Source organism: Serratia sp. SM04 (genome assembly GCF_040280225.1).
Lineage (GTDB): Bacteria > Pseudomonadota > Gammaproteobacteria > Enterobacterales > Enterobacteriaceae > Serratia > Serratia sarumanii.
Genome location: NZ_JBEOQT010000022.1, coordinates 675,882 through 733,552, shown reverse-complemented (window position 1 = coordinate 733,552; position 57,671 = coordinate 675,882). Strand labels below are relative to the sequence as shown.

Genomic DNA, 57,671 nt, shown 5'->3' with positions numbered 1-57,671 from the left:
TGCTGGTATATCTGGCTTCGGTGTTGTTCATTTTCCTCTGCCTGGCCGCGCTGTACGAGAGTTGGTCTATACCATTGTCCGTAATGCTGATCATTCCCCTCGGGATTATCGGAGCCGTTGTCGCTGCGCGCCTTGCGGGGTATGAAAACGATATTTACTTCCAGGTGGGAATGTTGGCGACGATTGGTCTGTCGGCGAAAAACGCTATCCTGATCGTCGAGTTTGTTGAAACACGGCTCAAAGCGGGATCCGCTTTGTTGCAGGCGACCCTGGAAGGGGCGCGACTGCGTCTGCGGCCCATCGTGATGACCTCATTGGCGTTTGTCGCGGGTGTGATCCCCCTGGCGCTTTCTGTCGGTGCCGGGGCCGCCAGCCGGCGCGAAATCGGGATTGCGGTGATCGGCGGCATGATTTCTGGCACACTGCTGACATTATTGTTCGTACCGTTGTTTTTTGTTCTGACCAAACAAGGGTTGGCACGACTTAAGGCGCGAAAATGAGCCTCTGGGCTGGAGAGAGAGCATGATCAACCGCCAACCGGGACGGCCGATGAAGGCCAGGCCACGGATACTGGAAACCGCCTGCGTTCTGTTTTTGCAGCAGGGCTTGGATATCTCGTTGGACGAGATAGCCAACGAGGCGGGAACCACCCGTCAAACCTTATATAATCACTTCCCGAGCAAAGACGCCCTGGTGCTGGAGACGTTCAACCATCTTATCGAGAAGATGCAGCCGCCGATCGCCGCCATTTTGGCTCAGGAGAGTATGGATTTACCGCAGGTGCTGGCGCGTTTCGCTTCGGTGGTGCAGGCGCATTTTTTCAGCGTTGATAACGTGCATTTTCAGCGGCTGATGGTGCAACTGCTGTTGCAGAAACCTGAGTTGTACGCCACGTTGCGTGAACGCAATGCCGGACGGGTGCTGCAGGCATTTGTGAAAATGTTGGAACAGGCGCGGCAACATGGGCAAGTCCAATTTGCTGATGCGCAGCCTCAGGCTATGGCATTTCTGGGCGCGGTGATGGGGTATCCGTTGCCGGCGGCTCTGTTATCCGACCAGTGGCCGACGCCGGAACAGTTGCAACAGATGGCCGAAGCGGCTATCACCGCGTTTCTTTTGGCCTGGCGATATTCGCCGCCTGCCATTACCGAATAACGAAAGAGAACGTGATCCTGGCGCTTTGCTGCATACGCAAAGCCACGGCCGGTATCGCCGCCCGCGCGGATTATCCTGGCTGGCCGACAGTGACCAGCAATCGGGATGCCGTGCGAACCAAGGGAAAGCGACAAGCGGCTTTCCATCAATACATCAATAAACAGGCCGCCGTTCGGCGGCCTGTGGGGTTAGCCCAGATTCAACCGGGCGGTGATGTCGGCAATCTCGCGGCGCCAGCGCGCCTGCAGCGCCGGTTTCTGGTGCTTCGGCTTGCGCGCCAGGTCGTCCTCCAGTTTGCTTTCTAGGGCCAACAGCGCGGCCAACAGCGCTTCTTCGTCTTCCAGTCGTTCGTGCGGCGTCGGACAGTCTGCGTTGGCCTTGCCCGCCGTCGGCAGCGCCGGCGCTTCGCCCGCCAGGCGCTGATACACCGGCGCCAGATCGTGCCACTCCTCCAGTTTTTGCTGGTCGATCAGCCAAAAGCGGTTGCAGCTCTGTTCGATCAGCATCCGGTCATGGGTGACCAACATGACGGCGCCGGCGAACTGGCGCAGCGTTTCCGCCAACTCTTCTTTGCCCGCCATATCCAGGTGGTTGGTGGGCTCGTCCAGCAGCAGCAGCGAATGGTTGGCCAGCGTCAGGCCGACGAACAGCAGCCGCGAACGCTCGCCGCCGCTCAGCGAACGGATCTGCTGATGATGGCGCAGGTAAGGGAAACCGGCGCCGATCAGCGCCATTTTCCGCTGTTCCTCGGTCAGCGGCGCAAACTGCGCCAGCGCTTCGCTCAACGTGTCTTCATCGCGCAGCTGTTGCAGGCTCTGATCGTAATAGCCGATGCGCACGCGCGGGTGGAAGAGCGCCGGGCGTTCCGTGGGCTGCTGATACGCCTGCCACAGCAAGCGCAGCAGCGACGATTTGCCGCAGCCGTTGCGCCCGACGATGGCGATGCGATCGCCGCTTTTCACCCGCAGATGTGCCAGGCTGAACAGCACCGGCGCCTCCGGCGCCGGGCGCACGGCCCATTGCGGCAGCGCCAGCAGGCGATCGGCGTCCAGCGCCTCTCCCTGCAGTCGCAGCCGCCACGGGCTGCCGGCGGTCAGGGTGGTCTGTTCTTCCTTCAACCGATCGACGCGCTTTTCCATTTGCTTGGCTTTGCGTGCCAGATCTTCGTTGTCATAGACCTTGCCCCAGGTCGCCAGACGTTTGGCGCTTTTTTCCACCCGGTCTATCTCTTTTTGCTCGGCCCGACGGCGGTGCTCGTCCGCAGCGTCCTGTTCCGCCAGCGCCTGACGCGCGGCGGAGCAGGGCAAGCGGAAAAACTGCAGCGTTTTGTCGCGCAGGATCCAGGTACAGTTGGTCACCTGATCGAGCAGATAGCGATCGTGCGACACCAGCACGAAGCTGCCGTTCCAGCTGCGCAAGAACTGCTCCAGCCACAGCAGCGTGGGCAGATCCAGGTGGTTGCTGGGCTCGTCGAGCAGCAGCAGATCGGGCTGACGGATCAGCGCGCGCGCCAGCAGCAGGCGGGTGTGCTGGCCGCCGCTAAGGGTGCCGGCGGTCAACGTCCAGCTCGCCGGCTCAAACCCCAGCTCGGCGAGCAGCGCTTCACAGCGCCAGCGTTCGCTGAGGTGTTGGCTCGCCGGAAGCCGCGCCAGCACCGCATCCAGCAGAGTGCTGGCGTGCAGCTCGGGCGGCAGGTGTTGTTCGATGCGCGCCATCAGGCACTGTTGTGACAATGTCACCGTTCCGCTGTGGATGGGCAGGGCGCCGCTGAGCAGTTGCAGCAGGGTGCTTTTGCCGCAGCCGTTGTCGCCGATCAAACCGATGCGATCGCCTTTTTTCAGGGTGAAGGAAATCTCGCTCAGCAGGACGCCGAACGCGTTGTCGTAACCGACAGATTGTGCAGACAGTAGTGTGCTCATTGCTTACTCAAGAGTTACAGGCATGACAATGCCTATCGTCAAACATCGCTGACGACAACCCGGTAAGCCGGAGGGAAGATCCTGGATTTTAGTAAGCTTCGCTCAAGCTGGGTTATCGCAGCACGATACCGGTAATGCTTGAGCGGCGACGATTACCAAAGAAGTGTGAGTGAAAAAACAATTCACACGTCAGCATAGTAAGTCTCCTTTTATTGGTTGCAGGTTAATCGGTGGCTGGAGTATAGAGCGCCTTGTGCCGTATCGCCAGTGTAAAAGCGCCTGAATAATCAGCAGGCTAAGGAGGGCGCGCGCGCGTGGCACACAATGGGAATAATTACTGTATTTCGGCCGACATTAAGCAGCTATTATAATTAGCGTTTATGGTTAAGCGACGGTTCATCCGCCGCCTGTTCGTCTGTCTATCAGATAATGATGCTGAGCACTGAATTTATGTTAAAGCCTCGCCCGTTCCTGCTGTTGTTGTTATTGCTGTTTGGTTTGCAACTGACGCCGTTCGGCGCCGTCGCCGCCGCCCAGGATGATCCCGCCGCCGAAAGCGCGCCCGATCCCGCTACGCAGCTGAAAGCCGCGCAAAAGCAGTTGGACAGCATGAAGCAGCTGGTTTCCAAAGCGACCACCGATACACAGCTCAGCAAACTGCGGCTGGCGACCGACGATCTGGTCGCCAGCATGGAAAAGCTCGCCACCGATCTGCAGCCCGAGCAGGACAAACTGAAAGCGCAGCTGGACGTCCTGGGGCCGGCCCCGGCTGCCGGCGCGCTGCCGGAAACCCCGGCGGTGGCCCAGCAGCGCAACGCGCTGAACAATAGCAAGAAACAGCTGGACGATGCGGTAAAACGCGCTCAGGCCATCAAGACCAGCGCCTTCGAGCTCGGGCAACAGATCGGCGATCTGCGCCGGGTGGCGTTTAAAACCCAGCTGGCACTGAATACCGGCAGCATTCTGGGCATCAAATTCTGGGCGCCGGTGCTGCAGCCGTCCGAAAATGACGTGCAGCGGCTGGATCAGTTCAACGCCGAGATGAAAGCGGCCTGGGATGCCAGTTGGCAGGACGAGTGGCGTTACGGCACGCTGGCGTTGTTGGCGCTGGCGGTGATTGTCTGGTCCTGGGGGCGCTATTTCTCCGAGCGTTTCCTCGCCTGGGTCAGCATCCGTTTCCTGCCGGACGGGCGTCTGCGCCGCAGCTTTATGGCGCTCGTCACCGTGGTGGTGACGGTGATCACCACCTCTATCGCGCTGAACCTGTTGTATTACGTCTTTGTTCGCGTGCAGCCGCTGCCGGTGATGCTGGAAGACTTCGCCGAAGGCTTTAACCGTCTGGGGATTTTCTGCGCGCTGATCGCCGGGCTGGGGCGTGCGGCGCTGTCGCTGAATCGCCCGTCGTGGCGCTTGGCTTCCATGGATAACGAGGTGGCCGCCGGGCTGCGTTACTTCTCGCCGCTGCTGGCCGGCCTGGCGTTGGCGTTCGGCACCGTGGAGCTGATCAACAACGTCGTCAGCGCCTCATTGGCCACCACCATCTTCGGCAACGGCCTGGTGGCGGGGCTGATCGGCATGGTGCTGCTGGCGGCGCCGCTGCGCGGCCAGCGCATTCGGCGCCGGCTGGAACAGCAGGGCGCGCACCTGGAAAAGCGCACGCTGGTCAGCGGGCTGGTGCACCTCGTCACCCTGGTCTGTTCGGTGGTGATCCTGTTTTCCCTGCTTATCGGCTACATCGCCTTCGCCCGCTTCCTGACCTACCAACTGATCTGGGTGGTGCTGGTGCTGATGGCGTTCTATTTTATGGTGCTGTTCGCCACCGATTTGTGCGCCGCGCTGTTTTCGCCGCAGACCGTCAGCGGCAAGATGCTGAAGAAAACGCTCAGCTTCAAGGATCGCCATTTGGAGCAGATGGCGATCATCACCACGGCGCTGGCCAAATGTTCGCTGTTGCTGTTGATGATTGTCTCGCTGTTCAACGGCTCGTTCGGCAGCACCACGCCGGGCTCGCTGATGGAGAAAATCGTCTCCATCCTGACCGGTGAAGGCTTGCAGCGTTTCAACATCGTGCCCGGCAACCTGCTCAACGCCGTGATCTGCCTGGCGATCGGCATCTATATTCTGCGCGCGGTGCGGCGCTGGCTGGGATCTGAACTGCTGCCGAAAACCATCTCGGACGTCGGCATCCGCGCCTCGCTGGTGACGCTGTTCAGCAATATCGGCTATGTGCTGGTGATACTGATCACCCTGGCGGCGCTGGGCATCCAGTGGAGCAACCTGGCGTGGATCGTCAGCGCCCTGTCGGTCGGCATCGGTTTCGGTTTGCAGGAGATCGTGAAGAACTTTATTTCCGGCCTGATCCTGCTGACCGAGCGCCCGGTGAAGGTGGGGGATATGATCGGCATCGGCGGCGTGGAAGGCGACGTGCGGCGCATCAACGTGCGCGCCACCGAAATCCAGCTCAGCGACCGCTCCACCATGATCGTACCGAACTCGCAGCTGATCTCGCAGAACGTGCGCAACGCCACCATGGGCAACGCGCAAGGGGTGGTGACCATCGCGCTGACGTTTCCGACCGACATTGATCCGGAGCAGGTGCGCAATATTCTGCTTAACGCTTACCACGAATACGAAAACATCCTGGAAACGCCGGCGCCTTACGTGCGCTTCAGCCAGCTGGGGCCGGACGGCATTATCCTGAGCGTGACCGGCTATGTGCCGAGCCCGCGCATGGTCGGCGCGACCAAGAGCGAACTGCTGTTCAACATCCTCAAGCTGCTGCGCGCGCAGCGTGTCAGCCTGTCCAGCCCGCAGGAAGTGGTGTTTATGAAGCAGCAGGCGACGCGATATCAGGCCAACGAAGAGGAACACTCCTCCTAGTTCAGCCTTGAGGCGGCGGGCCGTTAAGCGACGGCCCGCCGAATGCGGCTAGTACATCGACGGCTCCACCGATTGCGAACAGTCGCTGTTGGCGCTGGATTTGGTGCAGGTATAAGGCTCATTCGGCGAGGCCGGAGGCGCATTCGACGGGCCGCCACCGCCGCCGATGCACCCGCTCAGCATCAGCATCAAAAACACGAGAGTAATCTTCTTCATCTCACCGTCCTCCATTGCGATTCCTCCCTTAAGTATATGTCGGGAAAGCGAACGGCACCGCTCGCCGGTGCGATCTATACATCCTTCGATGCCTTGTTGGCGCACAACGTCGGCGAATGAGGAGGAAAAGATGCAAACCGACGACGAGTTGACCCGCTTCCAGGCAGGGCTGTGTCAACTATGACGGCGCGCGTCTGGCGGCGCTGCCGTGCGCCAGTCACTTCGCGTCGCTGCTGCGGCCGGCGTTGTTCAACCGTGCGCTGATGGATTTTCTCGCTGGTGTAGCCTTCAATGAGTGTTAAGAAGAACTATTCTTGGTATCGATAAATATTTCCAACTATAAATGTCTCCGCACATCGCCCAATCTTATTTTACTTTTTAGGAACAAGACGGCGGTTTTTGCCGGTGTCAGGCCGGCTTGGGCGTGGCTGCTTCAGCAGTTTCTGCGCCAGACGAGCAACTGCCGTCAATACATTGATACACAAATATATTTTCCCTTGATGAATAAACAGGTGCTCGGGCCGCTAAAACTGGCAATAATAGGCGGGTCGGCCGCTTATCTTCTCCTCATCGTCGACGGTTGTGACACGAACAGATTGTCACCTTACACAGCAGAAGTCTCTGGATCCAAGATGCAAACCACCTCGTTGTCCGATACCCGGAAAATCTGGCCCGCACTCACCGTCTTTTTGTTGGTGTTCGCGGCTTGCCTGCTGGGCATCGTCAGCCGTCCCGTCGGATTTTTGGCGGTATTCTGGCCGGTCAACGCCGTACTGCTGGCGGTTCTGGTGCGCTGCCCGCAGTGGGCTACGCGCGCCGGCTGGGGCATGGCGGTGCTGGGGTATCTGGCGGCGGATCTGCTGACCGGCAGCTCGCTGCAAAAGGCGTTGCTGCTGAACGCCGCCAATCTGACCGGCGTGGTGGTGGGGTATCTGCTGTTCATGCGGCTGTCGCCGCCGGCGCGCATGCTGCAGCGCGGCGCCTCCAGCATGTACCTGTTCGGTATTTGCCTGGCCGCCGCCGCCGCGACCGGTGTGGTGGGCGCGGGAGTCTCGCAGTGGCTGTTCGGCAGGCCCTATTTAACCTCGCTGGCGCTGTGGTTCTCGTCCGAATTCACCAACTACGTCACGCTGATGCCGTTTATTCTGGTGTTTCCCGCTGATTGGCGCTATCGCCTGCGCGTGGCCTGCGCCATGTTGACGCAGCGCAGCCAATGGCCGCAGGCGGGGCGGAAAATGGCGGTGTTGGCGCTGCTGGCGCTGGCGGCGGTCTGCAGCGTGCTGATCGGCGGCCCCGGCGCGGTGATCTTTCCCATGCCGGTGCTGCTGTGGCTGGCGATGTCCTTTTCGCTGTTCAGCACCATGATCGCGGTGCTGGTTTATGTGCTGTGGTGCCATCTGGCGATCGATTTCGGGTTGCTGAGCACCACGCTCGACATGAAGGTGCTGCAGAACACGGTATCGATGCGTTTGGGCATCGCGCTGCTGGCGCTGGGGCCGATTGCCGTCGCCAGCATGAACTATGCGCGCAACGCGCTGTTGCGCACGCTGGAGCACGTGGCGAGTCACGATGCGTTGACCCACGTGCTGACGCGCAATGCGTTTATGCAGCGCGGCGAGCGAGTGATAGACCAGAAAGGCGAGCTGGTGTGCGTCATGATGCTCGACATCGATTACTTCAAATCGATCAATGATCGTTTCGGCCACGCCGGTGGCGATCAGGCGCTGATGGCGTTTACCCGTGCGATTGCCGCCGATCTGAGCGTCGATGATCTGTTCGGCCGCATGGGCGGGGAAGAGTTCGCCATCGTCTCGACGCTCGGCCAGCCGCAGCAGGGGGTGCAGCTGGCCGAACGGCTGCGGCAACGCATTGAGGCGGAATCGATCACCATGCCGGCCGGCCATCCGCTGCAGATCACCGTCAGCATCGGCATGGTAACCTGCCCGGGCGGTTCCGGCCACAGCCTGGCCGACCTGCTCAAACTGGCGGATCTGGCGGTATACAAAGCGAAAAACGCCGGCCGTAACCGGGTCGCCACGCCGGAATCTTGCCCGCCGAACGATCCTGACCGCTGAACTTCCGATCCGTGCCGCACGCCCGCCGTCTAAACTGGTAGGGGGCGCGGACTACTTTGCCCGCGCTGAACCGACTGTCCTTAATCAGACAAGAGGATATCAGAATGAAATACGTAGACGGGTTTGTGGTGGCGGTGCCGGCCGCCAATAAGGAGGCATATCACCGGTTGGCGGCCGCAGCGGCGCCGCTGTTTAAAGAGTTTGGCGCTACGCGCGTCGTGGAGTGCTGGGGCGATGATGTGCCCGACGGCAAACTTACCGACTTTCGCGGCGCGGTGAAGGCGCAGGAAGGCGAAGTGGTGGTGTTCAGCTGGATAGAGTACCCCTCCAAGGCGGTGCGCGACGCCGCCAACGAGAAAATGATGAACGATCCGCGCATGAAGGCGCTGGGCGAGATGCCGTTTGACGGCAAGCGCATGATCTTTGGCGGGTTCGCGCCGATCCTCGATACCTGAAGGAGGCGCAGATGGCCAGAATTACGCAACATCTGTGGTTTGAAAAAGACATGGAGGCGGCGCTGAATTGCTATGTCGCGCTGATCCCCGGTTCGTCCGTGAACTGGTTTTCCGATCTGCCGGCGGATACGCCGAGCGGCCCGGCCGGCAGCGTGAAGCTGGCTTCCTTCACCCTGGGCGACCAGCGCTATGCGGCGATCGAAGCCGGGCCGCTGGATCCGTTCAACCACAGCTTCTCCGTGATGGTGGAATGCGACGATCAGGCGGAGGTCGACCGGCTGTGGGACGCGTTGTGCGTGGGCGGCGAGGCGGAGCAGTGCGGCTGGCTGCGCGATCGTTGGGGGTTGTGCTGGCAGATCGTGCCACGGCGTCTGACCGAACTGATGAACGATCCCGACGCCGCCCGCGTGCGGCGGGTTACGGAAGCGATGCTGCTGATGGGCAAAATCGATATCGCCGGCCTGGAAGCGGCGGCGCGGGGTTAGCGGATAAAAGATGCATCGAGAGCGCAGCACTTAACGCATCGGCGCTGGTTTCCCTCGGCATTCCCGGCGGCACCGCCGCGAAAACCGGCGGTGCGCCGATTTTGCCGGGCGTGGCGGGTATTCTGATCTGGTTTGGCGTCGCGGCCGGGTAGCGCCGCGCTTGCATCAATCTGTTGCATCTCAAGCTCAGTATTTATCATTTGTCAGCCGCCGGCGTTCGCGGCATGGTGACGGCAACGCCAAATCAGTCAGGGACACTTATGCAAAAATCACAGATTCAACCGTGGGTTGCGCAGCATCCGCTGTTGCAACGAATGGTCGCCCTCGAGCCTATCACCTGGTTCAATCCGCGCGCGACAACGCTGGCCGCAGGCTTGCCCCATGTCGGCCTGACCGCCGCCGACGTCGCCGCCGCGGAGCAGCGCCTGGCGCGCTTTGCGCCTTATCTCGCCGTGGCCTTCCCGGAAACCCGGCCGACAAAGGGGATCATCGAATCCGAGCTGGTGGCGATCCCCGCCATGCAGCAGGCGTTGGACCTGCGCTATGGGCTGCGGCTTGGCGGGAAGCTGCTGCTGAAAAAGGACAGCCATCTGCCGATCTCCGGCTCAATCAAGGCGCGCGGCGGCATCTACGAGGTGCTGACGCACGCGGAGACGCTGGCGCTGGAGGCGGGGCTGCTGCAGATCGGCGACGACTACGCCCGGCTGTTTTCCGACGAGTTTCGCCAGTTCTTCCGCCAGTACCGCATCGCCGTCGGTTCGACCGGCAACCTGGGGCTCTCTATCGGCATCATCAGCGCCCGACTGGGGTTTGACGTCAGCGTCCACATGTCGGCGGATGCGCGGGCGTGGAAGAAGCAAAAGCTGCGCGACAACGGCGTCACGGTGGTGGAGTACGCCGAAGATTACGGCGTGGCGGTCGAGCAGGGGCGCAAGCAGGCGGCGAGCGATCCGCGCTGTTTCTTTATCGATGATGAAAACTCGCAAACCCTGTTTCTCGGCTACGCGGTGGCCGGCGGCCGCCTGAAGCGGCAGTTTGACCAACAGGGCATCGTGGTGGACGCACAGCATCCGCTGTTCGTGTATCTGCCGTGCGGCGTCGGCGGTGGGCCGGGCGGCGTGGCGTTTGGCCTCAAGCTGGCCTTCGGCGACCATGTTCACTGCGTTTTCGCCGAGCCGACCCATTCGCCCTGCATGTTGCTCGGCGTTTACAGCGGGCTGCACGACGGCATTGCGGTGCAGGATCTTGGCATCGATAACCGCACCGCGGCGGACGGGCTGGCGGTGGGACGCGCCTCCGGCTTTGTCGGCCGGGCGATGGAGCGTCTGTTGAGCGCATTTTACACCCTGAGCGACGAAGAGATGTTTGCGCTGCTCGGGCTGTTGGACAAGCACGAGCATATCCAGCTGGAGCCGTCCGCGCTGGCCGGCATGGCCGGGCCGTGGCGCGTTGCGGCCCAGGCGCGGCAGCTCAGCGAACAAGGCATCAGCACAGAGAACCTGGCGCAGGCGACGCACCTGGTGTGGGCGACCGGTGGCGGCATGGTGCCGCCGGCGGAAATGGCGAAGTACCTCGCCGCCGGGCAGGCGTCTCTGAGTCAATAAGGGCGTTTCTTGCGCTCGCTCCCTTTTTAGAGGGCGAGCGCCGTTCGAAAAGCGTCTGTGCCTTCAGGCCGATGGTCAGCGCCAAACAGGGCAGTGGCAATGTTTCTGAAATGTTAATTGAATCACAAACCCTCATTCTGTGGTAACGGAAAAAACAATCCCATCCAATTAATAGTAAATAAAATTATTTTATTTACCGTCCTCTGATGTTCGTTTATCGCACGCTTATTGTTTTAACAATATTGAAGCATTCGCCGTGGGATGGTTTGATTTAATTGTCGATTAACGAACTATGTTCCGATAATCGCACAAATTAACCCTCTTGCCGGTACGCAGCCGGTTGTTCTGTGCGGTGAGGGTTGCCGCACCCCCTGAGGAGCAAGCCATGCCACACGATAACAACGTAGAAATCCGAGGGTTTATCGATGACCAGCCATTTTCTCGCTACCAGTGGTTGATACTGGTTTTGTGTTTTTTAGCGGTAGCGCTGGACGGCTTCGATACCGCCATTATCGGTTTCATTGCCACGTCGCTGGTGCAGGAATGGGGAATAGAAAAAACCTCTCTGGGGCCGGTGATGAGCGCTGCTTTGGTCGGCCTGGCGGTGGGCGCGTTGGCCGCCGGGCCGTTGGCGGATCGCATCGGGCGCAAGAAAGTGCTGGTGATCTCGCTGCTGCTGTTCGGCGGCTTCAGTTTGCTGACCGCCTTCGCCGGCTCGCTGTCGACGCTGACGTTGTTGCGTTTCCTGACGGGGCTGGGATTGGGGGCGGCCATGCCCAATGCCGCCACGCTGATGTCGGAATATGCGCCTCAGCGCTGCCGGGCTCTGATGGTGAATCTGATGTTTTGCGGTTTTCCTCTCGGCTCATCGCTGGGCGGCTTTTCTTCCGCCTGGCTGATCCCGCATTTCGGCTGGCAGAGCGTGATGGTGCTGGGTGGCGTTATGCCGCTGCTGCTGGCGCTGGTCTTGATCGCCGCCTTGCCCGAATCCGCGCGCTTTATGGTTGCGCGCGGCTATGCCGCAGAACGCATCGCCAAAGTGTTGAAGCGCATTGCGCCACTCCCAAAGACGCCGCATTTCATGTTGCAGGAAGAGGGGCAGATAAAGGCGGCCTCGCCGCTGGGGATGATTTTTTCCCGTCGCTATCTGCTGGGCACCTTGATGCTGTGCCTGACTTACTTTATGGGGTTGATGATTTTCTATCTGCTGACCAGTTGGCTGCCCCTGTTGATCCGTGAAACCGGCGCTTCCGTCACGCAGGCGTCGCTGATCACCGCGCTGTTTCCGCTCGGCGGGGGGCTTGGCGTATTGATTATCGGTTGGTTGATGGATCGCATGAACCCGCACAAGGTGGTGGCCGTCGGCTATTTGCTCACCGGCCTGTTCGTCGGCATCATCGGCTTTGTCTATAGCTACCCGCCGCTGATGGCGATCACGGTGTTCATCGCCGGCACCTGCATGAACGGCGCGCAGTCATCCATGCCGGCCCTGGCAGCCGGATTTTATCCCACCCAGAGCCGGGCGACCGGCGTGGCATGGATGCTCGGTCTCGGGCGTTTTGGCGGCATTCTGGGGGCGATGAGCGGTGGTGCGCTGATGCAGATGCAGCTGTCGTTCAGCACCATATTCACACTGCTGGCCATCCCGGCGCTGATCGCGGCGCTGGCGTTGATCGCCAAGCACCTTTCCGGCTACCCGGCGCTGCCGGCGCCGCTCAATAAAAATGCTGTGAGGGAATAATACTATGCGCACACAGGTTGCGATAATCGGCGCCGGACCGGCCGGCTTGATGTTGTCTCATCTGCTGCATCTGCATGGCGTGGAATCGGTGGTGTTGGAAACGCGCAGCCGGGCGGCGGTGGAATCGACCATTCGCGCCGGGGTGCTCGAACAAGGGACGGTCGATCTGCTCAACCAGGTCGGATTGGGAGAGCGGATGCGGCGGGAAGGGGCGCGGCATCAGGGCATCCGGTTGGCATTCGGTGGCCGTCAGCACCGCATCGATCTGGCAGGATTGACCGACCGCGCCGTCACCGTTTATGCCCAGCACGAAGTCTTGAAAGACCTGATCGCCGCGCGTGTGGCGGCGCAGGGGCAACTGTTTTTCGAGGTGGAGCAGGTTGAATTGAAGGCGCTGGACAGCGCGCAGCCCGAGGTTCACTACCGTCACGCAGACCAGCCGCGCCGGCTCCGCTGCGACTTCGTCATCGGATGCGACGGATTCCACGGCATCAGCCGCGCGGCGATGCCCGGCGGGCTGCGGCAGGATTACACCCGCATCTATCCGTTCGGCTGGTTCGGCATTCTGGTCGAAGCGCCGCCGTCCAGCGATGAGCTGATCTACGCCTGCCATCCGCGCGGCTTTGCGCTGATCAGCACCCGTTCGGCCGGTGTACAGCGCATGTATTTTCAGTGTGATCCGGCGGAACAGGTCGATCAATGGTCGGACGATCGCATCTGGCACGAACTGGAACAGCGGCTGGAAAACCATGAAGGCTGGGCGCTGAAAAAGGGCCGTATCTTCCAGAAAAACGTGGTCGGCATGCGCAGCTTCGTTACAGAACCGATGCGCTACAGACGCCTGCTGCTGGCGGGCGACGCGGCGCATATCGTGCCGCCGACCGGCGCCAAAGGGCTGAATCTGGCGATGGCCGATGTCTGCCTGTTGTCCCAGGCGCTGGAAACATTTTACCGGCGAGGCGACTGGCAACGGCTGGACGAGTACAGCGACACCGCTTTGCAGCGGGTCTGGCGCGCAGAGCATTTTTCCTGGTGGATGACCCACATGCTGCATACCCGTCGGGACGACACGCCTTTCGAGCATCGGCTGCAACTGTCAGAATTGCAGTACACGGTGAAATCGCGCAGCGCCATGACGATGCTGGCGGAGAATTATGTCGGGGCGCCATTCCCGGCACTATAAGCGAAAATGCCCATGCCGTGAGGCATGGGCGGCGTGCGGCGAGCAGGGCCACCTGATTGCCTGCGTGCGGTTACAGCTGTTCGCCGTTGCTGGCGATCACCCGGCGGTACCAGTCGAAGCTCTTCTTGCGCGAGCGCTCGAGCGTGCCGGTGCCGTCGTCGTGTTTGTCGACGTAGATGAAGCCGTAGCGTTTGCTGTACTCGCCGGTGGTGAACGACACGCAGTCGATGCAGCCCCACGGCGTGTAGCCGATCAGGTCTACGCCGTCTTCAATCACCGCTTTTTTCATCTCTTCGATATGGGCGCGCAGATAGTCGATGCGGTAGTCATCGTTGATCTGACCGTCCGCTTCCACCTTGTCGAAGGCGCCGAAGCCGTTCTCCACGATAAACAGCGGCTTCTGGTAGCGTTCATACAGCACGTTCAGCGAATAGCGCAGCCCGACCGGATCGATCTGCCAGCCCCAGTCGGAGGCCTTGACGTGCGGGTTCGGCACGTTGCCCGGGAAGCCGAACATGCCGTCGCTGCCGTCCACCGCGTTAGCCTGCAGGGCGTTGCTCATGTAATAGCTGAAGCCGATGTAGTCGGTGCAGCCCTCGCGCAGGATCTGCGCGTCCTGCGGCTGCATCTCTATCTTCAGCCCTTTGCGTTCCCAATCGCGCAGCAGGTAGCTTGGGTAGTAACCGCGCATCTGCACGTCGGTATACAGATAGCGTTGGTGCATCGCCTCGACGGCGTACATCACGTCGTCCGGCTTGCAGGAGTACGGGTAGAACGGCACGCAGGCCAGCATGCAGCCGATCTTGAATTCCGGGTTGATCTGATGGCCGAGTTTGACCACCTGCGCGCTGGCGACGAACTGGTGGTGCAGCACCTGATACAGCGCCTGTTCCGGGTTGTCTTCCCGGGTGTAGTCCACGCCGGAGCAGCAGTAGCCGAACAGCGGATAACGGTAGTTGCTCTGGTTGTTGATCTCGTTGAAGGTCATCCAGTACTTCACTTTTTCGCGGTAGCGGCGCATCACCACCTCGCTGAAGCGCACGAAGAACTCCACCACCCGGCGATTTTTCCAGCCGCCGTAGGCCTTCACCAGATGGTAAGGCATTTCGAAGTGCGACAGGGTGATCACCGGCTGGATGCCGTATTTCAGCAGTTCGTCGAACAGGTCGTCGTAAAACTGCAGGCCGGCTTCGTTCGGCGCCGCTTCGTCGCCGTTCGGGAAGATGCGCGTCCAGGCGATCGAGGTGCGGAAGCATTTGAAGCCCATCTCGGCGAACAGCGCCACGTCCTGCTTATAGCGGCCGTAGAAATCCACCGCTTCGTGGTTGGGGTAGCGATAGCCGTCGAGCACGCCGTCGGTCATCACGCGATCCACGCCGTGCGAGCCGCCGGACAGCACGTCGGCGATGCTGGGCCCTTTACCGCCCCGATCCCAACCGCCTTCAACCTGGTGCGCGGCGACCGCGCCCCCCCACAGAAAATCCTTCGGCAACTGTTTCATCGTCAATGTCTCATCGGTTTATTTAATGAAGGGTAATAACGCTGCGTTGAGAATAGAGTAGCAAGAGCGAAAGAAATGTCACGATATAACAAATCACCGTGGAAAGTGATTTGTCACAATAAAAAAACAGCCTGTTTTATTTGGCCGAATTAATATGCCCAAGCCGTTTGCCGATGGTTTCAATAATGTAAAGCACGGGGATCTGCGTGGTGATATTGTGATGCCCGCCGATCAAATGCTGCGGAACGTGGTAGGAGAGGTTGAAGTCCGCCAGCCGCGCCAGCGAAGAGGTTTCGTTGTTGGTAATGCTGATGATCTTGCAGTGGTGCAGGCTGAACTGGCTGGCCAGCCGCAGGATCTCTTCGGTTTCGCCGGTAACCGACAGCACGATCGCCACCGCGTTTTTATACATGTCGCTGTTGACGGGATAATAAGGGTCGTCGATATGAGTGCTGAATTTCCCGACGTTGGAAAAAAAACGCGCGCCATATTTCCCCAATGCGCCTGAGGTGCTGATGCCGACGAAAATAATTCTCTCGGCGGCGGCGATATGCTGCACCGCCTGATCGATCAGCTGATTAAACTCATCGTTGCTGACGCTTTTAAAAAAGCTGAGGATTTCGCCGATGCCGGAATCGACCGGCGGTGCATCGCTCTGTTCGAGATACAGCTTGAAACGGATGCGAAATTCCGAATAGCCGTCACAGCCCATTTTCTTGCAAAACCGCAGCACGGTGGTGGTGGACACGCCGGCGGCCTCGGCCAGCTCGCGGATGGTCATGTACATCACTTGATTCTTGTGTTTGCTGACGTAGTTATAAACCATCAGCTCCAGGGCGTTGAGCTCGGCGATTGCTTTATGGGTAAACATGAGTCGGTCCGGCGGCTGAAAACGGGAAGCTTATCTGCGGCTTAACATAGCAAAATTCACCGCCGCTGGCACTGCCGGGCAAAAAGAAAAGCCGCACCAGTCAGGCGCGGCCCAGGGTTCACGACGAACAAATAAAGCAAAACGTTCCGGAAGACATGCCATGAAAACGCGTTTCATCACACCGGGTTAGCATAAGTCAGCGGATCCCGGCGGCAAAATGCCGGTTTCTGCTTTCTAAAGTGAAAGATCGGCAAAGTTATGGCGCCGAGGCCGCGTTGACGAACGCCAATAATCGCGGCGCGCAATCATAAAACCGAGCTTATCTATAGGAAATTTATAGAAAATACCCACTTTTCGTTAAAGCCATGGCGACTACATTCCCTTAACATTATCAAGTCTTTTGATGATAATTATTAGCACGCTGCGCAATTATTCGTCGCAGTGATGTTACGGATTAAATCCGTTTGTTTAAGGGATAGTTTCACCATGGAAATCAATGTTAATGGCCGGGTGGTTCCACTCGGCGATATCTCGCCCGAGACCCCGCTGCTGTACGTTTTACGCAACGATCTGCAATTGAACGGCCCCAAATACGGCTGCGGCCTGGGGGAGTGTGGCGCCTGCACGGTGCTGATCGACGGCGTCGCCGCACGCTCCTGCTCAATGCCGCTGTCTGCCGTAGGAAACAAATCCGTCACCACGCTGGAAGGCCTGGGCAGCGCGGAAGCGCCGCATCCGGTACAGCAAGGGTTTATTGATGAGCAGGCGGCGCAGTGCGGTTACTGCGCCAACGGCATGATCATGACGCTGGTCGCGCTGTTCGAACGCGAGCCGCAGGCCGACGAACAAACCATCAAGAAAGAATTGGCCTACAACCTGTGCCGCTGCGGCACGCATATCGAGATCTTGCAAGCCGCCGAGCGTGCCCGCGATCTGCTGGCCGCGCGGAGGCAAGCATGAGCCGCCTCGAACTGACCCGCCGCCAGCTGCTGCAGGCCGGCGGTGTGGTGATGGTCAGCAGCCTGCTGCCTGCGCCATTGAGCGCCTTCGCCGCCGATGCGGTGACATCGCCCGCCGATCTGCCGCTGGATCGGGTGGACAGCTTTATCAGCCTCAGCGCCGACGGCCGGGTGACGGCGTTCAACGGCCACGTCGATCTGGGCACCGGCATTCGCACCGCGCTGGCGCAGATCGTCGCCGATGAAATTTGCGTGCCGTTTGATCACGTCACGATGATCCTTGGCGATACGCAACGCACGCCGGATCAGGGGCCGACCATCGCCAGCGCCACCCTTCAGGTGACCTCAGTGCCGCTGCGGCAGGCGGCGGCGCAGGTGCGACAGATGCTGACGGCGCTGGCGGCCAAAGCCTTCGAACTGCCGGCCGAACAGCTGACGGCGGCGGCGGGGCAGGTATTTGTGACCAGGAACCCAGGGCGATCGCTGAGCTATGCGCAGCTGGCGAGTGGGCAAAATCTGCACGTGATGCTGGATAAAAACGTGCAGTTGAACAGCGAACGGCAGAACCACTACGTGGGCCGTGCCGTGCCCCGGGTCGATATTCCGGCCAAGGTCAGCGGTGGGCTGACCTACGTCCACGACCTGCGCTTGCCCGGCATGCTGCATGGCCGCGTGGTGCGCCCGCCATACGTAGGCGCCGACAGCAGCGCGCCGTTGGGCGGCGGCCTGCTGTCGGTGGATGAAAGCTCGATCGCGCACCTGCCGGGCATCGTGAAACTGGTGGTGATCAACGATTTCATCGGCATCGTGGCCGAGCGCGAGGAGCAGGCGATCGCCGCCATGCGCCAACTGAAAACCGAATGGAAACCCTGGGCCGGGTTGCCGGATCTGTCGCCGGAAGCGCTGCCCGCCGCGCTGGAGGCCAATCCGAAAACCGACCGCGTGCTGCGCGACGACGCGGGCACTGACGCCGCGCTGGCATTGCTGCATACCGAAGTGCAGGCCGACTATGTCTGGCCTTACCATCAGCACGCCTCGATCGGCCCTTCCTGCGCGGTGGCGGAAGTCAAAGACGGGCGGGCGCAGGTGTGGTCCGGCACGCAAAACCCGCACGATCTGCGCAAAGACATCGCCAGGCTGCTCGAGCTGCCGCCTGGGCAGGTGCACATCACCCGCATGGAGGCCTCCGGCTGCTATGGCCGCAACTGCGCCGACGACGTCTCGGCGGACGCGGCGCTGCTGGCGCGGGCCACCGGCCGGCCGGTGCGCGTGCAGCTGATGCGCGAACAGGAATCCGGCTGGGAGCCGAAGGGCACCGGCCAGCTGATTCGGGTGCGCGGCGGCCTCGACGCGCAAAACCGGGTGACGGCCTACGAATTGAAAACCAGCTACCCCTCCAACAATGCCGTGACCTTGCCGCTGGTGCTGACCGGCAAAGTGGCCAACCGGGCCGACGTGCAGCAGATGGGCGATCGCACCGCCATTCCGCCATATGAGTATCCGCACATGCGGGTAATCTGCCAGGACGCCGCGCCGATCGTGCGGGCTTCGTGGATGCGCGGCGTTTCGGCGCTGCCCAACGTGTTCGCCCATGAGTCCTGGATCGACGAGCTGGCCTGGCGCGCCGGCGAGGATCCGATCGCGTTTCGTTTGCGCTATCTGAACGATCCGCGCGCGGTGGCCTTGATTGAAGCCCTGAAACGGCAGGCGAACTGGCAAGACGGCCCGGCGCACCGCTCGCGCGCCGCCGGCGCCGAAGTGGTGAGCGGCCGCGGCTTCGCCTATGCGCGCTATTTTCACAGCAAATTCCCCGGCTTCGGCGCCGCCTGGGCGGCCTGGGTGTGCGATCTCAGCGTCAACCGCCGCTCCGGGCAGATCACGCTCGATAAAATCTTCGTGGCGCATGACTGCGGCCGCATGATCAACCCGGCCGGGGTGCGCCATCAGGTGCACGGCAACGTTATCCAGTCCGCCAGCCGGGTGCTGAAAGAGTTTGTGACCTTCAACAAGACGGGGGTGACGTCATTGGACTGGGGCGGCTATCCGATCCTGCGTTTCGACGAGTTGCCGCAGATCGATATCCAGCTGATCGATCGCCCGGAGGAAGCGCCGATGGGCGCCGGAGAATCCGCCTCGGTGCCGAGCGCGGCGGCGATCGGCAACGCGCTGTTTGACGCGCTCGGCGTGCGCCTGCGCGAGGTGCCGTTTACGCCGGCGCGGGTGCTTGCCGCGCTGCGCGCCCAGGCCGGCCATTAATCCCCGTCACGAACAAGGACAGCAAAGATGAGTAAGATGAAAAAGATCGCCGGGTGGGGCGGGGTTACGGTGCTCGCCGTGGTGGCGGCCGGCGTTGTCGCCAGTTGGCAACCGGAAATCGCGCCGCTCGCCGCCGATGCGACGAACAGTTTTAGCGAGGCACAGATCGCGCGCGGCAAAACGCTGGCCGATCTCGGCGATTGCGCGGTGTGCCACACCCGCTCAGGCGGCGAGCGCAACGCCGGCGGGCTGGCGATGGCGATCCCCTTCGGCACCATTTACAGCACCAACATCACGCCGGACGTGGAAACCGGCATCGGTAGCTGGAGCTACGCGGCGTTTGAACGCGCCATGCGCCACGGCGTCGATCGCCAGGGCCGCTACCTTTATCCGGCGTTTCCCTACACCGCCTTTACCCGCACGAGTGACGACGATCTGCAGGCGCTGTACGCCTACCTGATGTCGCAGCCGCCGGTCAACTATCGGCCGCCGGTCACCGATCTGCACTTTCCGTTCAATATCCGCCAGGGCATCTTCGCCTGGAACCTGCTGTTCCTGACGCCGGGCGCGATGCAGGAAAACCCGGCCCAAAGCGCCGCCTGGAACCGCGGCGCTTATCTGGCCGAAGGGCTGGGGCACTGCAGCGCCTGCCACTCGCCGCGCAACGTGTTGTTCGGCGAGAAAACCGGTAGCGACCACCTGGCCGGCGGCGTGGCGGAAGGCTGGACGGCGCCGGCGTTGACCGGCCGCTCGCCCGCGCCGCTCGATTGGACGCAGCAGGATCTGGTCGATTTCATGCGTACCGGCTACTCGGCCAACCACGGCGTGGCCGCCGGCCCGATGGCGCCGGTGATCAAAGAAGGGTTGTCCCGCTTGCCGCAGGCGGATCTGCAGGCGATCGCCGTCTATCTGCGCAGCTATCATCCTGAAACGGCGGCGGGCGCGACGGCGGCCACGTTGAACGCTAAGGCGGAGCGGCAGGTCGAGCCCCTGAGCTCGCAAGGCGCGCGGCTGTTTTCCGGCGCCTGCATGGCTTGTCATGCGCAGGAAAAGGGCGCGCAGATGGCGGGGGTGCGGCCTTCTCTGGCGCTGAACACCAACCTGTTCGCCGAGGCGCCGGACAACGCCATTCGCGTGGTGCTGGATGGCATACAGCGGCCGGCGAACGCCGAACTGGGCTATATGCCGGGCTTCCGCCATAACCTGGATGACGCGCAGATCGCCATCCTGCTCAACTATCTGCGGCAGCACTACGCCGGTCAGGCGCCGTGGCCCGATCTGACCGCGCAGGTCAGCCGTTTGCGCGCCGAAACCGCGCAGAAATAGCCGTCGGGGGCTGGACAGCCGCGTCGCGTTGGCGACAATAGGATCTTTCACATGGACAGGGGCAGTAAAATGAATACGTTAGACGCAATCAGCCAGCGCCGCGCCACCAAACAGTTTGATGCGCAGCACGTGATGACGCTCGAAGAGAAAAAAGCGTTGCTGACTATCGCGCTGCAGGGCGCACCCAGCGCTTTTAACCTGCAGCACTGGCGCCCGCTGCTGATCGAAGATCGCGCCCAGCGCGAGAAAATTCGCGAAGCGGCGTGGGGGCAGGCACAGGTCACCGACGCGTCGATGCTGGTCGTGCTGTGCGGCGATCTGTCGAGCTGGGAGTCACAGGTAAAAAACGTCTGGGCCGAGGCGGCGGAGCCGGTACAGCAGTTCATGATCCCGGCCGTCGATCAGTATTATCGCGGTAAGCCGCAGGTACAGCGCGACGAAGTGATGCGCAGCAGCGGCATCTTCGCCCAGACGCTGATGCTGGCGGCCAAGGCGCAGGGCTACGACTCTTGCCCGATGGACGGGTTTGATTTCGACGCCGTGGGCGAGATCATCAACAAACCGGCGCACTATCAGATCGCGCTGATGGTCGCCATCGGCAAAGCGGCGGGGCAGCCTTATCCACGCATCGGCAAACTGCCGTTCGACGAGGTGGTGAAAACCGATCGTTTCTGAGCTGGGCGGTGAATGACAAAAGGGAAGGCTTGCGCCTTCCCTTATTTTTTGCGACGCACAGTTCGTTCCAGTAGCTGAAACGGATGCGCCGTTGCAGGCGGTGATGCCACATGGCCAACTCCTTCTACCCTACACGGTTTAAATAAATAGCACCGCGCCGGGCGCAAGACGAATGCCTTATTGTGCATAGCTTGCCCGCCGGACGGGATTAACCGGTTTTATCAGCCCGCCGGGCGACCGGCGAGAGCCGCCAGCCGAAGTTCATGCCCGCCGCTGCCCCCAGGATCGCCAGCGTGCCCAGTAGCTGCAACAGGCTGAGGCGGTGGCCGAATGCCGCCCAGTCCACCACGATCGCCACCGCCGGGTAGATGAACGACAGGGCGCCGACCAGAGAGGTGGGGATCTTCTGAATGGCGCCGTACAGCAGCGTGGACATCAAGCCGGTATGCACCAGGCCGAGGGTCGCCAGCAGCAGCCAGTCGATCGGGGCCGCAGGCGGCGTGGCCAGGCCGGCGAACGGGGTCATCACCAGCGCGCCGACGGTAAGCTGAATCAACACGATCAGCTGCGGCGGCAGCGCGGCCAGCTGTTTGACGATCGCCGCCGCAATGGCGTACATCAGGGCCGCACCCAACGCCAGCGCCACGCCGAGCAGATAGTCATCGCCGCCGCCGTTTTGCCGGCCGGTGACGATCAACACCATTCCCGCGAACGCCAGCAGAAGCCAGCCCAGCCGATTAGCCGTCAGCTTTTCGCCGAACAGCAGCGCCCCCAGCGCCACCAACATGAACGGCTGAACGTGGTAGGTAACGGTGGCGACCGCGATCGAGGCATGCGCATAGGCGGCAAACAGCAGCGTCCAGTTGAGCACCAGGGCGATTCCCCCCAGAATGGCGAAGCTCAGCTGGCGCCGGTTGATCGCACCTGATTTCAGCTGACCGAGTGCGGCGCAGGTCGCCAGCATGGCCAGCGCGCCGAACGCGCAGCGCCAAAACACCACCGTCGCGGGCGGCTGCCCTAAAACGAGCACCGGCCACCCCACGGTGCCGGAGATGGTCATGGCGAGGATCATTTGCACTGCGCCGCGCGTTTTCGTTTTCATGTGGTTTCCCTCGTTGCCTGCCCGCACTTGCGGCAAAGCGGTGCAATCATTAAAATGAACAATCGAACATTATGATGAACATGAATACGAGTGTTCGTCAAGTCGAACAAATGGATGGTATAGCGAACAATGAGCGATAGCCTAATGCAGAACATCACGCCGATCGGCCTCTTGTCGGCGGCGATCCGCCGCGAGCGGGAGCGAGTGAACCTGTCCGTCACCGAACTGGCGAAGCGCGCGGGCATCGCCAAGTCCACGCTGTCGCAGTTGGAAGCCGGCAGCGGCAATCCCAGCCTGGAAACGCTATGGGCGCTGGCGATGGCGCTGGATGTGCCGGTCAGCCGGCTGATTTCACAGCCGAGCAGGCAGGTGCAGGTGATCCGCGCCCATGAGGGAACGCCGGCACTGTCGGAGCAGGGCAACTACGCCGCCACGCTGCTGGCCACCTGCCCGCCGGGGGCGCAGCGCGACATTTACCGGCTGCGGGTGCAGCCCGGAGAAGCCAAGCTCTCCCGGCCGCATCCTCCCGGCACCGTCGAACATGTGATTATCAGCAGCGGGCGCGCGCGCCTGGGGCCGGCAGACCAGCCGCAGGAGCTGAGCGCCGGCGATTACATCAGCTATTCCGCCGATCGCGAGCACGTTTTCGAAGCGCTGGAGCCGGAGACCACCGCCGTGATGCTGATCGAACAGGGCTAACCCGGCGTTGACGGTTCGTTTATTGAAAATGATTCTCAATTATATTAGTGTGCCCGACTGTTTTGACGCCGGGACGGGCGCGTAGCCCGGCGTCGCTGTTTATTGCCCTTCAAGGACCGAAGATGAAAATCGCTATTCCTTCCCTGCTGTTATTCGCCGGTTTGACGGCGACGCACCCGGCCACCGTGTTGGCCGTCGCACCGCCCGCCGCGGCGGATCAGGGCCAGAACGACACGGCCAACAACGATTTCAGCTTCGTACGCTATCGCGCGGATTACCGCGTCAACGCCAACGCCACCAACGTGAAGACGGAAAGTTACGAAGTGCTGCTGAAGACCAAGGCAGCGGTCGAGAAATTCAGCCAGATCCGCCTGAGCTACAGCGAAAAAATGGAAACGCTGGAGGTGGTCGCCGCCTACACGCTGACCGCCGACGGCCAGCGCCACGACGTGGCGCCCGATCGCATCTATACCCAGGAGAGTTACTCCAGCGCCACGGCGCCGCTGTATGCCGACCGTAAAGTGCGCGTCATCGTGTTCTCCAACCTGGCGCCGGGATCGCGCGTGGTGTATGAGCTGCGCCGCACGCAAAACACGCCGTATTTCCCCGACTATTTCGGCCTGTGGGAGACGTTCAGCGTTTTCGATCAGTTCGACGATGCCGAAGTGACCCTGCAGGCGCCGGCCAAGCTGCCGATGCATATTTTCACGCGCGGCGTGGCGGGCGGAGACAAGCCGCAGATCCGCGACGGGCAGGCGCACTGGCGCTGGCATTATTCACGCAGCGCGCCGATGAAATCGCAAAACTGGGCGGCGGACAGCTGGACCTTCAGCCCGACCATCATGGCCAGCACCTACCGCGAGTGGCCGCAGTTGGCCAAGGCCTACCAGCTGAAGGCCGGCGCGGCGGCGAAGGTGACGCCGGGCATCCAGGCGTTGGCGGACAACATCACCGCCGGCATCAGCGATCGGCGCGAGCAGGCGGAGGCCCTCTATCGCTGGGTGGCGCAAAACATTCGCTACGTGGCGGTGTACCTGGGCAACGGCGGGCTGGAGCCGAATTCGGCGCAGAGCATTCTCGACAACCACTACGGCGACTGTAAGGACCACGTGGTGATCCTGGAGGCGCTGCTCGCCGCCAAAGGCATTGCAAGCTCGCCGGTGCTGATCGGCATGGACGAAGGCCCGATACTGCCTAAAGTGCCGCTGCTCAGCCGCTTTAATCACGCCATCACCTACGTGCCGGAATTCAAACTGTACCTGGATTCCACCAATCCGTGGGCGCGCTTCGGGCAACTGCCGGAAGGCGATCTGGGGGCGCCGGTGCTGCTGACGCGCGACGCCAAGCTGGCGCGCACGCCGGGCAGCGACGAGCAGCCGGTCAAGAGCGCGCTGAGCGTCGATTTCGTGTTCGACAAAGCGGGCAATCTGCACGGGCAAACCGAGCGTCGGCTGAGCGAAGTGGAAGAGATTGACCTGCGGGGCTACTTCTCGCAGATCAACCGGCAGAACCGGGCGCAGGCCGAAGCGTCGATCATGTCCGCCTCCGGCATCGACGGCAGCGGCGAGGTGGCGATGAACAGCGATCCGCTGGATCTCAAAAAACAGTTCGGTTACCGCTTCCGCTTCAAGGCGGACGACTACGTCGATTTCGGCGTGGTGGGTGGCATGACGCTGCCCAATCCGCCCGGCGGCAAATCGTTCCGCACGCTGTATACCACCACGGCGGCGCCGGGCAACGAAACGCCGTTCTACTGCAGCGCGCAGCGCTACGACGAAACCTACCGTCTGCAGCTGCCGGCCAACGTGCCGATCATCGCCATCCCGCAAGACAGGCAGTTCCGCAATGCGGCGGGCGACTATCGTGTGGCGTGGCGGCGCGACGGGCAGCAGGTGATCGTCAATCATCAGCTGCAGGTGAACGCCATCCGCGGCAAGGAGGCGCTGTGCCAGGCGCAGGATTACCCGGCGTTCCGCGAGCTGTTCCAGCAGGTGCGGCGCGGTTTCCGCGGCCAGGTGGTGTACGGCGAATTGGCCACCGGCAAGTAAGCCGATGCCCCGTCGCGCTAAGCGGCGGGGCGCACGCCTCAGTTGAACTCGCCCGCGACCTCGGACCACAGGCTGACGCGGCAGCCGCGCGCGGCGAAATAGTCCATCTCGCGCTTGATGCCGCCGCTCTCTTGCCAACCCGGCAAATCGAGTACGATCAACTCATCCATCGCCGCCATGAACAGGGCGTCGATCGGCGCCCACAGCCTGCCGATGGCGGTTTTGTCGAGCTCTTGCAAACACAGGTTGATCGGATGCGACATGCTGACCTGGCTAAAAACGGCGCTGCCGGCGCGCACGATAGCGGCGGCGACCTCGTTGCACGCTATAAAGCGTTGCTGCACGACGTTGGCGTCGGCGTGGCTGTAGGGGCAGGCCAAAAATATCTTTCTCATTACCGTTTTCTCTCTCAATAACTAGAACGTGGGGGAAAAAAAGGGCGCAGCTTTCCCGTGAGGCGGCGCCCCGTTTATTTTTTATGGCTCAGGGATAAATTCAGCGAGCGGCGGCGGCGATGGCCGTCGCTTGCCTTTGCGTCTGTTCTTTTTCCAGCAATTCGGCTTCCGGCACCGAGATCTTGATGGCGATCAGCACGGCAATCATGCCGCCGAGGAATTTACCCATCATGATCGGCAGCACCAGCGAAGGTTGGAAGTTGGCGGTAAACGCCAGGTGATCGCCCAACGTGGCCTGCGCACAGATGCCGAAGGCGACGCACAGCACCTTATCGCGCGCCCGCATGCCTTTGAACAGGTGATAAACCGCGATGATATTGGCCAACACCATAATAAAGCCCAGCGCGCCGGTATCTGATAAGCCGAGTTTTTTGCCGATGAAATGCATCGGCTTGCGGCAATAGCGCTGGAACAAATAACAAATGGGGAATGTGCCCGCCAACATAATGCCGATGTAACCGGCAATCTCGATGGCGCGGAATAATTCGTCTTTGTCGGCGAATAACGGATCGAATACCCAGCCGCCGAACACCTTTTTAAACACGCCGGTGAAATGCTCGATGATGCACAGCGCCAGCACCAGTTTGATAAAGGCGTCCGCCGCCTTGCCGAAGATCAGGAACCCCTTCACCATGGCCGCCGGCCGCAGCTTCAGGCCCAGCGCCAGCAGGAAACACAGGACGAATAGCGGCGACAGCAGCCGCAGCGCCTGCAGGAAGTCCAACTGCAGGTAGTGCGCGGCGGGCGAGGTGGTGGAAATGATCTCCCTGACCGGCAGGTTATTGAAGGTGATGGTCACCAGGGCGATCAGCACGGCGAACGGAATGCTGATCAGGCCCGCCATCGCGCCCAGCGCCAGATATTTATGGTCGTCGCGGTTCAGCATGATAAGCCCGACCGGGATCAGGTACACGATGCTGGCGCCGGAGGTGTATCCCACCAGCATGGCGACGATCCACATGTCGCGGTTGGCGGCGATGGCGTCGGCCAGCTGATAGCCGCCCATGTCCACGGCGATCACCGCCAGCGCCGCGATTGAGGCGTCGGAGCCCAGCGCCGAGAAGAAGGGGCCGATGCTGTGCATGATCAGGTAAGAGATGATCGGGATCGCCGCCATGATACCTGCCTGGGCGAGAAACACCGGGCCGATGGCGTGAATGCCGTTGACGAACTCGCGCCCCAGTTCACCTTCCGGTTTGACGATCGACGCCAGCGCGCCGATCAGGGTGCCGGCCATGATGATATAGATGATGAAATTACCGAACTCAGCCATGGTGCTCCTCCTGCGATGAACGTAAGCCGCGCGAGCGCGCGATGATTTCCTGATAGCGGGCGAACCAGACCGCCATATCGACCTCGGCGGGCTCCGTCACTTCATAGCGGTTGAGCACCTTGAGCGGCTGTTCCATACCCAGCCCTTTACGCGCCAACTGCGCCACGCCCTGAGCGGTGATCTCTTTGTTGGCGGGCGTGACGATGCGCTTTTGGATCAGGTTGGCGAGGAACTGCGTGAAATAGCGGTTGGCGGACAGACCGCCGTCCACCGAAATGCTGTCGCCGATCGGTTTCAACTTATCCATGGCGTTGATCACCTCGGCGGAACGCATGGCGATGCCTTCGAGGATCGACTGCAGCAGATCCTTGCGTTCGGTTTCCAGCGACAGGCCGGCCCACACCCCGGCGGCGGAGCGATCCCAATACGGGCAGGCCAGCCCGGAAAGCGCAGGCACAAAGGCCAGGCCGCGCGCGATGGCCGGCTGGGCCGGAAAATCGCCGAATTCATCGAAGTCGTTGAACAGGCCTATCTTTCTCGCCCAGTTAATGGCGGAGGCCGCGTTATAAACGCCGCCGTCCAGGCCATACACCGGCTCGCCGCCGGGCAGCTTCCAGCACAGCGTGGGCAACAGGCCGGACTCGCCGGCGTCGATCGGGCGCGGCCCGGTGATCGCCTGTAAAAAGGCGCCGGTACCGAAGGTGATCTTCATCTGCCCCGGTTGATGGCAGCCGTGGCCGTATGTGCCGGCAAACTGGTCGACGATGCAGGCCGTCAGCGGCACCGGTTTGCCGTTGAGCGCGACGTCGCCGAAGTGGCCGATGTTGTCTCTAACCTCGGGCAGGCTGTCGATCGGCACGCCGAACAAACGGCACAGCTCCTCGTCCCACTGCAGGGTATGGATGTTGAACAACGAGGTGCGCGAGGCCGAGTTATAGTCGGTGAGATGCCGGCCGCACAGGTGGAACAGGAAGAAAGCGTCCATGGTGCCGAGCCGCAGGCGGCCGCGTTGCGCCAGCTGCCTGGCCCCCGGGGCGTTGTTCATCAGCCAGCCCATCTTGCTGGCGGAGAAGTAGGTATCGAGCGGCAGGCCGGTTTTCGCCATCACCAGCGGTTCGACGCCTTCGCGTTTCAGGCGCTGGATCTCCGGCTCGGTGCGCTGATCTTGCCAAACGATGGCGTTGTACAGCGGCAGGCCGCTGTCGGCGTCCCAGGCCAGCAGGCTTTCGCCCTGATGCCCTAAACCGATGGCGTCCACCATGTCGCACTGGCTGAGACAGCGGCGGATATTCGCCAAAATCTCCAGGGCGTCGTGTTCCACCCAGCCCGGATTGGGGGTGATTTGCTTGTGCGGCATGCTGGCCGGCGAATGGTGCCTGCCGTCTTCGCCGAACACCACGACCCGGGTGCCGGTGGTTCCCTGATCAATCGCGGCATAACGTTGATTCATCATTGCTTCGCTCTCTTATAGGTTTTGTTTTTTATTGTGCCTGGTGTTGGTTGTGTGACCGTTTTAATAATCTATCTTCAATTTCACACATTAAAGCAACATAAATCACAAGATAAAATAACCCCGCGTGATCGACCTCATACTTTTTGCTTATAGCCGCGTTCTGCGGCTTTTTTTTGGGAGTTGTGTTGTTTTTGTCATTCCAAATGCGGTTATTGTGTGGTTTCATTGTGGTTATCACATCAAAACGGGACATCAGCATGATGGAAGAACAAACGGGTTGGGACATTGTCGTGATTGGCGGCGGTGTGGTCGGGTGTGCGGTATTCCGCAAATTCTGCCTGATGGGCGCCCGTACGCTGCTGTTGGAAAAGGGGGGCGATATCCTGTCCGGCGCCAGCAAAGCCAACAGCGCGCTGCTGCATACCGGCTTCGATGCGCCCAGCGGCAGCCTGGAGCTGCGTTGCATGCAGGCCGGCTACCGGGAATTTATCGCCATCCGCGAACGCATGAATCTGCCGCTGCTGCCCACCGGCGCGCTGGTCGTGGCCTGGGACGAGCAGCAGTTGGCGGTGCTGCCCGCGATCGTGCAGCAGGCGCATGACAACGGCGTGCCGGACGTGGCGCAGATCGACGCCGCCGAGCTGTATCGCCGTGAGCCGCAGCTGGCGCCCGGCGCATTGGCGGCGGTAGAGGTGCCGGGCGAGAGCGTGATCGATCCCTGGAGCACGCCGCTGGCTTACCTGACGCAGGGCGTCAAACACGGCGGCGACTATCGCTTCAATACCGAGGTGACCGGCGCCGAACGCTTGCCGACCGGCTGGCGGCTTACCAGCAACCGGGGCGAGTTTCACGGCAAAATCGTCATCAACTGCGCCGGCAATCAGGGCGACCGGGTAGAAAGTTTCTGCCATCAGCCCGAGTTTGAAATCCGCCCGCGCAAAGGGCAGTTCCTGGTGTTCGACAAGGCCGCCGCCGGGCAGGTCAACGCCATCATCTTGCCGGTACCGACGGCGATCACCAAAGGGGTGCTGCTGTCGAAAACCATCTTTGGCAATCTGTTGCTGGGGCCGACCGCCGAAGAACAGCAGGATCGCGAGACGGCGACGGTGGACGAAACCAAAATGCGCGAGCTGATCGAACAGGGGACGCGGCTGCTGCCCACGCTGGCAAATTACAGCGTGACCGCCAGCTATGCCGGATTGCGCCCGGCGACAGAGCAGAAACACTATCGCATTCAGCCCTATCCCGAGCGGCAGTGGATCTGCGTGGCGGGCATTCGTTCCACCGGCCTGACGGCGGCGCTCGGCATCGCGCAATATGTGGAGCAGCTTTACCGCGACCATTTTACGCCGTGCTTCACGCCGACGGCGCCGCAGACCGTGCATTGGCCGCAGATGCCGATGCTTGCCGACTACGCGCTGCGCGATTACGCGCGCCCGGACAACGGCGGCATCGTTTGCCATTGCGAACTGGTGACCCAGCGGGAAATCGAGGCGGCGTTCGATTCCGCCGTGCCGCCGGAGTGCATCGGCGGGCTGCGGCGGCGCACGCGTGTGATGATGGGGCGCTGCAACGGTTTTTATTGCAGCAGCCGGGTGGCGGAAATGGTGGGCGATCGTTTTGGCCAGACGCTGGCCGTAGGGAGCATTGATGAAAACTGAGTATCAGGTGGCGATTGTCGGCGCCGGGCCGGCCGGGATCGCCGCGGCGACCGCGCTGCGGCAGGCGGGGATCGAGGATGTGGTGATCCTGGAGCGGGAGCAACAAGCGGGCGGCGTGCCAAGACACTGCCGGCACCCCACCTTCGGGCTGCAAACGTTTTACCGGCCGATGCTCGGCTCCACCTATGTCGATAAGATACTGGCGCGCGCCGGGCAGGTGGAGATCCGCACCGGCGTGACGGTGCTCGCCATCAAGCCGGACGGCGAGCTGACCATCACGGATCGCCACGGCGTCAGCACCTTGAAAGCGCAGCGGGTGATCCTGGCGACCGGCGTGCGCGAGACGCCGCGCCATCCGCGCCTGGTGAGCGGCCTGCGGCCGCAGGGCGTGCTGACCGCCGGCGCGCTGCAGCAGTTCGTGTATCTGCGCGGGCTGCAGCCGGGCAAGGCGCCGGTGGTGGTCGGTACCGAGCTGGTCAGTTTCTCCGCGCTGTGGACGCTGCGCAACGCCGGCGTGCGCGCCGTCGCCATGATTGAAAGCGGCGGCAGACCCGTCGCCTGGCGTCTGAGCGCGCTCTATGCGCGCCTGATGGGGGTGCCGATTCATTATTATTCGCGGGTGACCGATATTGCCGGCCGCGATCGGGTCGAATCCATCGAGGTGGAGAACCGCCGCGGGGAGAAACGGCGCATCGCCTGCGACAGCCTGATCTTCACCGGCCGCTTCACCGGGGAGTATACGCTGATCCGCCAGAGCCACCTGGCGCAGCGGCCGGACAGCGGCTGCCCGTTGACCGATCAGTTCGGCCGCTGTTCCGACGCCGCCTATTTCGCCGTCGGCAACATGCTGCATCCGGCGGACATGGGCGACCAGTGTTATCAGGAAGGGCTGCGCGTTGGCGAAGCCGTTGCCCGTTCGCTGCGGCGCACGCTGCCGCCGGCGCGGCAAATGCTTCCGGTGCGGCACGACGAGCGGATCCGCCTGACCGCGCCTGCCAACGTGGCGCTGATCGGCAAACCCAGCACGGTCACGATCAATATGCGGGTGGAGCGGGCGGTGTCCGGTTCGGTGGTGGTGCGGCTGGGCGAGGAAGTGCTGTATCGCAAAACGCATCGCTGCCTGCCGGAACGGCGGATCCTGCTGCGCAATATCGCTTTGCCGGCCGACGGCGAGCGTGACGCGCTGCACATCAGCATCGAATTCGCCGGGTGAACGACGGCTACGGCTTGCGTCTAACGCCCTGAAACCCGTAGTATTCGGTCAGTTGACGCCGCGAGTCCGGCGGAGGCAGTCACTCTTACTTAAGGCAGCGAGTGTAATGTGAATGGATATCTCTAATTCCGTGGATAGGCGCAATGAAATACTGGCGCTGATCCAGGCCAACGGCCGGGTTTACGTGAATGAGCTGGCGGATAAATTCCAGGTTTCGCAGGAAACCATTCGGCGCGATCTGAACAAGCTGGAAGATTATCGCCTGATCAAGAAGATCCACGGCGGCGCGGTCAGCAGCCAGTTCAAATTCGAGCATGAATTCAATGAACGGGCCAAAATCGCCGAGGCCGAGAAGCGCGCCATCGCGGAGAAAGCGGTGACGCTGATCCAGCCGGGCGATACGGTGTTCGTGGATTTCGGCTCCACCACGCTGGAGTTCGCCCGGCAGCTGGCGACCGTCGATCAGCTGACGGTCATCACCAATTCGCCGCTGATCGCCAACGTCTGTCTGGAAAATGACTCCATCGACGTGGTGCTGATCGGCGGGCAGTTCATCGGCTCCAAAATGGAGTGCCTGGGGGCGATCGCGTTGAATAACATTGAGGCGTTTTTCGCCGATTACGCCATCATCGGCGCCGGCGCGGTCAATGTGCAGACCGGGGTGATGGATCAAAACGTCAATGAAGCGGCCATCGCGCGCAAAATGATTGCGCAGAGCCGCAAATGCATCGTGCTGGCAGATGAAAACAAGCTGCGCGGGCATGCGATGACCCTGGTGGCCAAATGGCCCGAGATCGATTATCTGGTGACCTCCGACAGCGGCAACGCGCTGGAGGGGCTGGTTTTCCCGGCCAACGTCAATGTGTTGGTCGCACAGGTATAAAGGGTTATGAGCAGCCTTTCTCCGGGCCGAGCAACCCGGAGAAGGCCTTCAAACCGCTTTCCTCTAGGCGATCTTGACCTCACGCACCTCTTTGGATCTCAGCGTCACGCGAACTGGCACCGATTTGTACGAAGGCGTGCCGCTCTCCTCATCGATGTAATGCAACGGCACCAGCACGTTGGCCTCCGGATAGTAGGCGCCGACCGAACCGGCCGAGATGTTGTAGGCGATCACCGTGATGCCCTCCAGGCGCTGAGTGCAGCCGGGCAGCGCCGTTTCCAGGTCGACCACGTCGCCATGCTCCAGCCCCAAACGTTGCAGATCGCTGTCATTCATGAACAAAACGTCGCGCCGGCCGAAAACCCCGCGGTAGCGATCATCCAGGGCATAGATGGTGGTGTTGTACTGATCGTGGCTGCGCAGCGTAATCAGCCGCAGCGTGTCTTTCTCTGCGATGGCCGCGTCTTCATGCAGCCCGCTGAACACGGAAAACATCGCTTTGCCCGTCGCCGTCGGCCACTGGCGTTCGGTCGGCGGCAACGGCATGCGGAAACCGCCGGGTTGACGAATGCGCGCGTTGTAATCGTCGAAGCCCGGAATGGTTTTTTCGATCAGATCGCGGATCACATCGTAATCTTCGATCAGCTCATCCCAGGGCACCTTGCTGGCGGGCATCACCGCTTTGGCCATGCCGGCCACGATGGCGGGTTCCGAACGCAGCAGTTCCGACGCCGGTTTGAGTTTGCCGGACGAGGCATGCACCATCGACATCGAATCCTCCACCGTCACCGATTGCCGCCCGCCGGCCTGCATGTCCAGCTCAGTGCGCCCCAGGCAGGGCAGAATGAGGGTTTGTTTCGCCACCAACAGATGGCTGCGGTTGAGTTTGGTGCCGATATGCACGCTTAATTCCAGCGCTTTCATTGCCGGGAAGCTCTGCTCGGGGTCCGGCAGCGCCACGGCGAAGTTACCGCCCAGGCAGATCAACGCTTTCGAGGCGCCGTTGATCATCGCCTGCATGCACTTCACGGCATCATGCCCGTGGGCTTTGGGCGGCGTGAAGCCAAACACCGCTTCCAGCTTCGCCAAAAAATCGGCCGAGGGCTTTTCGGTGATGCCGACAGTGCGGTTGCCCTGCACGTTGGAGTGGCCGCGCAGCGGGCAGATGCCGGCGCCCGGTTTGCCGATATTGCCGCGCAGCAGCAGCAGATCGGCGATCAGGCGCACGTTGGCGGTGCCTTTATTGTGCTGCGTAATGCCCATGCCGTAGGTCACGATGGTGGCGTTGGATTTTGCGTAGGCGGCGGCGACCTGTTCCAGATCCTGGCGCGTCAGGCCGCTCTCCACCTCGATGGCCTCCCAACGGGTGGCCGCCAGATCGGCGGCGAAAGCTGCAAATCCTTCCGTGTGCTCGGCAATAAAGGCGTGATCCACGGCATTGCCTTGTGTTTCATTCAGCTGCAGCAGCGCTTTGGCAATGCCTTTCAGCGCCGCGGCGTCGCCGCCGGCTTTGACCTGATAGTAGGTTGAAGCGATAGGGGTCGAACTGTAGGTCGCCATTTCAATGACGTTTTGCGGATCGGTGAAACGCTCGAGCGCCCGTTCGCGCAGCGGGTTGAACACGATGATCGGCACCTTTTTGCGCGCCAGCTCATGCAGCGTGCCCATCATGCGCGGGTGATTGGTGCCCGGATTGTGCCCGATGGAGATAATCAGCTCCGCGCTGTCAAAGTCGTCCAGCGAGACGGTGCCTTTGCCGATGCCAATGGACTGCGGCAGGCCAACGCTGGTCGGCTCATGACACATATTGGAACAATCGGGGAAGTTATTGCTGCCGAATTCCCGCGCAAACAGCTGGAACAGGTAGGCCGCCTCATTGGACGCCCGGCCGGAGGTATAAAACTCCACCTGCTCCGGCGGCAGCGTCTGCAACACGGCGGCGATGCGTTGAAACGCCTCGTCCCAGGCCAGCGGGCGCAGGGTGTCCGTTCCGGCGTCATAGATCAGGGGCGTGGTCAGGCGGCCATAATCCTCCAGCTCATAATCGGTTTTCTGCAGCAGCGACGTCACGGTGTTTTGCGCCAGGAATTCGGGCGTCACGCGTTTGCTGGTCGCTTCCCAGGTCACGGCTTTGGCGCCGTTTTCGCAAAACTGGAAGGTGGAGCGATGTTCTTTATCCGGCCATGCGCATCCCGGGCAATCAAACCCGTCGGGTTGATTGGTGCGCATCAGCGTCACCGGCGCTTCCAAGGTATCCATCTGCGTGCGCACGGCGATGGCCGTCGCTTTCAGCGCGCCCCAACCGCCGGCGGGCCCATCGTAAGGATGAATTCCAGGTACTGCTCGTCTTTTCGCCATGGTTGCTTGCCTCCGACATCGCTTACGATAATTACAGGTGATTGATTTATCATGAATATTATCTTTATCGTCCAAAACGGAACCCAGGCGCCGTCGCCGTTAAGCGCGAGCCTGTCGATTCAGTATAGATGAGTGAAAAAGGGGGCAGCGGCAGTCTGTTCGGGGAGAGCGGCGGCCCGTCTAACCGGAGGCGGGCCGCCGGGGTGTTACTTGTTCACCACCAGGCCGACGCCGCGGCCACGCGGATCGGACGCGGTTTCCGGCGTGCGGCCATCGATGCGGATGGCCTGAATGTCCCCCATGTTCCAGCCCTGGTCTTCGAGGGTGTAGCCCATGGCTTTCAGCTCGTCCGCCGGTTTGCCGGTCAGCGGGGCAAAGCTGTCATAGTAGAGGGTGTCCTTCGGCAACAGCTGATGGTGCACGCGCTGGGCGGCCACCGCCTGCGCCAGCGGCAGATGGTAATCGTAGAGGTTGTTGATCACCTGGAAGATCGAGGTGAAGATGCGCGATCCGCCCGGCGTGCCGATCACCAGGCTGACCTCGCCGTCGCGGGTGATGATGGTCGGGCTCATCGAGGAGAGCATGCGTTTGCCCGGCTCGATGGCGTTGGCGTCGCTGCCCACCACGCCGAAGGCATTGGCGACGCCGGGTTTGGCGCTGAAGTCGTCCATCTCGTCGTTGAGCAGGAAGCCGGCGCCTTTGACCACCACGCCGCTGCCGAAGTCCCAGTTGAGCGTATAGGTGTTGCTGACCGCGTTGCCGGCGGCATCGACGATCGAGAAGTGGGTGGTTTGGTGGGTTTCCAGCCCCGGCCGCACCTGTTCGGTCGGCGAGATCGCCGTCGGGTTGATCTCGGCGGCGCGTTTCTTCAGGTAGTCGGGGGCGATCAGCTGCGCTTCCGGCACGTGAGTGAAATCCGGGTCGCCGAGGTAGTCGGCGCGATCGGCGAACACGCGTTTTTCTATTTCCGCCAGCAGGTGGATATAGCGCGCCGAGTTCAGCGGCACCCCCTTGAAATCGGCGGCGCGATCCTCTTTTATCCCCAGCAGCTGCGCCAGCGCAATGCCGCCGGAGCTGGGCAGCGGGGCGGTATATACGGTGTTGCCGCGCCAGCTGATGCGCATCGGTTCACGCCATTTCACCCGATAGTCGGCCAAATCCGCCGCGCCGATCAGCCCATTGTCGCGCTGCATTTGCGCCACCAGCAGGCGCGCGGTTTCGCCGTGATAAAAATCGTCGGCGCCCGACTTGGCGATGCGCTCGAGCGTGGCCGCCAGCTCCGGCTGTTTGAACACCGCGCCGGGCTTCATGACGCCGAAATAGTCGCCGAAGTTGGTTTTCCCGGCGAACAGCTTGTTGGCGTCTTCACGGTACTGATACTGCTGATCCGCCACGGTGAAACCTTGCCGGGCGTAGCCGATCGCCGGCGTCAGCAGTTCGGCCCACGGCAGCTTGCCGAAGCGTTTATGCGCTTCCCACAACCCCAGCACGGTGCCCGGCACGCCGGCGGCGCGGCTGCCCAACAGGCTAAGATTTTCGATCACTTCGCCTTTCTCGTTCAGATACATAGTTTTGCCGGCGGCCTTGGGCGCCACTTCGCGGTAGTCGAGGAAATAGGGTTTGCCGTCGACGTACAGCGTCATAAAGCCGCCGCCGCCGATATTGCCGGCTTCAGGGTAGGTGACCGCCAGGGTAAAGGCGGTGGCGACCGCTGCGTCGACCGCATTGCCGCCGGCCTGCAGAATGTGCGCGGCGACGTTAGCGCCATACCGATCCGGGGCGGCGACCGCACCGGCGGTGAGATCGGCGGCAAAGGCGGCGGGAAGGGGGCAGGCCAGGGCCACGCTCAGAGCTATCGTTTTCAATAAACCGGCAGACATAGACGATCCTTTTAGCGATGTTCAGTTATCAGGTGAATTCAACTAATTATTTTGAAACAGCAGGTTAGCGCGTTTTCTTCGGGCTGTTGCGGCGCTTTATTGAAGGTAGCAGCGGTCAGGCGGGGCAGCCTGACCAGAGTAGCGAATCGTGACGTGGCGCGTTATGCGCCGGCGGGCAGCGCCGACTGCAGCCATTGGCAGAAGTGGCGGGCGAGCGGGTTGTGTTCGCTGTCGCGGTGCAGCAGCCACGCCCAGTTGGCGCCGCGCACGCGTTGCTCGGTTAACGGTTGCAGCAGCCCGGCGTCGTGCGCGTGCTGCGCCAGCAGTTGGCTGACCAACGCGATGCCGAGGCCATTGCAGGCGGCGTCCAGCAGCAGACCGGGATCGGAGAAGTTCAGCCCGCTGTCGCGCTGGCCGACGTGCGCGCCGCCCGCCACCGTCCAGTGGCTCCAGTCCATCTCCCGTTCGCCGTGCAGGGTCACGCGCTGCTCCGCCGCCAACGCCAGCAGGCTGGGGTGGCAGGCGGGATAAAGCCGGTCGCTGCAGAGCAGGTTAAAGGTGCAGTCCGCCTGCGCGCTGAGATCGTCACGGATCGCCAGATCGATACTGTCCGTCGCCATATTCGGCGGTTCAAAGCTGGTGAACAGCCACAGGTCGACCTGCGGATGCTGCCGATTGAAGTCGCCCAGCCGCGGCGTCAGCCAGTGGCGGGCGAAAGCCGGGGTGGTGTTGACGATCAGCTGGTTGGGTTTGCGGTACTGATCCAAACGGCGAATGCCGACCGCCAGCTGTTGCAGCATCACCTGCGCGGTGCTGAACAGATCGTGGCCGGCGTCGGTCAGCGCCACGCTGCGGCCGGTGCGGAAGAACAGCGGCTGCTCCAGAAACGCTTCGAGGCTGCGGATCTGCTGGCTGATGGCCGACTGGGTAAGGTGCAGCTCTTCGGCAGCCTGATGAAAACTGCCCAGGCGCGCCGCCGCTTCGAAACCGCGCAGCGCGCTCAAAGGGGGCCAGTGTTTTAACATTATCGATAAGCCTGTCTAATCAGATATCCGCTAAATATATCGTTTGTCGCGGTGCCAGGGGAAGACTAGCATAAGATTCAACCGCATAAACGTGAATTATTCGTTTAACTTTTTGAATTATAAATGATTAAAGGAGGTCTTCAATGTCAACTCGTCGCGTGTTTATTAAACAGCTTTCCGCCGTTGCCGGGGTCGGTTTGACGGCCTCGTTAGGCATTCCGTTACGCAGTCACGCAGAAGCTGCGCTTAATCCGGCCTGGCGGATGCCCGACGAAGGGGAACCGCAGCAGCGGGCGTTTCTCGCCTTCGGCGCGCAGCGGGCCATCTGGGGCGAATTCACGGCGGATGTGCAGGCGGCGCAGGGGCGTATCGCCCGCGCCATCGCCGAGTTTCAGCCGGTGACGGTATTTTGCCGCGGCAATGAACGGCAATTGGCCGAGGCCACCTGCGGCAGTCACAACGTCAGCTATGTCGTCACCGAGCTGGATGACATCTGGGTGCGCGACTTCGGCGCCAATTTCGTCGTCAACGGCGCCGGCGAACTCGGGGCGGTGGATTTCAACTTCAACGGCTGGGGCAATAAGCAGCGGCATGCCAGGGATGCGCGCCTGGCGGCGTTTGCCGCCAACCGCTACGGTGCCGCTCAACTGCGCCGCAGCGCACTGACAGGCGAAGGCGGCGGTATCGAAGTGGACGGGCACGGCACCGGCATCATGACCGAAAGCAGCTGGGTGAATGCGAACCGTAATCCGGGCTGGAGCCGGGAGCGGGTGGAGCAGGAGCTGAAAGCGATGCTCGGCCTGCGCAAAATTATCTGGCTGCCGGGCATTAAAGGCCGGGACATCACCGACGCCCACGTCGATTTTTACGCCCGCTTCGTGCGGCCGGGCGTGGTGGTGGCCAACCTGGACACCGATCCGGCCTCTTATGACCATGCGGTTACCCAGCAACATCTGGCGATCCTCAAAGCCGCGACCGACGCCGACGGCCGCCGGCTGCAGGTGCATACGCTTTCGCCGCCGCTGGCGCCGCGCGACAGCCGATTCAGCCGCAACAACCCGGATTTTGCGGCGGGCTACATCAACTATTTCGTCATCAACGGCGCGGTGATCGCCCCGGAGTTTGGCGATCCGCAGGCGGACCGGGCAGCGCTTGCGCTGCTGACGGCGCTCTATCCGCAGCGCAAGGTGATGCAGCTGGAGATCGACGCCATCGCCGCCGGCGGCGGCGGCATTCACTGCGTGACCAACCAACTGCCAAGGCATGGCCGGTAATACCGCGCAATGTTCAAAAAATGCGCACCGGGTTGTTTGTCACGATCGGCTGTGGTTGGCTTAGCGCTGACACAAGGAGAAAATCATGACCGATTCACCCTCGACCATTCCCACCTGGTATCGCGATCCGCGCGCGGAAGAGGCCATGGCCGATGGCCATGCGCCCATCTGGCGCCATCTTATCGGCCTGGTGCCGGAAAACGAACTGTCCGGCGTGAAGGTGCTGGATTTCGGCTGCAATCAGGGCGGTTTTCTGCGCCTGCTGTACCAGCTCCGCCCATTTCAGCAGGGGCTTGGCGTTGATATCGCTCGCCGGTCCGTCGATGAAGCCAACCGGCTGAAAGGGCATCTGCCGGTGGTTTATCAAACCGATACGCGGCTGAACGGCTGGGACGACCATTTCGATATCGCCTTCAGTCATGAAGTCATCTATCTGATCGACGATATTGCCCAGCATGCTGCCGATATACTGCGGGTGCTGAAGCCGGGCGGCGTTTACTATGCGGTGACCGGTTGCCACACCGGCAACCCGCTGTGGCCGCAGTGGCGTGAACGGGTGGCTGCAGAAACCCATACCGTGGTGCAGGATCGGTCGCTGGCCGACTATGCGCGCATTTTCTCCGCCGCGGGGTTCCAGGTCTCTGCCCGCAGGCTGGGCTTTTCCGGCTTCGTGCCCTATGAGCCGGACGGGTGGATGCCGGATATCGCGGCGGCAATCGACTACTATTGGCACACCAAAACGGTGTTCAGGCTGGTTAAACCCTAAAAATCCTACGTGGCGCAGCCCTCGGCTGAAGTGGAACGCTTTATTGCATTGGCTAAAAACCGCTGCGCCAGTTTGCTGAAACCACGCTGAAGGGATATTGCTCCACCGTTTCCCACTTCGACAAGATTTTACCGAATCCTTACGCAACCCTTTCAGAAGCGAATGTCGGCATTCGATATATTGAGAATAGTCATTCTCAACAGGATCGTATTGCAATGCAGAGGAAAACGCTTTTGGTGCTCGGGCTGTCGCTGTTGTTGGCCGCCTGCGATGGGCAAAACGCCGGTGCGCCAGCCGGCGCGGGCGCAGAACAGGAGGTCGGCGTGGTCACGCTGCGCGGCCAGTCAGTGACCCTGAGCAGCGAGTTGACCGGCCGGGTCAACGCCACCATGACATCCGACGTGCGGCCGCAGGTCGACGGCATCATCAAGCAGCGGCTGTTTACCGAAGGGGCCGAGGTCAAGGCCGGGCAGGTATTGTATCAAATTGACCCTGCCAGCTATCAGGCCAGCTACGATCAGGCCGCCGCCCAGCTGAAAAACGCCCAGGCCACGGTGCAATCCACCCGGCTCAAATCGCAGCGCTATGCGGCGCTGGTGAAAGAGAACGGCGTTTCTCAGCAGGATGCGGACGATGCCAAAGCCGCCTATCTGGCGGCCGTGGCGTCGGTGGCCCAATATCAGGCGGCGCTGGAGACGGCGCGCATCAACCTCGCTTATACCCAGGTGCGGGCGCCGATCGCCGGCCGCATCGGCATCTCGTCGGTGACGCCGGGCGCGCTGGTCACCGCCAGCCAAAGCGATGCGCTGGCCACCATCCGCGCACTCGACCCGATCTATGTCGATCTGACCCAGTCCAGCGCCCAGCTGCTTAAACTGCGGCGCCAGCAGGCGGCGTTACAGCGCGGCGCGGTCACGCCGGTCGCCATCAAGCTGGAGGACGGTACGCCTTATGCCCATGCCGGCAAGCTCGAGCTGACCGAAGTCGCGGTGGACGAAGCCACCGGTTCGGTCACGCTGCGCGCGGTGTTCCCCAACCCCGAACATGAGCTGCTGCCCGGCATGTATGTCCACGCCACGGTGGATAACGGCGTCGATCCCAAAGCGATTCTGGCGCCGCAGCAGGGCATAACCCGCAACGCCAAAGGGGAAGCCACCGCGTTGGTGGTGGACGAACAGAACAAAGTGGCGCAGCGCACCGTCAGCGCCGAACGGGTGGTGGGCAGCAATTGGCTGATCGGCAGCGGGCTGAACGAAGGCGATCGCCTGATCGTCGAAGGCACCAGCAAGGTCACGATCGGCGCCGCGGTGAAGCCGGTTGAGGTTTCGGTCGACAAAACCCAACGCGGGGAGCAGTGACATGGCGCAGTTCTTTATCCGGCGGCCGGTATTCGCCTGGGTGATCGCCATCATCATCATGCTGTGCGGCCTGATGTCGATCAACTCGTTGCCCGTTTCGCAGTACCCGGACGTCTCACCGCCGCAGATTTCCATCTCCGCCACCTACCCGGGCGCAGACGCGGAAACGCTGGAAAACAGCGTCACGCAGGTGATTGAGCAGCAGCTCACCGGCCTGGACGGCCTGCTGTATTTCTCTTCGACCAGTAGCTCCAGCGGCTCGGTCAGCATCAACGTCACCTTTGATCAGGGCACCGATCCGGATATCGCTCAGGTGCAGGTGCAAAACAAGGTGCAGCAGGCGGAAAGCCGTTTGCCGAGCGCGGTTACCGCGCAGGGCGTGACGGTCAAGAAATCCCAGAGCAGCTTCTTGCTGATCGTCGGGCTGTATGACGAAAGCGACAAGGCGACGATGGCCGATATCTCCGACTATCTGGTCAGCAACCTGCAGGATCCGCTGTCGCGCATCGAGGGCGTGGGGGACGTGCAGGTGTTCGGCTCGGAATACGCGATGCGCATCTGGCTGGATCCGACCAAGCTGGCGAGCTATGCGCTGATGCCTTCCGACGTGCAGACGGCGATCGAAGCGCAAAACACCCAGGTGTCCGCCGGCAAGATCGGCGATCTGCCGGCCGCCGCCGATCAGCAGCTGACCGCCACGGTAAAGGCGCAGTCGCGGCTGCAAACGCCGGAACAGTTTCGCAATATCATCCTGAAAAGCGACAGCAGCGGGGCGCTGGTGCGGCTGGGCGACGTGGCGCGGGTTGAGCTGGGCAACGAAGACTACTCCGCCAGCGCGCACCTCAACGGCCACCCGGCGGCGGGGATCGCGGTCAAGCTGGCGGCGGGCGCCAACGCCCTGAGCACCGCCAAGCTGGTAAAGGCAAAGGTGGCGGAGTACCAAAGCGCCATGCCGCAGGGCTACAAGGTGGCCTACCCGAAAGACAGCACCGACTTCATCAACATCTCGATCGAAGAGGTGGTGAAAACGCTGTTTGAAGCGGTGGCGTTAGTGGTGGTGGTGATGTTCGTGTTCCTGCAAAACCTGCGCACCACGCTGATCCCGACCATTACCGTGCCGGTGGTGTTGCTGGGCACCTTCGGCGTGCTGGCGGCGTTCGGCTATTCGATCAATACCCTGACGCTGTTCGGCATGGTGTTGGCGATCGGGCTATTGGTGGATGACGCCATCGTGGTGGTGGAAAACGTCGAACGCGTGATGCGCGAGGATAAGCTGCCGCCGCGCGAGGCGACGGAGAAATCGATGCGCGAAATCACCGGCGCGCTGGTCGGCATTGCGCTGGTGCTGTCGGCGGTGTTTCTGCCGATGGCGTTCTTCGGCGGCTCCACCGGGGTGATCTACCGCCAGTTTTCGATCACCGTCGTCTCCTCGATGGTGTTGTCGGTGGTGCTGGCGTTGACGCTGGCGCCGGCCTTGTGCGCCACGCTGCTGAAGCCGGCGCACGACGCGCAGACTGACAAAGGCTGGCTGGGCAAATTCAACCGCGGTTATGACCGGTTGCAGACGAAGTACGCCGACAAGGTCGGCGCAGTGATCCACCGGCCAACGCGCTATCTGCTGCTGTACGGCCTGCTGTTGATCGCCGCCGCCGTAATGTATCTGCGTTTGCCGACCGGCTTTCTGCCCAACGAGGATCAGGGCTCGGTGATGGTGCAGTACACCTTGCCGGCCGGCGCCACCAACGCGCGCACCTCGGCGGTGAGCGAGGCGGTGACCGCCTATTTCCTCGACCAGGAAAAGGCCAACGTCAGCACCATTTTTACCATTAACGGTTTCGGTTTCAGCGGCAGCGGGCAAAACGCCGGCATGGCGTTCGTCAGCCTCAAAGACTGGAGCCAGCGCAGCGGCAGCGCGAACACCGCCGACGCCATCGCCAAACGCGCCATGGCGCACTTCGCCACGCTGCGCGACGCCCAGGTCTTCTCCATGAGCCCGCCGGCGATCGACGGTTTCGGCCAGTCCGACGGCTTCACCTTCGAGCTGCAGGCCAAAGGGGCGACCACCCGCGCCGAGCTGCAGGCGATGCGCGACCAGATCGTTGCCGCGGCCGCCGGCAATCCATCGCTGCTGGCGGTGCGCGCCAACACCTTGCCGGATACCCCGCAGCTGCAGGTGGAGATCGACAACGGCAAACTGCAGGCGCTCGGCCTGAGCGCCGCCGACGTCAACAGCACCCTCAGCAGCGCGTTCGGCAGCACCTACATCAACGACTTTATCGATCGCAACCGGGTGAAAAAAGTCTATATGCAGGGCGATGTGCAGTACCGCGCCAAGCCGGAAGATCTTGACCGCTGGTTTGTGCGCGGCACCAACGCGTCGGGCGCCAGCAGCATGACGCCGTTCTCCGCCTTCGCGTCTTCGCACTGGATCTACGGGCCGGAAAACCTGTCGCGCTATAACGGGCTGTCGTCGTTCGAGATCACCGGGCAGGGCGCCACCGGCGTCAGCTCCGGTACGGCGATGAGCGAGATGGAGAAGTTGGCGGCAACATTCTCCGCCGGCAGCAGCTACTCCTGGAGCGGGCTGTCCTATCAGGAGCGGCTGACCAGCGGCCAGGCGTCGTCGCTGTACGCCATTTCGCTGATCGTGGTGTTCCTGTGCCTGGCGGCGCTGTATGAGAGCTGGTCGATTCCGTTCGCGGTGATGTTGGTGGTGCCGATGGGCGTGGTGGGATCGCTGCTGGCGATCACCCTGCGCGGGCTGGAAAACGACATCTACTTCCAGGTGGCGCTGCTCACCATCATCGGCCTGTCGGCGAAGAACGCCATTTTGATCGTCGAGTTCGCCGAGGAGATGCACCAGCGGGGCGAAACGCTGATTGGCGCGGCGGTCCACGCGGCGCGCATGCGCCTGCGGCCGATCCTGATGACCTCGCTGGCGTTTACCGCCGGGGTGCTGCCGCTGGCGGTATCCAGCGGCGCCGGCGCCAACAGCCGCATCGCCATCGGTACCGGCATCATCGGCGGCACCATCACCGCCACCGCATTGGCGATCTTTTTCGTCCCGCTGTTTTATGTGTTGGTGCGCCGCATGTTTACCCGTCGGCCCGCCAACCCGCCGTCACAGGCAGGAGAATAACGTGTTGCAACGAGTCATGATGTTAACTTTACCGCTGCTGCTGACCGGCTGTCTGTCGCTGGATCCGCACTACCAGCGCCCGGCGGCGCTGGTGCCCGCCAACCTGCCGCAGGGCGAGGCCGGCGGCAACCGGGCGCTGAGCTACCCGGACGTCGCCTGGCGCGACTATGTCCAGGACGCCCGGCTGCGCCAGGTGGTGGCGCTGGGGCTGAACAGCAGCCGCGATCTGCGCGAGGCGATCGCCAATATCGCGTCGGCGCGCGCCCTGTACGGCGAGCAGCGCTCGGCGCTGTTCCCGACAATCAATGCCACCGCCGACGGCAGCCGCGGGCGAGCGCTGACCGGCAGCGGCAACGCCACCGCGCTGAGCCAAAGCTACGAAGCCGCGGCCGGCGTCAGCGCATTCGAGTTGGATCTGTTCGGCAAAAACGCCAGCCTGTCGCGCGCGGCGTTCGAAACCTATCTGGCGAACTCGGAGGCGGCGAAAAGCACCCGCCTGACGCTGATCGCCGATATCGTCACCGACTGGGTGGCGGTGGCGGCCGAGCGCAGCAATCTGGCGGTGGCGCAGCAGACGATGGCGAGCGCCAAACGGTCGCTGGACGTCACGCGCAACAATCAACAGCACGGGATTGCGTCGCTGGTTGACGTGGCGTCGGCGGAAACCGTCTATCAGCAGGCGCGATCGGACGCCGCCAGCTACGCTACCAGCGCCGCGCAGGCGAAAAACGCGCTGGATTTGGCGGTGGGGCAAAGCGTGCCGGAAAGCCTGCTGCCGAGCGGCATCGAGGCGCTCGGCGGGATCATGCGCGATCTGCCGGCCGGCGTCTCTTCGCAAGTGTTGCTGAAGCGGCCGGACGTGCTGCAGGCCGAGCATAACCTGAAATCCGCCAACGCCAATATCGGCTCGGCGCGGGCGGCGTTCTTCCCGTCGATCAGCCTGACCGCCAGCGGCGGGGTGGGCAGCGGTGAACTCTCCTCGTTGTTCAGCCACGGCGCGGGCGTCTGGTCGTTCGCACCGAGCATCAGCCTGCCGATCTTCAGCGGCGGCTATAACACGGCTCAGTTGAACTACACCCAGGCGCAGAAAGACCTGTATGTCGCCACCTATGAGAAAGCGGTGCAGACGGCATTTCAGGAAACCGCCGACGCGCTGGCGCGCAAGGCCACGCTGCAGGAACAGCTGGCGGCGCAGACCGGCTATGTGGCGGCGGCGCAGCAATATTATCGCCTGGCCGAGCTGCGTTACCGCCAGGGCGTTGACAGCTACCTGACGCTGCTGGACGCGCAGCGCACGCTGTACACGGCGCAGCAGGCGCTGATCGCCGCGCAGCAGACCGCGTATGACAATCAGGCCACCCTGTATAAAGTGTTGGGCGGCGGCGTTGCCGCCGAGCGGCAGGGGGACGGCGTCATCGCCGACAAGACGACGCTCAGCCGCTAACCGTCAACCGCGCGCGCCGGGAGTGTGGCTGCGCGCGGTTTTTTTATGGAAAGTGTAAAGAAACGGAAAACCCGGCCGGCGGCCAGAACTCGCCGGGGCAGGCAGAGTCAGACAGAGAACCGCATTCCTCTTTTATTCATACCGGCTCGAGGTCGTCATGGCAGAAGACATTCAGCAACAGGTCATCGCGCTTATCGCCGCCTTCAACGCAGCAGGGCGGCTGAAGAAGGGCGTGGTCATCACCCCGGAAACCGAGATCAACACCGCGCTCAACCTGTCGTTCAGCGATTCCAATACGCTGATGCGCCGCTACTTCGATACCTTCGGCGTCGACAGCGGCAACTATAACCACGAGCTGTATTTCCAGCCGCCGACCAACACCGGCCGCTGGTTTTCCCCCTCCGCCTGCAAAGAACACCCCCGGCCGCTGTGCGTGTCGATGCTGGTGCGTTCCGCGCGCGCCAAACGCTGGCTGTACGATATCCACTTTCTTATCGAACAGTTGCGCTAGGCCTGACGCGCCGCTTAATCCGGCTCGGCCGGAGGAAAACCGGCTTCGTCCAGCGCGGCGCCGAAGGCATCGCTGTGCAATGCACTCTCGATGAGCACTTCCCGCCTGGCCGGATCGGTTTGAATGCGCGCCTGCGGGTCAACGTTCAACAACGCCCGGGTGACGGAACTGGCGCAGCCGCCGCAGGTCATGGCTGGAATATGAAAACGAATCATTTTTACTCTCCTCGTCGATTACGGTGTTTGATAACGGTAAAGCTTGCCAGCGTGACAGGGTCAAACTCTTTTTATGACGATTCACGCGGTCGTCGTGGTTTCGGCTCGCGCATCACTCCGAAATGCGGCGTTTGGCGCGGCGCGATGAGCGCCACCGGTTGCGCTAAACCCGCCAGAATAGGGCAGTCGGGGCGAGTATTGCCGTGGCAATGGCCGGCAAGGCGTTCCAGCGTTTGCGCCATCGTCTGCAGTTGCGCAATCTTGGCTTTCAGCACGGCGATATGGGATAGCGCTACGGCTTTAACATCGGCGCTGGCGCGTTCGCGGTCGTGCCACAGCATCAGCAACGCAGATATCTGCTCAACGGAAAAACCCAGGTCGCGTGAGCGCCGGATAAAACGCAGGCCATGCACGTCCGACATGCCGTAGTGGCGGTATCCCGCATCGGAGCGAGCCGCTCTCGGGATCAGGCCTATTTGCTCGTAATAGCGAATCATCTTCGCCGAAACGCCGGATAACCGGGCTGCTTGTCCGATGTTCATCCTGTCCTCCTGTTACGATGATGCCGATATTCCGCCGGGTTGCGCGGTTGCCGCCGCCGCTTCAGCGCGGCTCTCGACGGCCATCGGCGCCTGGAAACGTTTGAGCCGCAGTGCATTGCCAAGGACGAAAACGCTGGAAAGCGCCATCGCGGCCGCGGCGAAAATAGGCGAAAGCAGCGTGCCGTTCAGGGGATAAAGCGCGCCGGCTGCCACTGGGATCAGGACGGCGTTATAGGCGAAGGCCCAAAACAGGTTCTGCTTGATGTTGCGGATCGTCGCCTGGCTGAGCGCAATGGCGTTGGCTACGCCGCGCAGGTCGCCCGACATCAGCACCACATCGGCCGCTTCTATCGCCACATCGGTGCCCGTACCGATAGCCAGCCCAACGTCCGCCTCCGCCAGTGCCGGCGCATCGTTGATGCCGTCGCCGACGAAGGCGACTTTCGCGCCGCTGTTGCGGAAGGATTTCAACGCCGCCACCTTGCCTTCGGGAAGCACTTCGGCCGCGACTTCGTCAATCCCCAATTGCCGGGCGATCGCCGCCGCCGTCGCGGCATTGTCGCCGGTGATCATCGCAACCTTGAGCCCAAGCGCATGCAGCGCAGCGATAGCTTCCGGCGTTGTTTCCTTAATCGGATCGGCAACCGCGATCACCGCAGCCAAACGGCCATCAATGGCGGCATAAAGCGGGCTTTTCCCCTGGTCGCCGAGGCGCTCGGCGACGGGCTGAAAACGTGTCACATCAAGCCCGAGCCTGGTCATGAAGCGATCTGCGCCAACGGAGATCCGGCGTTGGCCGATGCGCGCCGTTACGCCGAAACCGGGTGTGGCGTCGAAACTGTCGACAGCGGCGAGCGTAAGATTCTGCTCTCTTGCCGCCGCGACGATAGCTTCGGCGATGGGGTGTTCGGACCGTGTCTCGACCGCAGCGACCAAGGCCAGTACTTCGTGGTATTCGAAACCGTCAGCGGGCACCAGATCGGTCAACTCGGGGCGGCCTTTGGTCAGCGTGCCGGTTTTGTCGAGGGCGATAACGCCTACATCGCGCAGGGCCTGCAACGCTTCGCCCTTGCGAAACAGCACGCCCAGCTCGGCGGCGCGCCCGGTGCCGACCATGATAGAGGTTGGCGTCGCCAGGCCCATGGCGCAAGGGCAGGCAATAATCAACACGGCGACCGCATTCACCAGCGCGAAGGTCAGCGCGGGCGACGGCCCGAAGAACAACCAAACCAGAAAGGTCAGTACCGCCGCCGCCATGACGGCCGGAACAAACCACATCGTCACCTTATCGACCAACGCCTGAATCGGCAGTTTGGAACCCTGCGCTTCCTCCACCAATCGAATGATTTGCGCCAGGACGGTATTCGCGCCGACTTTTGTCGCCCGAAAACTGAACGCGCCGGTTTTGTTGATGGTTCCGCCGACCACATCGGCCCCCACGGTTTTCTCGACCGGCACCGGTTCACCGGTGATCATGCTTTCATCGACATAAGACGCGCCTTCCAGAACTTCGCCATCCACCGCGATTTTCTCCCCCGGCCGGACGAAGACCACATCACCGGCAACCACCTGTTCGAGAGGGATTTCAACCGTTTCGCCATGCCGTTCAACGCGTGCGACCTTGGGTTGAAGGCCGACGAGCCGTTTGATGGCCTGTGAGGTGCGCCCCTTGGCGCGCGCCTCCAGCACGCGTCCGAGCAGGATCAGCGTGACGATCACGGCGGCGGCTTCGAAATAGACGTTGGCGGTGCCCTGCGGTAACACCCCGGGGGCGAAAGTGGCGACCAGCGAATAACCGTAGGCCGCCGCCGTGCCGACCGCAACCAGCGAGTTCATGTCGGGGGCGCCGCGCAGCAGCGCAGGAACGCCTTTGCGGAAGAAGCGCAGGCCGGGGCCAAATAAGACCAAAGTGGTGAGGACAAACTGGATATACCAGCTTGTCTGCACGCCCAACCCCTCCATGACCCACTCATGTATGGCGGGAATGAGGTGCGACCCCATTTCCAACAGGAATACCGGCAGGGTGAACAGGGCGGCGCCGAACAGGGCGCGCCGCAACGCGCGTGACTCATTTTCGCGCCGTTCGGCGGCCTGGTCGTCCGCGCTGGGGCTATCCGCCGTCAGGCGGCGAGGCGTATAACCGGCGCGGGTGACGGCAGCGGCGAGGTCTTCCAGGGATACGCTGCCGGCCAGATAGCGCACCCGCGCGCGTTCGGTCGCCAGATTGACATTGGCTTCGGTAACGCCGGCGACCTGGCTCAACGCTTTCTCCACCCGCCCGACACAGGAGGCGCAGGTCATATTTTCGATCGCCAGCTCAGTGGTTTCTTCTCGCACGGTATAGCCGGCGCCTTCGATGGCGCGGGCCGCCGCCTGCGGATTCGCCTGGCCGGTAAACGTGATGTCGGCGCGTTCGGTGGCGAGATTGACCGTTGCCGCCTGCACGCCGGGAACCGCCGTCAAGGCCCGCTCGACGCGACCGACGCAGGAGGCGCAGGTCATGCCTTCAACCGGCAGACTCAGACGCACGGACGAAGGCTGGGGGAAGTTGGCATTGGATGAATTCATGTTATGTGCCCTTAAAGGAGTGGCTGGTATCAGCAAGGCTAGAGCTTCCCATCGGGGGAAGGTCAAGGTTCATCGCCGATTTTTGCCGTCATGAACGAACCGGTCGCGCCGCGGCAATCGTTTTTTGCCGCCGCGCACGTCTCCCAGCCGCCGCCGAGCGCTTTGTAGATGCCCACCACGGCAAGCCGCTGACGCGTGCCGGCCTGCGTCAATGCGCGCCGGCTGGCGAAGTCGGCCCGTTCTGCCTCGAGCACCTCCAGATAAATGCCTTCGCCCGCGGCAAAACGCGTCTGGGCGAGCCGGGCCGCTTCGCGATTCGCCGCCGCCTCAAGTAACCGCAGATCCAACGTGCTGACCGCCTCAGCATAGGTTTTGAAAGCATCGTCCGTTTCGCGCAGCGCGCTCAGCACCGTCCGCTCGTAAATCAACAGTGCCTGTTGTGTTCGCGCCTCGCTGGCGGCGATCCGGGCGCGTACGCGCCCGATATCGAGAAATGCCCAGCGAATCACTGGGCTGATCACAGCGGAGAACGCACCGGCGCCAGTCAGCGCATCGAGGTTGCCGGCGACCAGCCCGATCGAACCTCGCGCTTCGATGCGCGGGTAGAGCGCCGCCGTTTCCACGCCAATCATGGCGGTGGCTGCCGCAAGTTCCCGTTCAGCCGCCACAATGTCGGCGCGCCGGGCGAGCAGGGCGCCGGGCGTGCCCACGGCGATCGTCCGCAGCACTGGCGGCTGGCTTCCCCATTCGGCGGAAGGGGGGCGGAATGTCTGGGGCATTTCGCCAAGCAGCGTCGCCAATGCGTTGACGGCGGCGGCTCGGCGGCGTTCCAGCTCTGGCGTCGCCGCTTCGACGTTGCGCAATAGCGCCTCGGCGCGCAATCGGTCGAATTCGCTGGCGGCGCCGGCGCTCATTTGTTTTTTTACCAGCACCAAACTTTCACGCTGGCTGTGGCTAATTTCGGCGACCATCTTAAGTTCGGCGTCTAAACCTCGCAGTTCTAGCCAGGTGGCGGCCACTTCCGCAGCGACGCCCGCCTGAACGCCACGCAGCAACGCTTCGCGGCTTCCCGCCAGCGCCTGAGCGGCCTCAATCGAGCGCCGAACGTGCCCGAAGAGATCGATTTCCCATGTCGAATCAATCGCACCGCGATAGGTTTGCGTATGGCGTGGCTGGGCGGCCAGCTTCTCCGCTTCACCCAGTCGACGCGTCTCATAACTCAGCGCGGCACCGGCGCGCGGCAGGAAATCCTGCCGTTGTTCACGCAACAGGGCTTTGGCTTCGTCTACTCGGGCGACGGCGATGCCGACATCATGGTTCGCCGCCAACGCTCGCTGAACCAAATCCGAGAGAGCAGGATCGTCAAAGAGGCGCCACCAGGCGAGTTCGACATTTCCGGCACTCAGCCCCGCCGGTGGTTGGCCGAAGCCGGCAGGGTGACGGGCGACGGGCGGCGAGTAATCGGGGCCCACCGCCGCACATCCGGTTAGCAAGGCGAGCGCGCTCAGCGGCAATAACAAGGTTCTACGAAGATTTTTCATCAGACTCGCTCCTTACGGCTGGCTTTGGCTTTGGCACGATATTGCTCGAATCGGGTCGCCAGGCCGCGAATCACGACATAAAAGACCGGCGTCAGGAACAGGCCGAACAAGGTCACGCCCAGCATGCCGGCGAAGACCGCCACCCCCATGGCATGGCGCATTTCCGCCCCCGCACCGCTGGCGAAGATCAATGGAATGACGCCGGCGATAAACGCGATTGAAGTCATCACTATCGGTCTTAATCGCAGCCGGCAGGCCTTAATCACCGCCTCGAGCGCGTTGACGCCTTCATCCTCCAGGCTGCGGGCGAACTCGACGATCAGAATGGCGTTTTTGGCGGCCAGGCCGACCAGCACAATGAGGCCTATTTGCACGAAAACGTTGTTGTCGCCGCCCAGCAGCCAGACGCCAATCATGGCGCTCAACAGACACATCGGCACGATCAGCAGCACGGCCAAAGGCAGTAGCCAGCTGTTGTATTGCGTGGCCAGAATGAGATAGGCGAGCAGCACGCACAGCGGAAAAATGAACAGCGCCGCGTCGCCCGCGAGCTTTTGCTGATAGGTGAGATCGGTCCATTCGACGGTCATGCCTTCCGGCAGCGTCTCTTTCGCCAGGCGCTCCATCAATGCGGCCGCCTGACCGGAACTGACGCCCATCGCCGCACCGCCCGAGATATCAGCCGATGGATAGCCGTTGTAACGAATGATGCGATCCGGGCCGGAGCCGGGCGTAACGGTGACAAAGGAAGACAGCGGCAGCATGTCGCCGGCCGCGTTGCGCACCTGCAGCCGGCCGATAGCTTCGGCCTGCATGCGATGGGCGGCATCGGCCTGAGCGGTGACTTTGTAGGTGCGGCCGAATCGGTTGAAATCGTTGATGTAAAGCGAGCCGAGGTAGATTTGCAGCGACTCGAACACATCCGCCAGGCTGACGCCCTGACTTTGCGCCTGAGTGCGGTCGATAACCACATCGAGCTGCGGCGCGTTGATATCCAGACTGGTCATCAGACCGGCGACCTGGCCCGATTCGGTGGCTTTCATCATCAGGATCCGCGTGTGCTCAACCAGGGACTCAAGCCCCGCGCCGCTGCGATCCTCCACCTGCATCTTGAATCCGCCGGTAGCGCCGAGACCGGGAACGGGCGGTGGCGGAAATACGCCGAGGAAACCATCGGGAATGTCGGCGAATTTCGCCTGCAGCCGACCGGCTATGGCGGAGGCGGCCAGATCGGGCGTGGCGCGATCTTTAAACGGATCGAGCATGACGAACATCACGGCGGCGTTCGGCACATTGACGAAGCCGTTAATCGACAGCCCCGGAAAGGCCACGACGCTTTCCACCCCGGGTTCCGCCAGCGCGATCTTCGACATCTGTTTAACGACCGCATCGGTGCGATCCAGCGAGGCCGAATTGGGCAGTTGGGCGATGCCGACCAGATAGTACTTATCCTGCATGGGCACGAAGCCCGGCGGAACGGCCTGGAAGCTGAAAAACGTCAGAACGAGCAGCCCGCCGTAAATAGCCAGCGCCATCCCGCGGACGCGCACCGTTTTACGCACGGCATTGGCATACGCGTCCGGCGCGCGTTGGAAAGGCCGGACAGCGGCTTGCAAGACGCGCCCAATGCGGCCGGGAGCGCGAGGTTTCGCCGGATGAGGCCGCAGCAACATGCCCGCCAGCGCCGGGCTGAGCGTAAGCGAATTGAGCGCCGACAGCAGGGTTGAAATGGCGATGGTCAGCGCGAACTGCCGGTAAAACTCGCCCTGTAAACCGCTCAGGAACGCTGTTGGAACGAAAACCGCGGCCAGCACCGAGGTGATGGCGACGATCGGCCCGGTGACTTCATCCATGGCGAGTCGCGCGGCTTGCTGCGGCGTTTTGCCGTTTTCGATGTGTCGTTCGACGTTTTCCACCACCACGATCGCGTCATCGACGACGATGCCGATAGACAATACCAAACCGAACAGGGACAGCGTATTGAGAGAGAAGCCCATCAAGTACATGATGGCGAACGTGCCGACCAGCGAAACCGGCACCGCGAGCAGCGGAATCAGCGAGGCTCGCCAGCTGCGCAGGAACACCACTACCACGATCACCACCAGCAGGATCGCTTCCAGCAGGGTCGTCACAACCGACTCGAGCGATGCCCGCACGAAAACCGTGGGATCGTAGGCGATCCGTGAACTGAGTCCGGCAGGAAAGTTGCCCTCCAGGCGCTTGACGGTCGCTCTGACCGCCTGAGCGACGTCCAGCGCGTTGGCGCCCGGGCTCTGAATGATTTGCAGCGCGACGGCCGGCTCGCCGTCGAGCAGGCTGCGCAGCGCATACGCATCGGCGCCCATTTCTATACGGGCGACGTCGCGCAAGCGGGTCACCCGGCCGTCGCTGCCGGTGCGGATGATGATATCGCCAAACTGTTTCTCATCGGCCAGACGGCCGAGGGTATTGACCGTAACCTGAAATGCGGCATTGGAATCGGGCGCCTGACCGACGGAACCGGCCGCCACCTGAACGTTTTGCTCGCGCACCGCAGCGATCACATCGCCGGCGGTTAGCCCGCGCGCGGCGATCAGATCCGGATCCAGCCAGAGCCGCATGCTGTATTCGCCGGCTCCCCAGACCTGGACATCGCTGACGCCCGGAATGCGGGACAGTTCATCACGAACCTGCAGATAAGCGTAATTTGAGATATAAAGCGGATCGTAGCGTTGGTCAGGCGACAGGAGATGCACCACCATCAGGATGTCCGGTGAGGTTTTCTGCGTCACTACGCCCTGGTGCTGTACCTCTGCAGGCAAGCGGGGTAACGCGCGCGCTACCCGATTTTGCACCTGGATCTGCGCCATGTCGGCATTTGTTCCCTGGGCAAAGGTGACGGTCAACGTCATTCGGCCGTCGGTCGCCGCCTGTGAAGACATGTAAAGCATGCCTTCGACGCCGGTGATGGCTTGCTCAAGCGGTGCGGCCACCGTTTCCGCGATCACTTTCGGGTTGGCGCCGGGATAAGACGCCGTCACTTGTACGGTAGGCGGCGTAACCGCAGGGTATTCGCTGAGCGGCAACTGGAATAACGCCACGGTGCCGGCGATCAGCGTCAAGATGGAGAGCACGATGGCGAAGATCGGGCGTTTAATGAAGAAACGAGGGAAAGTCATGTCGCGTCTCCCGCAGCGTTCAATTGCTCGATAGGCGCGCCGTCAATCTCGGCGGGCTGCGGCGTGATTGACATGCCGGGGCGCACCAGCCCTTTCACGACGATGCGTTCTCCCGGCCGCAGGCCGTGCTCTATCACGCGCAGTCCTTCAACGACCGGGCCAAGTTCAACGGGGCGGTATTCGGTTTTGTCATTCTCATCGACGACCAGGACATAGCGCCGGTTTTGATCGGTGCCAATCGATTGGTCGGCGATCAGGATCTTGGCCTGCGGCGCGCCGGTTTCCAGCTTGACTCTGGCGAACAACCCAGGTGACAGTCGCCCATCCGGGTTATCGATCACCGCGCGCAGGCGCACCGTTCCCGTCGTGCGGTCGGCGGTATTGGACTGGAAATCGACGCGCCCGCGCCGGGAATAGGTTTTGTCTGCAAGTAACGCCACCGATACCCGAATGTCAGGTGGCGCCGTTTTATTGCGCCACGCGGTCAACGATTGCAAATAGGTGCGTTCATCCACATCGAAATAGACGTGGAGTGGATCGATCGAGACCAGCGTGGTGAGCGGCGTGACGCCGCCGGTGACATAGTTGCCTTCGGTGACGAGCGTCTGGCCTACGCGTCCGGCAATCGGCGCGGTGACGCGGGTGAACTCCAGATCCAACTTTGCCGCCTCCCGCGCCGCTTTCGCTGCGTTGACCTGCGCATTGCTCGCTTTCATCATGGCGGTAGCCGAATCAAACCGATCGCGGGCGATAACGTTTTTATTGAACAACGTTTTAGCGCGCACATAGTCGGCCTGGGCTAGCGTAGAGGCGGCTTCCGCTTCTTGCAAACGCGCCGTCGCCTCGTTCAGCGCGGCTTGAAATGGCCGCGGATCGATGAGAAAGAGCGGGTGGCCTTTTTCTATCAGGCGACCTTCCGGCACATTTACCGCCAGCACATAACCGGCGACCCGAGGCCGCAACTCAACGTGCTTGACCGCGGCCAGCGAACCGGTGAATTCGGCAAAGGGCGTTATCGGGCGGACTAAAACATCAGCCACAGGAACACGGGGAGGCGGCGCAGGTGTCGCCGAAGACGGGTTTTCTTTGCAGCCGGCAACGGCGAAAGCGCCGTTTATCGCCGCTGCGATCAGGATTATGGTTTTGGCTTTCATCATTTGACCTTTCCTACCGAAGTCGACAGTGGAATTCACTGCGTGGAAGCAGTTCATCCCGCGTTATCCGACTTCCAACGTTGGGAAGGTCAAGCGATTTTTGGTTTATTGCAAAGGGGATGCCGCGTCGTCGCTATCTGGTGCGATCCCCTGAACGGCTATTTCTGCAGCACCTCGACGAACTTCGCCAGCCACTGCGGATGCGCCGGCCAGGCCGGGGCGGTGACCAGATTGCCGTCAACGTGCGCCTGATCGATGCCGATCTCCGCATAATGGCCGCCGCCCAGCCGCACTTCCGGCGCGCAGGCCGGGTAGGCGCTGCAGGTGCGGCCTTGCAACACCCCGGCCGCCGCCAGCAGCTGCGGGCCGTGGCAAACGGCGGCGATCGGCTTTTTCGCGGCGTCAAACGCCTGCACCAGCGCGATCACGTCGGGATTCAGGCGCAGGTATTCCGGCGCCCGGCCGCCGGGGATCAAGAGCGCATCGTAGTGCTCTTCTTTGGCGGTGGCGAAGTCGGCGTTCAGGGTGAAACGGTGGCCGGGTTTCTCGCTGTAGGTTTGCGCGCCGTCAAAATCGTGGATCGCGGTCATGATGTAGTCGCCGACGGCTTTGCCGGGGCACACGGCGTCCACCCAATGGCCGATCATCTGCAACGCCTGAAACGGCACCATGGTTTCGTAATCTTCGGCATAGTCACCGACCAGCATCAGGATCTTTTTCTTGCTCATGATCACAACTCCTGCGGGATGGGGATTGCCTAAGGTATAGCCCAGCGGCCCTGGGAATGCGAACCGCGAAGCGCCTATCTATACTCGTGATACTGCGGCGCTTTTCTCGCCGCTCAACCCCAGGGAGGATCCCCGATGCTGAATCTGGCTACCTTGCTTGAAGAGAGTGCGCGCACCTGGCCGGAACGGCCGGCGGTGATACAGGACGATGTACCGCTCAGCTATCGGGCGCTGAACGAGATGGCCAACCGGGTGGCGAATCTGTTGGTCGCGCGCGGCGTGCGGCGCGGTGAACGGGTGGCGCTGGCCTGCCCGAACCGGCCGGAGTTTCCGGCTGTCTATTACGGCATTCTCAAAAGCGGCGCGGTGGTGGTGCCGCTCAATATTCTGCTTAAGAGCGCGGAGTTCGACTATTACCTGGCGGATTCGGCGGCGGTGGCGCTGTTTTGTTTCGAGGGCAGCAGCGGCCTGCCGCTGGGGGAGGAAGCGCTGCGGGCGGCGGCAAAGGCGGAGCAGTGCCGTGAGGTGTTTATCATCGGCGATCGGTTGCCGCTCGAGGGGGAACGTTTCAGCGCGGCGATAGCCGCACAGGCTACCGAATTCGCTTCGGCCGCGACGCTCGAAAGCGACACCGCGGTGGTGCTGTATACCAGCGGCACCACCGGCCGCGCCAAAGGGGCGGAGTTGACCCACGCCAATCTGGTGCTTAACGCCTTGGGATCGGTGCGGCTGTTCGACGGTTCGGAGACGGCCCCCGATCGTCACCTGGTCACCTTGCCACTGTTTCATACTTTCGGCTCGACGGTGCAGATGAACGCCGGGTTCGCCGCCGCCGCCACTCTGGTGCTGGTCGAGCGCTTCGACGCCGCGCAGGCCATCGCGCTGATGCAACGGCACGGCATCACCTTTTTCGCCGGGGTGCCGACCATGTATTGGGCGCTGTTGAATGCGCTGGATGAACACACGGATATCGAAAGCTTGCGCAGCACGCTGCGTATGGCGGTGTCCGGCGGCGCCAGCCTGCCGGTGCAGATCCTGGAGGATTTTTCGCGCCGCTTCGGCGTCAACATTCTCGAAGGGTACGGGCTGTCTGAGACCAGCCCGGTCGCCACCTTTAACCATCCTCACCGCCTGACCAAGCCCGGCTCCATCGGCCAGCCGATCTGGGGCGTGGAGGTGCGCCTGCTCGACGCCACCGGGCAGCCGGTCGACGCTGTCGATCAGGTGGGGGAGATCGCGGTACGCGGCTACAACATCATGAAAGGCTATCTGAATCGCCCCGAGGCGACGGCGGAGGTGCTGGAAAACGGCTGGTTCCGCACCGGCGATCTGGCGCGCCGCGACGCCGACGGCTTCTATTTCATCGTCGATCGGGCCAAGGACATGATCATTCGCGGCGGGTTCAACGTCTACCCGCGCGAGATTGAAGAGGCGCTGATTCGCCACCCGGCGGTGTCGTTGGTGGCGGTGATCGGCGTCGAACATCCGTCGCTGGGCGAAGAGATCAAAGCGGTGGTGGTGTTGAAAGAGACGGAGGAGCCGATCGAGGAAGAAACGCTGATCGCCTGGAGCCGGGAACGGCTGGCGGCGTACAAGTATCCGCGCATCGTCGAGTTCGTCGAGCGTTTGCCGATGACCAGCACCGGTAAGGTGTTGAAGCGCTGTTTGCGCTGAGGAAAACCCGGCCTGCCGGGGCGGGCAGGCCGGGATACGGGCATCAACCTGGGTAGATGCCGCGCTCTTTACGTGCGGTCAGGATGCGCTCACAGGCCACGATATAAGCGGCGGTGCGCAGGCTGCACTCTTTCTCTGCGGCCTTGTTCCAGACGTGGACCATGGCGTCGGTCATGATCTTGTCCATACGCTCGTTGATCTCGGACTCGCTCCAGAAGTAGCTCGCCATGTCCTGCACCCACTCGAAG

General features: G+C 62.1%; 45 protein-coding genes (2 of these 45 cut by a window edge). 25 read left to right on the top strand and 20 right to left on the bottom strand.

Translation table 11 applies throughout. The annotated features are described in order from the left end of the window. Both ABTW55_RS24105 and ABTW55_RS24100 read left to right on the top strand, forming a co-directional pair. Positions 1-500: the 3' end of an efflux RND transporter permease subunit gene (locus ABTW55_RS24105; RefSeq protein WP_060431863.1), read on the top strand. 2,605 nt of this gene lie to the left of the window's left edge; 500 of the gene's 3,105 nt are visible here — the last part of the coding sequence; the start codon falls outside the window, past its left edge; its stop codon occupies positions 498-500. 22 nt (positions 501-522) lie between these two features. After that, positions 523-1,155 carry a TetR/AcrR family transcriptional regulator gene (locus ABTW55_RS24100; protein ID WP_033634603.1) on the top strand — a complete coding sequence of 211 codons (633 nt, stop codon included), beginning with the start codon at positions 523-525 and terminating at the stop codon, positions 1,153-1,155. Positions 1,156-1,343: 188 nt separating this feature from the next. Here ABTW55_RS24100 and ABTW55_RS24095 read toward each other — a convergent pair whose 3' ends face one another. After that, complete coding sequence (locus ABTW55_RS24095; protein ID WP_060421167.1) at positions 1,344-3,074, bottom strand: ABC-F family ATP-binding cassette domain-containing protein; 1,731 nt, start codon at positions 3,072-3,074, stop codon at positions 1,344-1,346. Between the two features lie 450 nt (positions 3,075-3,524). On the opposite strand from ABTW55_RS24095, the gene ABTW55_RS24090 reads away from it, so the two are divergent. Further along, entirely contained in the window at positions 3,525-5,954 is a 2,430-nt protein-coding gene (locus tag ABTW55_RS24090) for a DUF3772 domain-containing protein (RefSeq protein WP_060422313.1), read from the top strand. A gap of 48 nt (positions 5,955-6,002) precedes the next feature. Here ABTW55_RS24090 and ABTW55_RS24085 read toward each other — a convergent pair whose 3' ends face one another. Further along, on the bottom strand, positions 6,003-6,170 hold the full coding sequence (locus ABTW55_RS24085; protein WP_223181989.1) for a hypothetical protein: 168 nt from the start codon (positions 6,168-6,170) through the stop codon (positions 6,003-6,005). 632 nt (positions 6,171-6,802) lie between these two features. Between ABTW55_RS24085 and ABTW55_RS24080 the strand changes: the two genes are divergently transcribed. The 3 genes from ABTW55_RS24080 (at position 6,803) to ABTW55_RS24070 (ending at position 9,185) form a co-directional block, all read left to right on the top strand. Beyond that, positions 6,803-8,245, top strand: coding sequence for a diguanylate cyclase (locus ABTW55_RS24080; RefSeq protein ID WP_033648375.1), 1,443 nt, complete (start codon positions 6,803-6,805; stop codon positions 8,243-8,245). 104 nt (positions 8,246-8,349) lie between these two features. Further along, positions 8,350-8,700: a DUF1428 domain-containing protein gene (locus ABTW55_RS24075; RefSeq protein ID WP_033634599.1), complete on the top strand. Its 351-nt coding sequence runs from the start codon at positions 8,350-8,352 to the stop codon at positions 8,698-8,700. Between the two features lie 11 nt (positions 8,701-8,711). Further along, positions 8,712-9,185, top strand: a complete 474-nt coding sequence (locus ABTW55_RS24070) for a VOC family protein (protein WP_033634598.1) — start codon at positions 8,712-8,714, stop codon at positions 9,183-9,185. Here the strand turns inward: ABTW55_RS24070 and ABTW55_RS24065 are convergent. Further along, positions 9,182-9,364, bottom strand: a complete 183-nt coding sequence (locus ABTW55_RS24065; protein ID WP_154609294.1) for a hypothetical protein — start codon at positions 9,362-9,364, stop codon at positions 9,182-9,184. The genes ABTW55_RS24070 and ABTW55_RS24065 overlap by 4 nt on opposite strands. 81 nt (positions 9,365-9,445) lie before the next feature. On the opposite strand from ABTW55_RS24065, the gene ABTW55_RS24060 reads away from it, so the two are divergent. The 3 genes from ABTW55_RS24060 (at position 9,446) to ABTW55_RS24050 (ending at position 13,713) form a co-directional block, all read left to right on the top strand. Next, positions 9,446-10,789: a D-serine ammonia-lyase gene (locus ABTW55_RS24060; protein ID WP_060421164.1), complete on the top strand. Its 1,344-nt coding sequence runs from the start codon at positions 9,446-9,448 to the stop codon at positions 10,787-10,789. A gap of 385 nt (positions 10,790-11,174) precedes the next feature. Beyond that, positions 11,175-12,530 carry an MFS transporter gene (locus ABTW55_RS24055; RefSeq protein ID WP_041035185.1) on the top strand — a complete coding sequence of 452 codons (1,356 nt, stop codon included), beginning with the start codon at positions 11,175-11,177 and terminating at the stop codon, positions 12,528-12,530. Between the two features lie 4 nt (positions 12,531-12,534). Further along, positions 12,535-13,713 (top strand): 4-hydroxybenzoate 3-monooxygenase, encoded by a 1,179-nt coding sequence (locus ABTW55_RS24050; RefSeq protein WP_033653116.1) that lies wholly within the window; start codon positions 12,535-12,537, stop codon positions 13,711-13,713. A gap of 70 nt (positions 13,714-13,783) precedes the next feature. On the opposite strand, the gene ABTW55_RS24045 is transcribed toward ABTW55_RS24050, so the two are convergent. Both ABTW55_RS24045 and ABTW55_RS24040 read right to left on the bottom strand, forming a co-directional pair. Beyond that, positions 13,784-15,220 carry a 6-phospho-beta-glucosidase gene (locus ABTW55_RS24045; RefSeq protein WP_101426945.1) on the bottom strand — a complete coding sequence of 479 codons (1,437 nt, stop codon included), beginning with the start codon at positions 15,218-15,220 and terminating at the stop codon, positions 13,784-13,786. Between the two features lie 130 nt (positions 15,221-15,350). Next, entirely contained in the window at positions 15,351-16,085 is a 735-nt protein-coding gene (locus ABTW55_RS24040) for a MurR/RpiR family transcriptional regulator (RefSeq protein WP_033648369.1), read from the bottom strand. A gap of 486 nt (positions 16,086-16,571) precedes the next feature. Here ABTW55_RS24040 and ABTW55_RS24035 point away from each other — a divergent pair, with 486 nt between their 5' ends. The 4 genes from ABTW55_RS24035 (at position 16,572) to ABTW55_RS24020 (ending at position 21,301) form a co-directional block, all read left to right on the top strand. Further along, a complete protein-coding gene (locus ABTW55_RS24035; RefSeq protein WP_060421161.1) occupies positions 16,572-17,045 on the top strand; it encodes a (2Fe-2S)-binding protein in 474 nt (157 codons plus the stop codon). Then, entirely contained in the window at positions 17,042-19,300 is a 2,259-nt protein-coding gene (locus ABTW55_RS24030; protein ID WP_060421157.1) for a molybdopterin cofactor-binding domain-containing protein, read from the top strand. Before ABTW55_RS24035 ends, ABTW55_RS24030 begins: the two co-directional genes overlap by 4 nt. A gap of 27 nt (positions 19,301-19,327) precedes the next feature. After that, positions 19,328-20,626 (top strand): cytochrome c, encoded by a 1,299-nt coding sequence (locus ABTW55_RS24025; RefSeq protein WP_060421156.1) that lies wholly within the window; start codon positions 19,328-19,330, stop codon positions 20,624-20,626. A gap of 69 nt (positions 20,627-20,695) precedes the next feature. Then, the gene (locus ABTW55_RS24020; protein ID WP_060421153.1) at positions 20,696-21,301 is read left to right on the top strand and encodes a nitroreductase family protein; all 606 of its coding nucleotides are present in this window, start codon (positions 20,696-20,698) and stop codon (positions 21,299-21,301) included. A gap of 208 nt (positions 21,302-21,509) precedes the next feature. Here the strand turns inward: ABTW55_RS24020 and ABTW55_RS24015 are convergent, their stop codons facing one another. After that, positions 21,510-22,403: a DMT family transporter gene (locus ABTW55_RS24015; RefSeq protein ID WP_060421148.1), complete on the bottom strand. Its 894-nt coding sequence runs from the start codon at positions 22,401-22,403 to the stop codon at positions 21,510-21,512. 129 nt (positions 22,404-22,532) lie between these two features. On the opposite strand from ABTW55_RS24015, the gene ABTW55_RS24010 reads away from it, so the two are divergent. Then, entirely contained in the window at positions 22,533-23,102 is a 570-nt protein-coding gene (locus ABTW55_RS24010) for a helix-turn-helix domain-containing protein (RefSeq protein ID WP_033634588.1), read from the top strand. 122 nt (positions 23,103-23,224) lie between these two features. Next, positions 23,225-25,150, top strand: coding sequence for a DUF3857 domain-containing protein (locus ABTW55_RS24005; RefSeq protein WP_033648359.1), 1,926 nt, complete (start codon positions 23,225-23,227; stop codon positions 25,148-25,150). A gap of 38 nt (positions 25,151-25,188) precedes the next feature. Here ABTW55_RS24005 and ABTW55_RS24000 read toward each other — a convergent pair whose 3' ends face one another. The 3 genes from ABTW55_RS24000 to ABTW55_RS23990 form a co-directional block, all read right to left on the bottom strand. Then, the gene (locus ABTW55_RS24000) at positions 25,189-25,545 is read right to left on the bottom strand and encodes a DUF1937 family protein (protein ID WP_039566053.1); all 357 of its coding nucleotides are present in this window, start codon (positions 25,543-25,545) and stop codon (positions 25,189-25,191) included. A gap of 100 nt (positions 25,546-25,645) precedes the next feature. Next, complete coding sequence (gene eutH / locus ABTW55_RS23995; RefSeq protein ID WP_039566054.1) at positions 25,646-26,878, bottom strand: ethanolamine utilization protein EutH; 1,233 nt, start codon at positions 26,876-26,878, stop codon at positions 25,646-25,648. Next, positions 26,871-28,331: a glycerol kinase gene (locus ABTW55_RS23990; protein ID WP_060421145.1), complete on the bottom strand. Its 1,461-nt coding sequence runs from the start codon at positions 28,329-28,331 to the stop codon at positions 26,871-26,873. The genes eutH and ABTW55_RS23990 overlap by 8 nt, the downstream gene beginning before the upstream one ends. Before the next feature lie 257 nt (positions 28,332-28,588). Here ABTW55_RS23990 and ABTW55_RS23985 point away from each other — a divergent pair, with 257 nt between their 5' ends. The 3 genes from ABTW55_RS23985 (at position 28,589) to ABTW55_RS23975 (ending at position 32,088) form a co-directional block, all read left to right on the top strand. Beyond that, entirely contained in the window at positions 28,589-29,992 is a 1,404-nt protein-coding gene (locus ABTW55_RS23985; protein ID WP_060421143.1) for an NAD(P)/FAD-dependent oxidoreductase, read from the top strand. After that, positions 29,982-31,205, top strand: a complete 1,224-nt coding sequence (locus tag ABTW55_RS23980; RefSeq protein ID WP_060421140.1) for an FAD-dependent oxidoreductase — start codon at positions 29,982-29,984, stop codon at positions 31,203-31,205. The genes ABTW55_RS23985 and ABTW55_RS23980 overlap by 11 nt, the downstream gene beginning before the upstream one ends. A 112-nt stretch (positions 31,206-31,317) precedes the next feature. Further along, the gene (locus ABTW55_RS23975) at positions 31,318-32,088 is read left to right on the top strand and encodes a DeoR/GlpR family DNA-binding transcription regulator (protein ID WP_039566063.1); all 771 of its coding nucleotides are present in this window, start codon (positions 31,318-31,320) and stop codon (positions 32,086-32,088) included. Between the two features lie 63 nt (positions 32,089-32,151). On the opposite strand, the gene ABTW55_RS23970 is transcribed toward ABTW55_RS23975, so the two are convergent. The 3 genes from ABTW55_RS23970 to ABTW55_RS23960 all read right to left on the bottom strand — a co-directional run bounded on the left by ABTW55_RS23970 (position 32,152) and on the right by ABTW55_RS23960 (position 37,351). Next, the gene (locus tag ABTW55_RS23970) at positions 32,152-34,446 is read right to left on the bottom strand and encodes an FdhF/YdeP family oxidoreductase (protein ID WP_047567407.1); all 2,295 of its coding nucleotides are present in this window, start codon (positions 34,444-34,446) and stop codon (positions 32,152-32,154) included. A gap of 206 nt (positions 34,447-34,652) precedes the next feature. Beyond that, positions 34,653-36,326 (bottom strand): gamma-glutamyltransferase, encoded by a 1,674-nt coding sequence (gene ggt / locus ABTW55_RS23965; protein WP_060421134.1) that lies wholly within the window; start codon positions 36,324-36,326, stop codon positions 34,653-34,655. A gap of 161 nt (positions 36,327-36,487) precedes the next feature. Continuing rightward, the gene (locus ABTW55_RS23960) at positions 36,488-37,351 is read right to left on the bottom strand and encodes a LysR substrate-binding domain-containing protein (protein WP_033634584.1); all 864 of its coding nucleotides are present in this window, start codon (positions 37,349-37,351) and stop codon (positions 36,488-36,490) included. Between the two features lie 143 nt (positions 37,352-37,494). On the opposite strand from ABTW55_RS23960, the gene ABTW55_RS23955 reads away from it, so the two are divergent. From ABTW55_RS23955 to ABTW55_RS23930, 6 genes are all read left to right on the top strand, one after another. Beyond that, positions 37,495-38,625 carry an agmatine/peptidylarginine deiminase gene (locus ABTW55_RS23955; RefSeq protein WP_060421126.1) on the top strand — a complete coding sequence of 377 codons (1,131 nt, stop codon included), beginning with the start codon at positions 37,495-37,497 and terminating at the stop codon, positions 38,623-38,625. An 85-nt stretch (positions 38,626-38,710) separates the two neighbouring features. After that, positions 38,711-39,391, top strand: coding sequence for a bifunctional 2-polyprenyl-6-hydroxyphenol methylase/3-demethylubiquinol 3-O-methyltransferase UbiG (locus tag ABTW55_RS23950; RefSeq protein ID WP_033653125.1), 681 nt, complete (start codon positions 38,711-38,713; stop codon positions 39,389-39,391). Between the two features lie 215 nt (positions 39,392-39,606). After that, a complete protein-coding gene (locus ABTW55_RS23945) occupies positions 39,607-40,749 on the top strand; it encodes an efflux RND transporter periplasmic adaptor subunit (RefSeq protein WP_060418836.1) in 1,143 nt (380 codons plus the stop codon). Between the two features lies 1 nt (position 40,750). Next, a complete protein-coding gene (locus ABTW55_RS23940; protein WP_060421120.1) occupies positions 40,751-43,888 on the top strand; it encodes an efflux RND transporter permease subunit in 3,138 nt (1,045 codons plus the stop codon). 1 nt (position 43,889) lies between these two features. Further along, positions 43,890-45,332 carry an efflux transporter outer membrane subunit gene (locus ABTW55_RS23935; RefSeq protein WP_060421116.1) on the top strand — a complete coding sequence of 481 codons (1,443 nt, stop codon included), beginning with the start codon at positions 43,890-43,892 and terminating at the stop codon, positions 45,330-45,332. 157 nt (positions 45,333-45,489) lie between these two features. Beyond that, the gene (locus ABTW55_RS23930; protein WP_060421114.1) at positions 45,490-45,843 is read left to right on the top strand and encodes a DUF1493 family protein; all 354 of its coding nucleotides are present in this window, start codon (positions 45,490-45,492) and stop codon (positions 45,841-45,843) included. 14 nt (positions 45,844-45,857) lie between these two features. Here the strand turns inward: ABTW55_RS23930 and ABTW55_RS23925 are convergent, their stop codons facing one another. From ABTW55_RS23925 to ABTW55_RS23895, 7 genes are all read right to left on the bottom strand, one after another. Further along, positions 45,858-46,055 (bottom strand): heavy-metal-associated domain-containing protein, encoded by a 198-nt coding sequence (locus ABTW55_RS23925; RefSeq protein ID WP_165790338.1) that lies wholly within the window; start codon positions 46,053-46,055, stop codon positions 45,858-45,860. A 74-nt stretch (positions 46,056-46,129) separates the two neighbouring features. After that, a complete protein-coding gene (gene cueR / locus ABTW55_RS23920) occupies positions 46,130-46,600 on the bottom strand; it encodes a Cu(I)-responsive transcriptional regulator (protein ID WP_033653133.1) in 471 nt (156 codons plus the stop codon). A gap of 12 nt (positions 46,601-46,612) precedes the next feature. Beyond that, positions 46,613-49,168, bottom strand: a complete 2,556-nt coding sequence (locus ABTW55_RS23915) for a heavy metal translocating P-type ATPase (protein WP_060425353.1) — start codon at positions 49,166-49,168, stop codon at positions 46,613-46,615. Between the two features lie 62 nt (positions 49,169-49,230). Next, positions 49,231-50,709, bottom strand: a complete 1,479-nt coding sequence (locus tag ABTW55_RS23910; protein ID WP_060421107.1) for an efflux transporter outer membrane subunit — start codon at positions 50,707-50,709, stop codon at positions 49,231-49,233. Continuing rightward, positions 50,709-53,867, bottom strand: a complete 3,159-nt coding sequence (locus ABTW55_RS23905) for an efflux RND transporter permease subunit (protein ID WP_060431864.1) — start codon at positions 53,865-53,867, stop codon at positions 50,709-50,711. Before ABTW55_RS23905 ends, ABTW55_RS23910 begins: the two co-directional genes overlap by 1 nt. Continuing rightward, positions 53,864-55,024 (bottom strand): efflux RND transporter periplasmic adaptor subunit, encoded by a 1,161-nt coding sequence (locus tag ABTW55_RS23900; protein ID WP_274611386.1) that lies wholly within the window; start codon positions 55,022-55,024, stop codon positions 53,864-53,866. Before ABTW55_RS23900 ends, ABTW55_RS23905 begins: the two co-directional genes overlap by 4 nt. A 155-nt stretch (positions 55,025-55,179) precedes the next feature. Then, entirely contained in the window at positions 55,180-55,749 is a 570-nt protein-coding gene (locus ABTW55_RS23895) for a DJ-1/PfpI family protein (protein WP_033634573.1), read from the bottom strand. A 135-nt stretch (positions 55,750-55,884) separates the two neighbouring features. Here ABTW55_RS23895 and ABTW55_RS23890 point away from each other — a divergent pair, with 135 nt between their 5' ends. Beyond that, positions 55,885-57,423 (top strand): long-chain fatty acid--CoA ligase, encoded by a 1,539-nt coding sequence (locus ABTW55_RS23890; protein ID WP_060421102.1) that lies wholly within the window; start codon positions 55,885-55,887, stop codon positions 57,421-57,423. A gap of 43 nt (positions 57,424-57,466) precedes the next feature. Here the strand turns inward: ABTW55_RS23890 and ABTW55_RS23885 are convergent, their stop codons facing one another. Then, positions 57,467-57,671, bottom strand: partial view of a Glu/Leu/Phe/Val dehydrogenase gene (locus tag ABTW55_RS23885; protein WP_033653137.1) — the final stretch only. 1,070 nt of this gene lie beyond the right edge of the window; 205 of the gene's 1,275 nt are visible here — the last part of the coding sequence; the start codon falls outside the window, past its right edge — the gene reads right to left on this strand; it ends in the stop codon at positions 57,467-57,469.

Bases quoted from the DNA above. Each gene is read 5' to 3' on its own strand.
- ABTW55_RS24100 (WP_033634603.1), top strand. From the start codon at position 523: ATGATCAACCGCCAACCGGGACGGCCGATGAAGGCCAGGCCACGGATA.
- ABTW55_RS24095 (WP_060421167.1), bottom strand. From the start codon at position 3,074: ATGAGCACACTACTGTCTGCACAATCTGTCGGTTACGACAACGCGTTC.
- ABTW55_RS24090 (WP_060422313.1), top strand. From the start codon at position 3,525: ATGTTAAAGCCTCGCCCGTTCCTGCTGTTGTTGTTATTGCTGTTTGGT.
- ABTW55_RS24085 (WP_223181989.1), bottom strand. From the start codon at position 6,170: ATGAAGAAGATTACTCTCGTGTTTTTGATGCTGATGCTGAGCGGGTGC.
- ABTW55_RS24080 (WP_033648375.1), top strand. From the start codon at position 6,803: ATGCAAACCACCTCGTTGTCCGATACCCGGAAAATCTGGCCCGCACTC.
- ABTW55_RS24075 (WP_033634599.1), top strand. From the start codon at position 8,350: ATGAAATACGTAGACGGGTTTGTGGTGGCGGTGCCGGCCGCCAATAAG.
- ABTW55_RS24070 (WP_033634598.1), top strand. From the start codon at position 8,712: ATGGCCAGAATTACGCAACATCTGTGGTTTGAAAAAGACATGGAGGCG.
- ABTW55_RS24065 (WP_154609294.1), bottom strand. From the start codon at position 9,364: ATGCAACAGATTGATGCAAGCGCGGCGCTACCCGGCCGCGACGCCAAA.
- ABTW55_RS24060 (WP_060421164.1), top strand. From the start codon at position 9,446: ATGCAAAAATCACAGATTCAACCGTGGGTTGCGCAGCATCCGCTGTTG.
- ABTW55_RS24055 (WP_041035185.1), top strand. From the start codon at position 11,175: ATGCCACACGATAACAACGTAGAAATCCGAGGGTTTATCGATGACCAG.
- ABTW55_RS24050 (WP_033653116.1), top strand. From the start codon at position 12,535: ATGCGCACACAGGTTGCGATAATCGGCGCCGGACCGGCCGGCTTGATG.
- ABTW55_RS24040 (WP_033648369.1), bottom strand. From the start codon at position 16,085: ATGTTTACCCATAAAGCAATCGCCGAGCTCAACGCCCTGGAGCTGATG.
- ABTW55_RS24035 (WP_060421161.1), top strand. From the start codon at position 16,572: ATGGAAATCAATGTTAATGGCCGGGTGGTTCCACTCGGCGATATCTCG.
- ABTW55_RS24030 (WP_060421157.1), top strand. From the start codon at position 17,042: ATGAGCCGCCTCGAACTGACCCGCCGCCAGCTGCTGCAGGCCGGCGGT.
- ABTW55_RS24025 (WP_060421156.1), top strand. From the start codon at position 19,328: ATGAGTAAGATGAAAAAGATCGCCGGGTGGGGCGGGGTTACGGTGCTC.
- ABTW55_RS24020 (WP_060421153.1), top strand. From the start codon at position 20,696: ATGAATACGTTAGACGCAATCAGCCAGCGCCGCGCCACCAAACAGTTT.
- ABTW55_RS24015 (WP_060421148.1), bottom strand. From the start codon at position 22,403: ATGAAAACGAAAACGCGCGGCGCAGTGCAAATGATCCTCGCCATGACC.
- ABTW55_RS24010 (WP_033634588.1), top strand. From the start codon at position 22,533: ATGAGCGATAGCCTAATGCAGAACATCACGCCGATCGGCCTCTTGTCG.
- ABTW55_RS24005 (WP_033648359.1), top strand. From the start codon at position 23,225: ATGAAAATCGCTATTCCTTCCCTGCTGTTATTCGCCGGTTTGACGGCG.
- ABTW55_RS24000 (WP_039566053.1), bottom strand. From the start codon at position 25,545: ATGAGAAAGATATTTTTGGCCTGCCCCTACAGCCACGCCGACGCCAAC.
- eutH (WP_039566054.1), bottom strand. From the start codon at position 26,878: ATGGCTGAGTTCGGTAATTTCATCATCTATATCATCATGGCCGGCACC.
- ABTW55_RS23990 (WP_060421145.1), bottom strand. From the start codon at position 28,331: ATGATGAATCAACGTTATGCCGCGATTGATCAGGGAACCACCGGCACC.
- ABTW55_RS23985 (WP_060421143.1), top strand. From the start codon at position 28,589: ATGATGGAAGAACAAACGGGTTGGGACATTGTCGTGATTGGCGGCGGT.
- ABTW55_RS23980 (WP_060421140.1), top strand. From the start codon at position 29,982: ATGAAAACTGAGTATCAGGTGGCGATTGTCGGCGCCGGGCCGGCCGGG.
- ABTW55_RS23975 (WP_039566063.1), top strand. From the start codon at position 31,318: ATGGATATCTCTAATTCCGTGGATAGGCGCAATGAAATACTGGCGCTG.
- ABTW55_RS23970 (WP_047567407.1), bottom strand. From the start codon at position 34,446: ATGGCGAAAAGACGAGCAGTACCTGGAATTCATCCTTACGATGGGCCC.
- ggt (WP_060421134.1), bottom strand. From the start codon at position 36,326: ATGTCTGCCGGTTTATTGAAAACGATAGCTCTGAGCGTGGCCCTGGCC.
- ABTW55_RS23960 (WP_033634584.1), bottom strand. From the start codon at position 37,351: ATGTTAAAACACTGGCCCCCTTTGAGCGCGCTGCGCGGTTTCGAAGCG.
- ABTW55_RS23955 (WP_060421126.1), top strand. From the start codon at position 37,495: ATGTCAACTCGTCGCGTGTTTATTAAACAGCTTTCCGCCGTTGCCGGG.
- ABTW55_RS23950 (WP_033653125.1), top strand. From the start codon at position 38,711: ATGACCGATTCACCCTCGACCATTCCCACCTGGTATCGCGATCCGCGC.
- ABTW55_RS23945 (WP_060418836.1), top strand. From the start codon at position 39,607: ATGCAGAGGAAAACGCTTTTGGTGCTCGGGCTGTCGCTGTTGTTGGCC.
- ABTW55_RS23940 (WP_060421120.1), top strand. From the start codon at position 40,751: ATGGCGCAGTTCTTTATCCGGCGGCCGGTATTCGCCTGGGTGATCGCC.
- ABTW55_RS23930 (WP_060421114.1), top strand. From the start codon at position 45,490: ATGGCAGAAGACATTCAGCAACAGGTCATCGCGCTTATCGCCGCCTTC.
- cueR (WP_033653133.1), bottom strand. From the start codon at position 46,600: ATGAACATCGGACAAGCAGCCCGGTTATCCGGCGTTTCGGCGAAGATG.
- ABTW55_RS23915 (WP_060425353.1), bottom strand. From the start codon at position 49,168: ATGAATTCATCCAATGCCAACTTCCCCCAGCCTTCGTCCGTGCGTCTG.
- ABTW55_RS23910 (WP_060421107.1), bottom strand. From the start codon at position 50,709: ATGAAAAATCTTCGTAGAACCTTGTTATTGCCGCTGAGCGCGCTCGCC.
- ABTW55_RS23905 (WP_060431864.1), bottom strand. From the start codon at position 53,867: ATGACTTTCCCTCGTTTCTTCATTAAACGCCCGATCTTCGCCATCGTG.
- ABTW55_RS23900 (WP_274611386.1), bottom strand. From the start codon at position 55,024: ATGATGAAAGCCAAAACCATAATCCTGATCGCAGCGGCGATAAACGGC.
- ABTW55_RS23895 (WP_033634573.1), bottom strand. From the start codon at position 55,749: ATGAGCAAGAAAAAGATCCTGATGCTGGTCGGTGACTATGCCGAAGAT.
- ABTW55_RS23890 (WP_060421102.1), top strand. From the start codon at position 55,885: ATGCTGAATCTGGCTACCTTGCTTGAAGAGAGTGCGCGCACCTGGCCG.